The organism is Mesorhizobium sp. P3_A2 (assembly GCF_056403115.1).
This window is the reverse complement of record NZ_JBFUGC010000002.1, coordinates 1-57671: the sequence shown is the minus strand read 5'-3', so window position 1 is coordinate 57671 and position 57671 is coordinate 1. Positions and strand designations below refer to the sequence as shown.

51 protein-coding genes (1 of these 51 running past the window's edge) are annotated in these 57671 nt (G+C 63.4%); 26 read left to right on the top strand and 25 right to left on the bottom strand.

The genetic code is table 11. The annotated features are described in order from the left end of the window. A protein-coding gene (locus tag AC1DXM_RS04720; RefSeq protein WP_477232019.1) for a TetR family transcriptional regulator C-terminal domain-containing protein crosses the window boundary here: on the bottom strand, positions 1-617 show its 5' portion. 52 nt of this gene lie to the left of the window's left edge; only the first 617 of its 669 coding nucleotides appear in the window; the start codon lies at positions 615-617; its stop codon lies beyond the left edge, outside the window. Further along, positions 587-1459 carry a dimethylarginine dimethylaminohydrolase family protein gene (locus AC1DXM_RS04715; RefSeq protein WP_477232018.1) on the bottom strand — a complete coding sequence of 291 codons (873 nt, stop codon included), beginning with the start codon at positions 1457-1459 and terminating at the stop codon, positions 587-589. Before AC1DXM_RS04715 ends, AC1DXM_RS04720 begins: the two co-directional genes overlap by 31 nt. 214 nt (positions 1460-1673) lie before the next feature. Between AC1DXM_RS04715 and AC1DXM_RS04710 the strand changes: the two genes are divergently transcribed. The 8 genes from AC1DXM_RS04710 to AC1DXM_RS04675 all read left to right on the top strand — a co-directional run bounded on the left by AC1DXM_RS04710 (position 1674) and on the right by AC1DXM_RS04675 (position 8433). Continuing rightward, positions 1674-2489 carry an ABC transporter ATP-binding protein gene (locus AC1DXM_RS04710; protein ID WP_477232017.1) on the top strand — a complete coding sequence of 272 codons (816 nt, stop codon included), beginning with the start codon at positions 1674-1676 and terminating at the stop codon, positions 2487-2489. A gap of 54 nt (positions 2490-2543) precedes the next feature. Continuing rightward, positions 2544-3344, top strand: a complete 801-nt coding sequence (locus AC1DXM_RS04705) for a transporter substrate-binding domain-containing protein (protein ID WP_477232016.1) — start codon at positions 2544-2546, stop codon at positions 3342-3344. A 159-nt stretch (positions 3345-3503) separates the two neighbouring features. Then, a complete protein-coding gene (locus tag AC1DXM_RS04700; RefSeq protein WP_477232458.1) occupies positions 3504-4217 on the top strand; it encodes an ABC transporter permease in 714 nt (237 codons plus the stop codon). After that, positions 4217-5026, top strand: a complete 810-nt coding sequence (locus AC1DXM_RS04695) for an ABC transporter permease (protein WP_477232015.1) — start codon at positions 4217-4219, stop codon at positions 5024-5026. The genes AC1DXM_RS04700 and AC1DXM_RS04695 overlap by 1 nt, the downstream gene beginning before the upstream one ends. A 120-nt stretch (positions 5027-5146) precedes the next feature. Beyond that, a complete protein-coding gene (locus AC1DXM_RS04690; RefSeq protein WP_477232014.1) occupies positions 5147-6148 on the top strand; it encodes an Ldh family oxidoreductase in 1002 nt (333 codons plus the stop codon). Between the two features lie 24 nt (positions 6149-6172). Beyond that, entirely contained in the window at positions 6173-6532 is a 360-nt protein-coding gene (gene imm45, locus AC1DXM_RS04685) for an Imm45 family immunity protein (RefSeq protein ID WP_477232013.1), read from the top strand. Between the two features lie 307 nt (positions 6533-6839). Continuing rightward, positions 6840-7289, top strand: a complete 450-nt coding sequence (locus AC1DXM_RS04680) for a DoxX family protein (RefSeq protein ID WP_477232012.1) — start codon at positions 6840-6842, stop codon at positions 7287-7289. A gap of 163 nt (positions 7290-7452) precedes the next feature. Next, complete coding sequence (locus AC1DXM_RS04675) at positions 7453-8433, top strand: complex I NDUFA9 subunit family protein (RefSeq protein ID WP_477232011.1); 981 nt, start codon at positions 7453-7455, stop codon at positions 8431-8433. Between the two features lie 15 nt (positions 8434-8448). On the opposite strand, the gene AC1DXM_RS04670 is transcribed toward AC1DXM_RS04675, so the two are convergent. Next, positions 8449-9819: a cytochrome P450 gene (locus AC1DXM_RS04670; RefSeq protein WP_477232010.1), complete on the bottom strand. Its 1371-nt coding sequence runs from the start codon at positions 9817-9819 to the stop codon at positions 8449-8451. 218 nt (positions 9820-10037) lie between these two features. Here AC1DXM_RS04670 and AC1DXM_RS04665 point away from each other — a divergent pair, with 218 nt between their 5' ends. The 3 genes from AC1DXM_RS04665 (at position 10038) to gyrB (ending at position 15937) form a co-directional block, all read left to right on the top strand. After that, entirely contained in the window at positions 10038-10607 is a 570-nt protein-coding gene (locus AC1DXM_RS04665; RefSeq protein WP_477232009.1) for an NADPH-dependent FMN reductase, read from the top strand. An 82-nt stretch (positions 10608-10689) separates the two neighbouring features. Beyond that, positions 10690-13320 (top strand): caspase family protein, encoded by a 2631-nt coding sequence (locus tag AC1DXM_RS04660; RefSeq protein WP_477232008.1) that lies wholly within the window; start codon positions 10690-10692, stop codon positions 13318-13320. A 145-nt stretch (positions 13321-13465) separates the two neighbouring features. Then, complete coding sequence (gene gyrB, locus AC1DXM_RS04655) at positions 13466-15937, top strand: DNA topoisomerase (ATP-hydrolyzing) subunit B (protein WP_477232007.1); 2472 nt, start codon at positions 13466-13468, stop codon at positions 15935-15937. Between the two features lie 77 nt (positions 15938-16014). Here the strand turns inward: gyrB and AC1DXM_RS04650 are convergent, their stop codons facing one another. After that, positions 16015-17454, bottom strand: a complete 1440-nt coding sequence (locus AC1DXM_RS04650) for a hypothetical protein (protein WP_477232006.1) — start codon at positions 17452-17454, stop codon at positions 16015-16017. A gap of 344 nt (positions 17455-17798) precedes the next feature. Between AC1DXM_RS04650 and AC1DXM_RS04645 the strand changes: the two genes are divergently transcribed. After that, positions 17799-18716 carry a hypothetical protein gene (locus AC1DXM_RS04645; RefSeq protein WP_477232005.1) on the top strand — a complete coding sequence of 306 codons (918 nt, stop codon included), beginning with the start codon at positions 17799-17801 and terminating at the stop codon, positions 18714-18716. Between the two features lie 72 nt (positions 18717-18788). Here AC1DXM_RS04645 and AC1DXM_RS04640 read toward each other — a convergent pair whose 3' ends face one another. From AC1DXM_RS04640 to AC1DXM_RS04625, 4 genes are all read right to left on the bottom strand, one after another. Further along, positions 18789-20186, bottom strand: a complete 1398-nt coding sequence (locus tag AC1DXM_RS04640; RefSeq protein WP_436257699.1) for an NAD(P)(+) transhydrogenase (Re/Si-specific) subunit beta — start codon at positions 20184-20186, stop codon at positions 18789-18791. Positions 20187-20192: 6 nt separating this feature from the next. Beyond that, positions 20193-20621 carry a proton-translocating transhydrogenase family protein gene (locus AC1DXM_RS04635; protein WP_477232004.1) on the bottom strand — a complete coding sequence of 143 codons (429 nt, stop codon included), beginning with the start codon at positions 20619-20621 and terminating at the stop codon, positions 20193-20195. After that, on the bottom strand, positions 20618-21865 hold the full coding sequence (locus tag AC1DXM_RS04630; RefSeq protein ID WP_477232003.1) for a Re/Si-specific NAD(P)(+) transhydrogenase subunit alpha: 1248 nt from the start codon (positions 21863-21865) through the stop codon (positions 20618-20620). The genes AC1DXM_RS04635 and AC1DXM_RS04630 overlap by 4 nt, the downstream gene beginning before the upstream one ends. A gap of 81 nt (positions 21866-21946) precedes the next feature. After that, complete coding sequence (locus AC1DXM_RS04625) at positions 21947-22171, bottom strand: aa3-type cytochrome c oxidase subunit IV (protein ID WP_112563740.1); 225 nt, start codon at positions 22169-22171, stop codon at positions 21947-21949. A 259-nt stretch (positions 22172-22430) separates the two neighbouring features. Between AC1DXM_RS04625 and AC1DXM_RS04620 the strand changes: the two genes are divergently transcribed. After that, positions 22431-23246 carry an alpha/beta fold hydrolase gene (locus tag AC1DXM_RS04620; RefSeq protein WP_477232002.1) on the top strand — a complete coding sequence of 272 codons (816 nt, stop codon included), beginning with the start codon at positions 22431-22433 and terminating at the stop codon, positions 23244-23246. Between the two features lie 8 nt (positions 23247-23254). On the opposite strand, the gene AC1DXM_RS04615 is transcribed toward AC1DXM_RS04620, so the two are convergent. The 6 genes from AC1DXM_RS04615 to AC1DXM_RS04590 form a co-directional block, all read right to left on the bottom strand. Beyond that, a complete protein-coding gene (locus tag AC1DXM_RS04615; protein ID WP_080680904.1) occupies positions 23255-23404 on the bottom strand; it encodes a DUF3096 domain-containing protein in 150 nt (49 codons plus the stop codon). 104 nt (positions 23405-23508) lie between these two features. Then, a complete protein-coding gene (locus AC1DXM_RS04610; protein WP_477232001.1) occupies positions 23509-24276 on the bottom strand; it encodes an N-acyl amino acid synthase FeeM domain-containing protein in 768 nt (255 codons plus the stop codon). Positions 24277-24451: 175 nt separating this feature from the next. Then, positions 24452-26764: a putative bifunctional diguanylate cyclase/phosphodiesterase gene (locus AC1DXM_RS04605; RefSeq protein WP_477232457.1), complete on the bottom strand. Its 2313-nt coding sequence runs from the start codon at positions 26762-26764 to the stop codon at positions 24452-24454. 136 nt (positions 26765-26900) lie between these two features. Continuing rightward, positions 26901-30371, bottom strand: a complete 3471-nt coding sequence (locus tag AC1DXM_RS04600) for an indolepyruvate ferredoxin oxidoreductase family protein (RefSeq protein ID WP_477232000.1) — start codon at positions 30369-30371, stop codon at positions 26901-26903. Between the two features lie 216 nt (positions 30372-30587). After that, positions 30588-31130, bottom strand: a complete 543-nt coding sequence (locus tag AC1DXM_RS04595; protein WP_477231999.1) for a hypothetical protein — start codon at positions 31128-31130, stop codon at positions 30588-30590. Next, entirely contained in the window at positions 31111-31722 is a 612-nt protein-coding gene (locus AC1DXM_RS04590; protein ID WP_477231998.1) for a CGNR zinc finger domain-containing protein, read from the bottom strand. The genes AC1DXM_RS04595 and AC1DXM_RS04590 overlap by 20 nt, the downstream gene beginning before the upstream one ends. A gap of 153 nt (positions 31723-31875) precedes the next feature. Here AC1DXM_RS04590 and AC1DXM_RS04585 point away from each other — a divergent pair, with 153 nt between their 5' ends. From AC1DXM_RS04585 to AC1DXM_RS04570, 4 genes are all read left to right on the top strand, one after another. Further along, positions 31876-32781, top strand: coding sequence for a branched-chain amino acid ABC transporter permease (locus AC1DXM_RS04585; RefSeq protein ID WP_477231997.1), 906 nt, complete (start codon positions 31876-31878; stop codon positions 32779-32781). Between the two features lie 198 nt (positions 32782-32979). Further along, positions 32980-33585, top strand: a complete 606-nt coding sequence (locus AC1DXM_RS04580) for a TRAP transporter small permease subunit (RefSeq protein ID WP_477231996.1) — start codon at positions 32980-32982, stop codon at positions 33583-33585. After that, complete coding sequence (locus AC1DXM_RS04575; protein ID WP_477231995.1) at positions 33582-35360, top strand: TRAP transporter large permease; 1779 nt, start codon at positions 33582-33584, stop codon at positions 35358-35360. The genes AC1DXM_RS04580 and AC1DXM_RS04575 overlap by 4 nt, the downstream gene beginning before the upstream one ends. Positions 35361-35478: 118 nt before the next feature. Next, complete coding sequence (locus AC1DXM_RS04570; RefSeq protein WP_477231994.1) at positions 35479-36507, top strand: zinc-dependent alcohol dehydrogenase family protein; 1029 nt, start codon at positions 35479-35481, stop codon at positions 36505-36507. A 251-nt stretch (positions 36508-36758) separates the two neighbouring features. Here AC1DXM_RS04570 and AC1DXM_RS04565 read toward each other — a convergent pair whose 3' ends face one another. Beyond that, positions 36759-37868 (bottom strand): TRAP transporter substrate-binding protein, encoded by a 1110-nt coding sequence (locus tag AC1DXM_RS04565; RefSeq protein WP_477231993.1) that lies wholly within the window; start codon positions 37866-37868, stop codon positions 36759-36761. 296 nt (positions 37869-38164) lie between these two features. Here AC1DXM_RS04565 and AC1DXM_RS04560 point away from each other — a divergent pair, with 296 nt between their 5' ends. Further along, positions 38165-38938, top strand: coding sequence for a gamma-glutamyl-gamma-aminobutyrate hydrolase family protein (locus tag AC1DXM_RS04560; protein ID WP_477231992.1), 774 nt, complete (start codon positions 38165-38167; stop codon positions 38936-38938). 9 nt (positions 38939-38947) lie between these two features. Here the strand turns inward: AC1DXM_RS04560 and AC1DXM_RS04555 are convergent, their stop codons facing one another. The 5 genes from AC1DXM_RS04555 to AC1DXM_RS04535 form a co-directional block, all read right to left on the bottom strand. Next, entirely contained in the window at positions 38948-39355 is a 408-nt protein-coding gene (locus AC1DXM_RS04555) for a hypothetical protein (protein ID WP_477231991.1), read from the bottom strand. An 88-nt stretch (positions 39356-39443) separates the two neighbouring features. Continuing rightward, complete coding sequence (locus AC1DXM_RS04550) at positions 39444-40427, bottom strand: 2-hydroxyacid dehydrogenase (RefSeq protein WP_477231990.1); 984 nt, start codon at positions 40425-40427, stop codon at positions 39444-39446. Next, positions 40424-41446: a LacI family DNA-binding transcriptional regulator gene (locus AC1DXM_RS04545; RefSeq protein ID WP_142867994.1), complete on the bottom strand. Its 1023-nt coding sequence runs from the start codon at positions 41444-41446 to the stop codon at positions 40424-40426. Before AC1DXM_RS04545 ends, AC1DXM_RS04550 begins: the two co-directional genes overlap by 4 nt. Before the next feature lie 65 nt (positions 41447-41511). Then, positions 41512-42396 carry a DMT family transporter gene (locus AC1DXM_RS04540; protein ID WP_477231989.1) on the bottom strand — a complete coding sequence of 295 codons (885 nt, stop codon included), beginning with the start codon at positions 42394-42396 and terminating at the stop codon, positions 41512-41514. A gap of 185 nt (positions 42397-42581) precedes the next feature. Continuing rightward, positions 42582-42989 (bottom strand): DUF2000 family protein, encoded by a 408-nt coding sequence (locus AC1DXM_RS04535; RefSeq protein ID WP_477231988.1) that lies wholly within the window; start codon positions 42987-42989, stop codon positions 42582-42584. 46 nt (positions 42990-43035) lie between these two features. Here AC1DXM_RS04535 and AC1DXM_RS04530 point away from each other — a divergent pair, with 46 nt between their 5' ends. Further along, positions 43036-43899, top strand: a complete 864-nt coding sequence (locus AC1DXM_RS04530) for an AraC family transcriptional regulator (RefSeq protein WP_477231987.1) — start codon at positions 43036-43038, stop codon at positions 43897-43899. Between the two features lie 27 nt (positions 43900-43926). Here AC1DXM_RS04530 and AC1DXM_RS04525 read toward each other — a convergent pair whose 3' ends face one another. Next, complete coding sequence (locus tag AC1DXM_RS04525; protein WP_023671361.1) at positions 43927-44397, bottom strand: MarR family winged helix-turn-helix transcriptional regulator; 471 nt, start codon at positions 44395-44397, stop codon at positions 43927-43929. A gap of 433 nt (positions 44398-44830) precedes the next feature. Here AC1DXM_RS04525 and AC1DXM_RS04520 point away from each other — a divergent pair, with 433 nt between their 5' ends. Then, positions 44831-45883, top strand: a complete 1053-nt coding sequence (locus AC1DXM_RS04520) for a CobW family GTP-binding protein (protein ID WP_477231986.1) — start codon at positions 44831-44833, stop codon at positions 45881-45883. A gap of 334 nt (positions 45884-46217) precedes the next feature. After that, positions 46218-47192, top strand: a complete 975-nt coding sequence (locus AC1DXM_RS04515) for a WD40 repeat domain-containing protein (RefSeq protein ID WP_477231985.1) — start codon at positions 46218-46220, stop codon at positions 47190-47192. Position 47193: 1 nt separating this feature from the next. Here the strand turns inward: AC1DXM_RS04515 and AC1DXM_RS04510 are convergent, their stop codons facing one another. Next, positions 47194-47646, bottom strand: coding sequence for a hypothetical protein (locus AC1DXM_RS04510; protein WP_477231984.1), 453 nt, complete (start codon positions 47644-47646; stop codon positions 47194-47196). A 159-nt stretch (positions 47647-47805) separates the two neighbouring features. Here AC1DXM_RS04510 and AC1DXM_RS04505 point away from each other — a divergent pair, with 159 nt between their 5' ends. From AC1DXM_RS04505 to AC1DXM_RS04485, 5 genes are all read left to right on the top strand, one after another. Continuing rightward, complete coding sequence (locus AC1DXM_RS04505) at positions 47806-49188, top strand: aspartate aminotransferase family protein (RefSeq protein WP_477231983.1); 1383 nt, start codon at positions 47806-47808, stop codon at positions 49186-49188. Positions 49189-49250: 62 nt separating this feature from the next. Then, a complete protein-coding gene (locus AC1DXM_RS04500; protein ID WP_477231982.1) occupies positions 49251-50636 on the top strand; it encodes a glutamine synthetase family protein in 1386 nt (461 codons plus the stop codon). A gap of 87 nt (positions 50637-50723) precedes the next feature. Next, positions 50724-51959 (top strand): putative DNA modification/repair radical SAM protein, encoded by a 1236-nt coding sequence (locus tag AC1DXM_RS04495; protein ID WP_477231981.1) that lies wholly within the window; start codon positions 50724-50726, stop codon positions 51957-51959. A gap of 2 nt (positions 51960-51961) precedes the next feature. Next, complete coding sequence (locus AC1DXM_RS04490; protein WP_477232456.1) at positions 51962-53422, top strand: UdgX family uracil-DNA binding protein; 1461 nt, start codon at positions 51962-51964, stop codon at positions 53420-53422. A 254-nt stretch (positions 53423-53676) separates the two neighbouring features. Continuing rightward, positions 53677-54443 (top strand): IS5 family transposase gene (locus tag AC1DXM_RS04485; protein WP_476093749.1). Its coding sequence is split into 2 segments (ribosomal slippage): positions 53677-54001 and positions 54001-54443, totalling 768 coding nucleotides; the frame shifts between segments, so codons are not numbered across the junction. Positions 54444-54559: 116 nt separating this feature from the next. On the opposite strand, the gene AC1DXM_RS04480 is transcribed toward AC1DXM_RS04485, so the two are convergent. The 3 genes from AC1DXM_RS04480 to AC1DXM_RS04470 all read right to left on the bottom strand — a co-directional run bounded on the left by AC1DXM_RS04480 (position 54560) and on the right by AC1DXM_RS04470 (position 57487). Continuing rightward, complete coding sequence (locus tag AC1DXM_RS04480) at positions 54560-55825, bottom strand: glycerate kinase type-2 family protein (protein WP_477231980.1); 1266 nt, start codon at positions 55823-55825, stop codon at positions 54560-54562. After that, positions 55822-56319 (bottom strand): heme-degrading domain-containing protein, encoded by a 498-nt coding sequence (locus tag AC1DXM_RS04475; protein ID WP_477231979.1) that lies wholly within the window; start codon positions 56317-56319, stop codon positions 55822-55824. The genes AC1DXM_RS04480 and AC1DXM_RS04475 overlap by 4 nt, the downstream gene beginning before the upstream one ends. Positions 56320-56560: 241 nt before the next feature. Then, a complete protein-coding gene (locus AC1DXM_RS04470) occupies positions 56561-57487 on the bottom strand; it encodes an IS110 family RNA-guided transposase (RefSeq protein WP_477231978.1) in 927 nt (308 codons plus the stop codon). Positions 57488-57671 lie beyond the last annotated feature (184 nt).

The following is a 57671-nucleotide window of genomic DNA, read 5'->3' as shown; positions in this document are numbered from 1 at the left end:
TTGACGCCGATCGCCGCCAATTCGCCAGGCGAGAACATCTCTGCGGCCAGACAGCCTTCGATCCAGAGCCCGTCGATGATCGCGTTGATGGCGATGGCATGGCGGCGCAGCTCATTTGCGTCCGGCCTGCGCTTTTCGGCGGCAAGCACTTCGGCCACGACCGCTTCCACCTCGTTTCGAAAGCCGAGATAGCCTTCGCGGTGCGCGCGGGCGAGCGACGGATCCGCGCCGGCGCGGCCGATAAAGGTTGCCCAGAGCGAAAACACCCGCGCGTCGATGATCGGCGCGTTGAGGTTGGCGGTGACGAAGGCCGCAAGGCGTTGGCGCGGCGAGGCGTTTTCCATGAGCAATGTCGCCTTCGCCTGCTCGGTCATGCGGCCCATCAGCGTTGCATAGGCTTCTTGCAGCAATTCCTCCTTGCCGGGGAAATAGTGCCGGATCAGCCCGGCGGTGACGCCGGCGCGCAAGGCGATGGTGCGCAGGCTGGCGCCCTCCAGCCCATGTTCCGCCACGCTGTCCAGGGTCGCGTCGATCAGGTCCTGCCGCCGCCGTTCCTCGCCCTCGCGGCGGAACTTGCGGCGCTCATTCATTGGCGCAGGATGGGCCGCGTCAGGCATGTCGGCCCACCTTCGCAGGCGATGCAGAGCGCATCCGCGTCGAAGATTTCAACCGTGCAGCCGGCTGCTTCCATCGCGGCTTTGGTCCTGGGAAAGCCTGCGACGGCAATGACCTTGTGCGGGCTGGTTGGCAGCACGTTCAGGCTGAGGCCGTTGGACGCGGCAAACTCTTCGGCGTCGCCCTCGACCAGCCGGATGCCGCGTGCCTTCAGCAACTGATAGAACGGAGCCGGCAAAAGCGGTGAATAGACCAGCGCGAGGTCGTCGGCCAGCGGGCTGATCACCGACATCAGATGCAGGCACGCCTCCTCGCCCTGCCACAGCGGCAGATCGAAGCCGTAGACGGAAATGCCAAGCGGCGCCAGCAGATTGGACACCTGCTGGATGCCTTCCTGGTTGGAGCGCACACCACGCCCGATCACCAGCGTGCTGTTATCCAGCCATACGCAATCACCGCCTTCGACCTGGCCGGGAGCCTCGACACGGCCGAGGATAGGAATACCCAGGCGTGTATAGGTTTCCTCATGCAGCGATGGCTCGCTCTCGCGCAATGGCTTGCCCATGGACAGGATCAGCGCGCCGCGGTCGGTCATCAGCGACGGGTCGTGGGTGAATACCGAGTCCGACAATCCGTCGGCCTTGTCATCGATCCATTCGATTTCGGCGCCGGAAGCCCTTACCAGTTCAGCGAGAGCCGCGTGCTGCGATGCCGCTTTCGCAGGATCGAAACCCGGGCCATAGTGCCAGGTAGCCCTGTCGGCGCCGCGCATGGCATTGGCGGCCGACCGCATCAGCACACGCCGCAACGGCGCCGCCATGGACTGTGATCCGAAAGCGCTCATCGATGTCCTTTTCGAGGTGAAAAAAATGGGAAAAATTTCATCGAACGCTATTTATACACTTGCACAATAAGGCCGCAAGTGCCGTAATGGGCGGGATTGACGGGCTCGCGCTGTTGGGTCCATGCTGAAGTCTGGAGTGGGCATTACAGCGTATGTTGATTAGCCGGATAGACGTTCGACGATCTGCCGTCGGCCATGTGGTAGAGGTCACCCGGTGAGCGCGGTGGGAGTCGCCACAGCCCCATCCGGCAAGGCGCAGAATAGTGCGGCCGAAGCCATCCATGTCGAGAACCTGCACAAGAAATTCGGCCAGCTGCATGTGCTGAAGGGCGTTTCGCTGTCGGCGCGCGACGGCGAGGTGATCGCCATCATCGGCGGCTCGGGCTCCGGCAAATCGACGCTTTTGCGCTGCATCAACTGCCTGGAAAACCCGACCAGCGGCATCATCCGCGTCAATGGCGAAGAGATCAAGCTCAAGGCCGACAGCCACGGCCACACCGTGCCCGCCGACCGCCGGCAGATCGAGCGCATCCGATCCAAGCTCGGCATGGTGTTCCAGAACTTCAACCTGTGGAGCCACATGACGCTGATCGAGAACGTCATCGAGGTTCCGGTGCATGTGCTGGGCGTCAAGCGTGACGTGGCGATCAGGGAAGCCGAGAAGCTGCTGGCGCGCGTCGGCCTCGCCGAAAAGCGCGACGTCTATCCGGCCTATCTCTCCGGCGGCCAGCAGCAGCGCGCGGCGATCGCCCGCGCCTTGGCCATCAACCCGCGCGTCATGCTGTTCGACGAGCCGACATCGGCGCTCGACCCGGAACTGGTCGGCGAGGTGCTGAAGGTGATCGGCGACCTGGCGCGCGAAGGGCGCACCATGGTGCTGGTGACGCATGAAATGAAGTTCGCCCGCGAGGTCGCGACCCACGTCGTCTACCTCTACAACGGGCTGGTCGAGGAAGAGGGGCCGCCGGAGCAGATCTTCGGCGCACCGAAATCCGAAAGGCTGAAGCAGTTCATCCGTAACATCGGCTAGGAAGGCCGGGACGGAAGAAAACCGGGAACCAACAACAAACTGGGAGTCGTGACTATGAAGACTGTTCTGAAAACCTTCGCCGCAGCGCTGCTGCTCGGCGTCGCCGCCATGGGCGTGGCCAAGGCCGATCCGGTCAAGATCGGTGTTAGCGCCGAGCCCTATCCGCCCTTCTCCTCGCCGGATGCATCGGGCAAATGGGTCGGCTGGGAAATCGACTTCATCGACGCCGTCTGCGCCGAGGAAAAACTCGATTGCGTCATCACCCCTGTCGCCTGGGACGGCATCATCCCGGCGCTGACGACCAAGAAGATCGACCTCATCGTCGCCTCTATGTCGATCACCGCCGAACGCGAGAAGACCATCGACTTCTCGGACAAGTACTATAACACGCCGACCGCCATCATCGGCCCGAAGGACCAGAAATTCGGCGCGACGCCAGACGACCTCAAGGGCAAAGTGCTCGGCGTGCAGGTGTCGACCACCCATGCGGCCTATGCCAAGAAGCATTTCGGCCCCACGGCCGCCGAGATTAAGGAATACCAGACGCAGGACGAAGCCAACAACGATCTGGCCGCAGGCCGCCTCGACGCCGTGCAGGCCGATTCCATCGCGCTCGACGCGTTCCTGAAATCGGACCAGGGCAAAGCCTGCTGCGACCTGAAGGGCATGGTGGCTCCCGATGACGAGGTGCTCGGGCCGGGCGTCGGCGCCGGCGTGCGCAAGGAAGACACCGAGCTTAAAGACAAGATCAACGCCGGTATCAAGGCGATCCGCGCCAACGGCAAATATGACGAGATCTCGAAGAAGTACTTCGATTTCGACATTTACGGCGGCGGCGGCGCGCAGTCGAACTGACGATCCTCGCATGAGCTGAGGGGCATGGCGTCAGCGCCATGCCTCTTCTGGCTGATCTTTCCCAGACATGCTTGCCGGCGGCGCTGCCGTCGGCGGGTTAGAGCCAGCAATCCGGGGGCGACGCTGATCGACGCACTTCTTTCGGCCTCGGCGGCCGGCATCATCGAGCTTCTTTCGCCCTACCCGCCGGGCTGGGGCGGCACGCTGTTGCTTGGACTGCTCCATTCGATCGAGATCGCGCTGGGCGCCACGGTCCTCGGTCTCCTGATCGGCACCGGCGGCGCTTTCGGCAAGCTCTATGGCGGCCCGGTCGTGCGCGACCTGCTCGCCGTCTACACGACCGTGGTGCGCGCCGTACCCGAACTGGTGCTGATCCTGCTGCTCTATTATGCCGGGACGGACCTGATCAACCAGGCGCTGACCGCCATGGGCTACCAGCGCGTCGACATCAGCGGCCTTGCCGCAGGCATCGCCGTGCTCGGTTTTGTCCAGGGCGCCTATTCGACCGAGGTTATCCGCGGTGCGATCCTGGCCATTCCGCAGGGCCAGATCGAAGCGGCCCGCGCCTATGGCATGTCACCGGGCCTGATGCTGCGGCGCATAACGCTGCCGGCGATGCTGCCCTTCGCCATACCGGGCCTCGCCAATCTGTGGCTGATCGCCACCAAGGACACAGCACTTCTGGCGGTCGTCGGCTTCTACGAGCTGGCGCTGGCAACGCGGCAGGCCGCCGGCGTCACCAAAGCTTATTTCACCTTCTTTTTCGCCGCGGGCGTGCTCTATCTCATCTTGTCGCTTGTCTCCAACCTGCTCATCGGCCGTGTCGAGGCCTGGTCGCGGCGCGGCATGCCATCGCTCAAGGATACGCGCTGATGGCGGGAGAGGCGACCATCATCAACGCTGCCGCACGGACGTCGCTATGGCTGCAGCCGCATCGCATCATGCTGATCCTGGTCGCGATCGCGCTGGTTCTCGGTGCGGCGTTCTTCATGCGTTGGGACTGGCTGCCGCAATATTATGAAATGGGACTGCTGGGCATCTGGCGCTCGCTGTGGATCCTCGCCGTCACCTGCTTTCTCGGTTTCCTGCTCGCCGTACCGCTGGGGCTCGCGCAGGCCACCGGCTCATTCTGGTTTTCCGCACCGGCCAGGACATTCTGCACCGTTATCCGGGGCACGCCGCTGCTGATCCAGCTGTGGCTGCTCTATTACGGGCTGGGCTCGCTGTTTCCGCAATATCCGTGGATCCGCGAATCCTGGATGTGGCCGTATCTCAGGCAAGCCTGGCCCTATGGCGTGCTGGCGCTGACCTTGTCCTTCGCCGGTTACGAGGGCGAGGTAATGCGCGGCGCCTTTGCCGGCGTGCCCAAAGGACAGCTCGAGGCTGCCCGCGCGTTTGGCATGAGCCGTTGGAAGATTTTCCGCCGCATATGGCTGCCGCAGGCCATCTACCGGGCGCTGCCGACGCTGACCGGCGAAACCGTGCTGCAATTGAAGTCAACGCCGCTGGTGGCGACGATCAGTGTCATCGACATCTTCGCCGTCTCGTCCAAGGTGCGGCAGGACACTTACCTCACCTACGAGCCCTTGCTGCTCCTGGCGCTGATCTACATGACCATCACCGGTATTCTGGTGTTTGCCTTCAGCAAGATCGAGGCGCGGATTCCGAACAAGATTGGGTAGTGAAATGGTGAATGGTAAAATAGTGAATGGTGAATAGTCGGCGGAAAGGGGTCGCAATTTTCGCGCCCTCGCCTAAGACGGCCATTCACTATTCACTATTCACCGTCATTAAGGCTCACCATGCAACTCTCTCTCGACCAGGCAACCGGGCTTTGCCGGATGGCAGCTCTTGGCGCCGGCGCCAATGAAGAGGCGGCGCAGTCGCTCACCGCCTCGATCATCGCCGCCGAGGCGGAAGGGCTTTCGACCGTCGGACTGACGCATTTCATCGATTACCTCGAGGCGCTCGAAGCCGGCCGCATCGACGGCAATGCCGATCCGGTGATCACCCGGCCGGCGCTCGCCGTCTACCTCTCCGATGCGCGCGGCGGGCTGGCGCATACCGGCTTCGACCGCACCATCGACGACCTTGCCAAGGCGGCAAAGCTGTTCGGCGTCGCCATCTTCTCGCAGAAGAACGCCTATACGTGCGGCGCGCTCGGTTATTTCACCGGGCGTCTGGCGCAGATGGGGCTGGTCTCTTTCGCCGCCACCAACGGGCCGGCAGTGCTGGCTGGCTCGGGCTCGGTCAAGCCGGTCTATTGCACCAATCCGATGTCGTTTGCCGCGCCCGCTGCCGATGGCGCGCCGCTGGTCATCGACCAGTCGTCGAGCGCCACCGCCTTCGTCAACATCCGCAAGGCGGCCGAGGACGGCAAGAAGATCCCGGAAGGCTGGGCGCTGGACGCCAGCGGCAATCCGACCACCGATCCGGCCGCGGCCATGAAAGGCGCCATGCTGGCCTTCGGTGGCCAGCGCGGCGCCAACATCGCGCTGATGGTCGAAGTGCTGGCGGCCGGCCTGTCGGGCGCCAACTGGTCGCTCGACGCCCCTTGGTTCACCGGCGGGCCGGACAGCCCGGGAACCGGCCTGTTCGTGCTGGCCGTCGAGCCCAAGCTGCTCGATCCGGATTTCGAGCAGCGCATGAAGGACCAGCTCGACCGGCTGCGGCGGCGCTTTGGCGTGCATGTGCCGGGCCGCGCCCGCGCCGAAGCGGCGGAAAAGGCGCAGGCCCGCGGCATCAACGCCCCCAAGGCGGTGGTGCAGCGCATTTCCGAATTCGCCGAGCGGTATTCGGGCTGAAGCAGTCTCGTCCAGGAGTTCGACTTGGATATTCCGAAAATGACCTGGACCAGGCTGGATCATCTGAAGGATGATCCGCCTCTTTTTCGCGGATCGCTGTTTCGCTACCGGAAGATGGCGCCCATAGAGGAAGTCATCGACGACATGCTTTTTGAAACGCATGAGGCGTCAGGCCTGGGTCTGGTTCGCGATTCCGGCTATGGAGCAGGCAACGTCCTCGTATTTCTTCCGGCAGAGGCGAAGGTCCCGGGCAAGGTGGTGGCCATTTCGCCCGAATGGCTAAGGCACAATTGGCAAAATTGGGTCGATAGCGAATCCACCCCCGACCAGGTCTGGGTTTGCCTGGCTGGTCGCCCAGCACCAGACAAACTGCCCGAAGACTAGCTTTTCGCAGCACGCCCGTTGAACCTTTTCGGGCGCGGCAGCGACCAATAGCTGCCGGGTCGGGTTTGCCCGGTCGGTGCCTTCTGTCGGATGCGTTTTGGGCCGGGGCGGGCGTATGCCGTCTCAGGTCAGCCGCCTCGGACCCTGTCTCGACCGTTGCGTCACCCGGAAAACCCCGCTTCGGCGGGGTTTTCTGCGTCTCATGCCAGGCGCGCTAAACATGATAACGAAAGTTAACTTTTGTTAACTTGACTTGCCGGGAACCATCGGGCGTTTGCGAGGGGTCATCACAACAACAGGAGCTACGATGTCCGTAACCGACGCTTCCCGCGGCAGACTGATCATCCCGGCGTTTGGCCGCCTGTATTCGTCGCTGCATGACGGCGTGGAAACCCTGCTTCGCGTCGTCGCCGGTGGGTTCCTCACCATCCACGGCTCGCAGAAGATCACCAACCCTTTCGGCGCCGCCGAAATGGTCGAAGGCCTCGGCTTCTATCCCGGTGCGTTCTGGTCCCTGCTTTTGTCCTGCACCGAATTCTTCGGCGGCATTTTGATCGCCATCGGCCTGTTGACCAGGCCGGCCGCCTTCGCCGGCATGTTCGTGCTGCTGGTCACCGTCTGGTTCCACTGGATCACCGTCGGCCAGGGGTTTTCCGGCGCCGAAAAGTCGCTTCTGTGGGCGGCGATCCTGCTGTTCTTCGTCATCCGCGGCGGCAACCGCCAATCGGTCGACGCGCGTCTCGGCAAGGCCTTCTGAAAGGTGCTTTGCTTGGACGCAATTCCGGACGGAAAACCGCTTCACACTTTTCCTGGAATTGCTCAGAAAGGAGGGTGGCAGCGACGACGCGTCACCCTTTGCCTTTGAGCCAAAACGGACTATGAAACGGCTTCAGCCAAGCTTTCGAGCGCCGGAGCCAGCCATGACCGAAATCCTGCAAATCCCCAAGCTCGTGGTCGTCTTCGGCGGCTCCGGTTTCGTCGGCCGCCACATCGTGCGGGCGCTGGCCAAGCGCGGCTACCGCATCCGGGTGCCGGTGCGCCGGCCCGATCTCGCGGGCCATCTGCAGCCGCTCGGCAATGTCGGACAGATCCAGCCGGTACAGGCCAATGTGCGCGTGCGCTGGTCGGTCGACCGCGCCGTACAGGGCGCCGACCACGTCATCAACCTGGTCGCCATCCTGCATGAGACCGGCCGGCAGAAATTCAACACCGTACACGAATTCGGCGCCCGCGCCGTGGCCGAGGCAGCGCGCTCGGTCGGCGCCGGCCTCACCCATATTTCGGCGCTGGGCGCCAACCTTAACGCCGAGTCCGACTATGCCCGCACCAAAGCGCTCGGTGAAAAAGCAGTGCTGGAAACCATCCCCGACGCCATCATCTTCCGTCCCTCGATCAATTTCGGGCCGGAGGACAGCTTCTTCAACCGTTTTGCGGACATGGCGCGTTATTCACCGGTGCTGCCGCTGATCGGCGGCGGCCACACCAAATTCCAGCCGGTCTATGTCGGCGATGTCGCCGAGGCGGTGGCGCGCTCGGTCGAAGGCAAGGTCCAGGGCGGCCAGATCTACGAGCTCGGCGGGCCGCAGGTGCTCACGTTCAAGGAATGCATGGAAGAACTGCTCACCGTCATCGAGCGCAAGCGGCTGCTGGTGCCTGTGCCGTGGTGGGTGGCCAATCTGCAGGCCTCGATCCTCGGCCTGCTGCCCAATCCGCTGCTGACCAAGGACCAGGTGCTGCAGCTGCGCGAGCACAACATCGTCTCGGAGGCGGCCACCAAGGCCAACCGGACCCTTGCCGGCCTCGACATCCAGCCGCAATCGATCGGCACCATCCTGCCGAGCTACCTCTGGCGTTTCCGCGCCGCCGGCCAGTTCCAGCGCAAACCCGCAGGGATCGCGTAACCAAGGCGTCACGCCCTAAACGCGTCGCGTCACCTGCATCGGCAGGCCGCCCTGCGGCTGCGTCGTCAGTTTCTGCACCGGCCAGGGTTTGGTTTCGGCCGTCACATCGAAGCGGAAGCGCGACAGCATGATGGCGAGCGCAATGATCGCCTCCTGCATGGCGAAACTGGCGCCGATGCAGATGCGCGGCCCGGCGCCGAAAGGCAGATACTGGAAGCGGTCGATCTTCTCGCGGTTTCCTGGATGGAAGCGCTCGGGCATGAACGCGTCGGGCCTGTCCCACAATTTTCTGTGGCGGTGCACGACCCAGGGCATCACCAGCACGGCGGCGCGCTTGGGCAGCACCAGATCGTTCCACGTCTCCGTCTCGATCGGCTCGCGGTTGATCGACGGCGCCGGCGGATAAAGCCGCAGCGCCTCTTCGAAGGCGGCGCGGGTGAAGGGCATGGCATCCAGCCACTTCGTCGGATCGGGCTCGCGCGCCAGCACCGCATCGATCTCGCGCTCGATTTTTTCGCGCTCCCACGGCGCTTCGGCCAGGCAGTAAAGCGTCCAGCCGAGCGCGCGCGCGGTCGTCTCGTGACCGGCGCCGATGAAGGTGATGATGTTGTCCTCGACCTCGGCGCGCGTCAGCCCGTCCGGGCCTTCGGCCCTGAGCAGAAGCGTCAGGAAATCCTGCGGCGCGGTGTCGGGGTCGCGCTTCAGCCGCTCCTCGCGCATCTTGACCGTATCGGTGACGATCCTACGGAAGTACGCCATGGTCTTGCGGCCTCGGATGCGGGTGAGCCGCGGCAGCCATTCGGGCGCGCGCAACAGATCGAGCGGATCGACACGGCCCATGGTCTCGAACAGGCGGTCGATCTCCTGCGCGAAACTGCCGGGCTCGCCCGAGATCTCGCCGGAAAACAGCGTTTCCGCCAGGATGTCGTAGGTCAGCAGCGTCATGTCATGGGCGATATCGGACATGCCGCCACTTTCGTAGCGGGTGACGAACTGCATCGTGCGGCGCAGCATCGGCTCGGCAAAGCCGAAGATGTGGCGCGGCGTGAACACCGGCGCCATCGCCTTGCGCGAGCGCTTCCACACCTCGCCCTCGGCGGTCAGCAGGCCGTCGCGCAGGATCGGGCGCAAGATCATCTGGCGCACCGTCGCCATCTTGTAGTTCTTGGCGTTGTCGATCAGCACGTGTTTGATGAGGCCGGGATCGTTGGCGACGATCAAATGCCCGCCGACGCCATTCGCCGAAATCCAGGGTTCGTTGTAGGTGTGCTCGCCCCACAGTTCGAGCGGATTGCGGTAGACGATCCGCATCATCTCCAGCGTCGAAGGCGGCGTCGTGCGCGGCTTGGGCGCCGGTGGCACGAAGGGAGCGGGCTGTGTGTCCATGAGGTACTCCGCTGATGCCTCAATGTAGTGGCTGGCAATCGGGGCGTCCATGTGACCGAAGGGCAGACCGGAACCCTGCATCGCGGGCATGCTTCGACTGACGGTCTGTTCATCGGATCGTGACCGCCTGTGAAACGGCTGCGCCTTGTCCAGCCGGCCACTCTGCAGTAGGGGACAGTCACCAACAGATACTGCCAACCCGCCCAGGAGAGCACGCCTTGAAGCACCAGCTGAATATCATCATCGGCAGCACGCGGCCCGGCCGCGCCGGGCCGGTCTTCGCCCACTGGCTGGAGGGTTTCGCGCGCGAACACGGCAAATTCGAACCGGTGCTGACCGACATCGCCGCATTCCAGCTGCCGGTGCTGGACGAACCGCATCACCCCAGGCTCGGCAATTACCAGAACGACCACACCAAAGCCTGGTCGAAGGCCATCGATGCCGCCGACGCCTTTGTGTTCGTGGCGCCGGAGTACAATTATTTCGTCGCGCCGGCGATCGTCAACGCCATCGACTACCTCCTCCGCGAATGGAAATACAAGCCAGCCGCCATTTTCAGCTATGGCGGCGTCTCCGGCGGCCTGCGCGCCGCGCAGGCGCTCAAGCCGCTGCTGACCTCGGTCGGCATCATGCCGATCCCCGAAGGCGTCGCGCTGCCGCTCTACCAGAAACTGCTGGAGAGCGACGGCTCCTTCAAGGCCAGCGAGCAGGTGCAGGGCGGAACCAAAGCCATGCTGGATGAGCTGTCGCGCTGGAGCGAGGCGCTGAAGCCGATGCGGGCGGCGTAAAGCAGCCGGTTTTCGGCCCGGCTTGCTCATGCCATAAAGAGGTGGAATGGTCGGCAGGTGACTGAGCCGGGGGCGGTTCGACTTGCGGTTTTTGTTTGCCTTACTGCTGGTGCTTGCGACCACCGCGACGGCGGTGGCGGAGCGGCGCGTGGCGCTGGTCATTGCCGATGACGACTATCGGCTGGTGCGGAAGCTCTCCAATCCGATCAATGACGGCGAGGCGATGGAAGCGGCGCTGAAGAAGCTTGGCTTCGAAGTCGTCCTCGAAACCAACCGCGACCTCAGGCGCATGCGCCGTGCGTTGGACGATTTTCGCGAGGACGCCCAGGGCGCCGATGTGGCGCTGGTCTATTTCTCCGGCCATGGCGTCGAAATCTCCGGCGACAACCGGCTGTTACCGGTCGACGCCGACGCCTCCTCGCTCGACCAGCTGGAAAAGACCAGCCTGCCGCTGGAAGAGGTGCGCGATGCCGTGGCAGCCACTGCCAAGGTCGGGCTGATCGTGCTCGATGCCTGTCGCAGCGATCCGTTCTCTGGGACTGGCGGCGACGGGCGCGGCGCGACATCGCTGATCAAGGATCTGGTGGACAAGGTCAAGCCGGGTCTCGGGCGCATCGGCAAGGCGGAAAACATCCTGTTCGCCTTCTCGGCCGCGCCCGGCGAGACGGCCGCCGACGGAACCGGCGCGAATTCGCCCTTTACAGCGGCGCTGACGAAGTATCTCGGCACGGATGGGCTCGAAATCCGCTCGGTGCTGACGCTGGTGCAGCAGGAGGTCTATGACCTCAGCCGCGGCAAGCAGTTGCCCTATGTCGAGAACGGTCTGCCGAAGCTGTTCTTTGCCTCGGCGGCCAAGGAGCAATTGCCGGAGCGCGAACGGCTGCTGCTGGCCATGGCCGATGTGACGCCCGAGATGCGCGGTGCGGTCGAACGGGTCGCCAGCGATGCCGATATGCCGCTGGCGCCGCTCTATGGCGCGCTGATCAGCACCGATACCAGCCATCTCTCCGGTGAAAGTCTGGACGCCCGATTGCGGGAGGCGGCCGACGCTTTCGTCAAGGTGCGCGACGACATGAAGACCCTGGCCGCTGATGATCCGGCGGTGACGGCGCTGCGCCGGCAGGCCGAGGAGCAGCTGTCGCTCGGCGCCTTCGATGGCGCACGCACGATCCTTGCCAAGGCCGCCGACATCGACAATGTCTCGCGCAACGCATTGAAGTCCAAATTCGTCAGCCGCACACTGTCCGAGGCCGCGACGCGCTTTCTGTCAGGCGGCGCGGCGCGCGCCAGCCTCGACTATGCCACCGCCATAAAGGACTATGAAACGGTGCTGTCGCTCTATGGCGAGGCCGGGCAGACCTCGCTCAGCCTGGAACAGGCCGACCGCCAGAGCCGCACGCTGGAAGAACTCGGTATCCTCTATACGACGGTCGGCAATGTCGAAGCAGCCGGCCGCGCCTTCACCGCACTGCTGGCCAATCTCGAGCAGCGGGCGCGTCAGGAAACCGACCCCAGCGTCAAACGCGATCTCGCCATCAGCCATATCAAGCTCGCCAACATAAAGATGGCGCAAGGCGACCTGTCGGCTTCGCTGGAAAACTATGAGGCGGCCAGGGACATGCTGCAGGATCTGACCGCAAAGGTCCGTGACAAAAAAGACTGGCTCGGCGATCTGGCCACGGCGAACGACAAGATCGGAAATGTGCTGGCGACGCAAGGCGATGTGGCTGCGGCAGCCCAGGCCTATCAGCAAAGCCTCGCCATCAAGCAGCAATTGGCCGATGCCGAGCCGAACAGCGTCTATTTGCTGCGCGACCTGACCATTACCTATGACGAAATCGGCGATCTTGCCCGCACCGCCGGCCAGCTGGATGGCGCCCAAACGGCATTCGAAGAGAGCCTGAGAATTCGGCTGGCACTGGCCGAGAATAAACCCGATGACCCCAGGCACCAGCACGCTGTCTCCGTCAGCTACACCAGGATCGGCGACGTTCTGCGCGAGCGTGGCGACGCTGCCGGTGCGCTCGACGCCTACAACAAGAGCCAGGGGATCGCCGAAGCGCTTGTGCGCCGCGACTCAAACAACACCGATTTGAAGCGCGACCTGTCGGTCGGTTACGCCAAGATCGGCAAAGCTTACAGCGACCAGAAGGATTGGCCGCTCGCGCTGGAGTCCTTCCAGCAGGCGCTGGCCACGGCGCGCGACCTTGCCGCCATCGATCCCGGCAACACGGACTGGCAGCGCGACCTGTCTGTGTGTCTCGAACAGGTCGCCGAGGTGCTTAGAGAGCAGGGCGATGCCAGCGGTGCTCTGCAAAACTATCAGGACAGTCTTGCTATAGCCGACCGGCTGGCAAGGCTGGATCCCGCCAATTCGAACTGGCAACGCGATATGTCGATCACCCTGCAGAAGATCGGCTATCTGGAAACCGACCGACGTCACTTTGAGGGCTCCAAGGCGGCCTTCGAGGCCAGCCTCGCCATTGCCCAGAGATTGGCCCAGTCCGATCCGGACAATGCGATCTGGCAAATCGATCTGGCGCGCGCCTACGTCGCCTATGCCTATGTGGCGAGGGATCCGAAGGCGGCGCTGACCAAGGCGCTCAAGCTGACGCTGGAGCTCGACCGTACGGGACGGCTGGCGCCCGGAGACAAATTCATGATCAAATATTTGCGCAGCCTTCTGGCCCATTCCAACGCCCGAAAAAAATAGCCGACTGCCGGTTGGGGATTTAGGCTGGAAATCCCTGCAAACCTTGGAAAAACCGCCTTTAGCGCCTATATCTAGGCGATATCACACGCGCGATTCGGGGCCGATTTTTCGCGCTGCATAAGCGGCATCTAGACAACAGGTTTTCATGAGCGATCAGAGCGACAACACCAACGGCGCCGAAGCCGAATACGGCGCCGATTCCATCAAGGTTTTGAAGGGGTTGGACGCCGTCCGCAAGCGGCCGGGCATGTATATCGGCGACACCGATGACGGCTCGGGCCTGCATCACATGGTCTATGAGGTGGTCGACAACGCCATCGACGAGGCGCTGGCCGGCCATGCCGACCTGGTGACGGTGACGCTCAATCCCGACGGTTCGGTTACCGTTATCGACAATGGCCGCGGCATTCCGACCGATATCCACACCGGCGAAGGCATTTCGGCCGCCGAAGTGATCATGACGCAGCTGCATGCCGGCGGCAAATTCGACCAGAATTCCTACAAGGTGTCAGGCGGTTTGCACGGCGTCGGCGTCTCGGTGGTCAACGCGCTGTCGGCCTGGCTGAAGCTGAAAATCCGCCGCAACGGCCAGATTTTCGAGATGAGCTTCACGCATGGCAATTCCGATGCGCCGCTCAAGGCTACCGGCAGTTACGAGCAGAACAAGCAGCCCGGCACCTATGAAGGGCGCAGCGGCTCCGAAATCACCTTCTTCCCGTCGTCCGAGACCTTCACCATGGTCGAGTTCGACTTCGGCACGCTGGAGCACCGGCTGCGCGAACTCGCCTTCCTGAATTCCGGCGTGCGCATCATTTTGACCGATGCCCGCCATGCCGACCTCGTGCGCCACGAACTGCACTATGATGGCGGGCTGGAAGAGTTCGTCAAATATCTCGACCGGGTCAAGAAACCGCTGATCGACAAGCCGATCGCCATCAAGGCCGAGCGCGACGGCATTACCGTCGAAGTGGCGATGTGGTGGAACGACAGCTACCACGAGAATGTGCTGGCCTTCACCAACAACATCCCGCAGCGCGATGGCGGCACCCATCTGGCCGGTTTCCGCGGCGCGTTGACGCGCCAGATCACCGGCTATGGCGAGTCCTCGGGTCTGACCAAGAAGGAAAAGGTGGCGCTGATCGGTGACGATTGCCGCGAAGGCCTGACGGCGGTGCTGTCGGTCAAGGTTCCCGACCCGAAATTCTCCTCACAGACCAAGGACAAGCTGGTCTCGTCCGAGGTGCGTCCGGTGGTCGAAGGCCTGGTCAACGAGGCGCTCGGCACCTGGCTGGAAGAACACCCGACCGAAGGCAAGGTGGTCATCGACAAGGTGATCCAGGCGGCCGCGGCGCGCGAGGCGGCGCGCAAGGCGCGCGACATCACCCGCAAGAGTTCGCTCGGCGTCACCTCGCTGCCCGGCAAGCTGGCCGATTGCCAGGAACGCGACCCGGCGAAATCCGAAATCTTCATCGTCGAGGGTGATTCCGCCGGCGGCTCGGCCAAGGGCGGCCGTTCGCGGCAGAACCAGGCGATCCTGCCTTTGCGCGGCAAGATCCTCAATGTCGAGCGCGCCCGTTTCGATCGCATGCTCGGCTCCGAAATGATCGGCACGCTGATCACCGCGCTCGGCACCTCGATCGGCAAGGACGAGTTCAACGCCGACAAATTGCGCTACCACAAGATCATCCTGATGACCGACGCCGACGTCGACGGCGCCCATATCAGGACCTTGCTGCTCACCTTCTTCTTCCGGCAGATGCCGGAGCTGATCGAGCGCGGCCATCTCTACATCGCCCAGCCGCCGCTCTACAAAGTGACGCGCGGCAAGAGCTCGCAATACATCAAGGACGAGAGCGCCTTCGAGGAGTTCCTGATCGGCTCGGGGCTGGAAGAGGCGTCGCTGACGCTCGCCTCCGGCGAGGCGCGGGCCGGACAGGATCTGCGCGGCTCCATCGACGATGCGCTGGCGGTGCGCCAGCTGATCAACGGGCTGCACACGCGCTACAACAGGGGCGTGGTCGAGCAGGCGGCGATCGCCGGCGCGCTCAATGCCGATGTGCTCAACGATCTTGGCCGCGCCAATGCCATGGCCGAACGCGTCGCCCAGCGTCTCGACATCATTGCCGAGGACACCGAGCGCGGCTGGACCGGCCGCCTGTCGACCTCCAATGAAGGCGTCGGCGGCTATGTCTTCGAGCGCACGGTGCGCAGCGTCAAGGAATTCGCCCAGCTCGACGCCGGGCTGATCAATTCGGCCGACGCACGCCAGCTCGACCGCTATGCGCCGCGCCTCACAGAGGTCTATGGCGAGCCGCCGGTGCTGCGCCGCAAGGATGTCTCCGAAACCATTTCGGGGCCGCTGGCGCTGCTCAACGCGGTGTTTGCGACCGGCCGCAAAGGCTTGACCATGCAACGCTACAAGGGCCTCGGCGAGATGAACGCCGAGCAGCTGTGGGAAACCACGCTCGACCCGAATGTGCGCTCGCTGCTGCAGGTCAAGGTCAATGACGCGACCGATGCTGACAGCTTGTTTTCGCGGCTGATGGGCGACGAGGTCGAACCGCGGCGCGAATTCATCCAGGACAACGCGCTGTCGGTAGCCAATCTGGATATTTGAGGACGGGCGCCTCGCTATCGCTTCGTCGGGAAGGCTTCGGCCAATCTCCACCGATGAACCGCTCTCGACACCGCCGCTCAGCCTGGTTCCAGTTTGCGGCCGAGATCGACAGCATCGCGCAGCACTTGCAGATGCGAGCGCGGCGCGGCGCCTGCTGGCGGGGCGACTTCGCCGCCGGTTGCCGTCGATGACCAATAGAGCGTGTGGGTGAAGACGCGGCCGAGCGAGCCGTGCAGCTCGACCTGGATATTCTCGACGCCGGGGCCGAAATTTTCCGTCATCGGTCCCGAGATCGGATCGCCTGTCGCCCAGCCATTGCCGCGATCGAAGACGTTGGTCCAGCGCGTTGCCGCAAACACCGCGCCATGATGCACCGCGCGCTGCGCCTTGCCTGCGGCGCTGTGACCTTCCTGATATAACACGGTGCCGCCGGCCTTCCCGCCATCGGCAATCGGCGGGCACGCCGAGAACAGCCGCTCTGCAAGGCCGCGCCGGAATTCGGCGAGATTGTAGGTCACCAGAAACTCGCTGTGGGAGAGCGGGCTGCCAAGGGTGACGAAATCGCTGATCTTCCACGGCAACGGATGGTCGGCGTCCTTGGCCCGCAGTTGCTGGTAGAGCGCCCACTGCCCGCGCCGAAATCCAGCGAAGTCGTTGACGACAGCAGGCCAAGTTGAACCATCGGAACCAAGCGTTACGTTGTCGACGGCCTCGACCGCTTCCAGTTTGGCCTTGTCGCGGACGGCTTCCAGTTTTCGCGGCCGGAACTCGGCCCACAAGATCTGCAGCAGATCATAGGCGATGATCGACCCCAGGCTGTGCGAGACCAGCACAATACGGTCGTAGCTGTCGTCCTTCGTGAGCGTCTTGAGCAGCGTCAGGCCGCGGTCGCGGATCAGCGCCCGCTTCTCGATCGTTGCCGCCTCGGCGCGCACATAGGCGGCGACGTCGCCGAAATAGGGAAGGGCGAACTGATCCACTGCCCAGATGATAAAAGAGGCGAGAGCGGTGACCACCAGGCTGGTGGTCAAGGAGGCCGACAGCGCCAGCACAAGCGCTGCGCCGAGAATGATGATGACGATCAAAAGCGTCGCAAGATAAAGCTTGCGGGCGTCGGGCGGGATATCGGCGGGCTTGCGCCACAACAGGTTGGTCACCCAGGCGGCCAGCCGGCCCCGCGTCGTGCCTTGCGTGATGTCGGCCCAATAGAGTTCGTAGAAATCGGTGCGGCGTCCATCGACATCGTAAGGCGTGGTGATGCGGCGCAACTCGTGCGACTTGGTCCGGCTGTCGGGCGTGATCCAGCTCTGATTGATCCTGGCGCCGGCGGGGTCGGCCGGATCAGGGGTCCGGGCGTAAGGCGGAGCACGGGTGGGATCGCTGCTCCAGACCGCGTGGACAAAGCCGCGCAGCGTATCCATCGGCCGCTGTTCTCCCATGCCATGCACGATCACCACCGCCTGGCTGGGCTTGTGCGGCGCTTTTTTGGAAGCCGGCGATGCGACAGCTTTGGGCACCAACGTCTCCGTTGACGGCAATCCCGTTCGACTGGACGGGATTGTTTCCATGCTACCCCCGGATGCTTCCCCGAGCCAACAATACACTGCGGCCGATGCAGAACTCCGTGAACCAATCCACAGTTTTGCGGTCTTGGCGCGTGCGAACGCGCCAATAGTTCCATTCCCGGCAAACAAAATCATTTTCATTGCCCGCCGGAACGGAAGTCGCTGAGAGACATTGTGAAACCAGATCACGATTTCTCAAGGAGGCTTTCATGGGACGCGGTATTTTGCTCTGGTTGCTCGGTATTCCGATCCCGATCATCATCCTCATCATGCTGTTCGTACGGTAGGAGGCGTCGATGCAGCCCACCGTATCGGCTATCGACCTATCCGCTTCGGAAGAATCCTCCGCCACAGCCGTCAGCTGGGGGCCGATCATCGCCGGCGCCTTCGCGGCCTCGACGCTGACCTTCATCCTCATGCTGCTCGGCTCGGGGCTGGGGCTAACCATGGTCTCGCCATGGTCCGGCTCCGGCGCGTCACTGACCACCTTCGCGGTGTCCGGAGCGATTTGGCTGATCATCGTGCAATGGCTGTCCTCCGGTGTCGGCGGCTACCTCGCCGGACGCCTGCGGACCAAATGGGTCGGCGTTCACACCAACGAGGTCTATTTCCGCGACACCGCGCACGGCTTCCTCGCCTGGGCGTTGGCGACCTTGCTGGTCGTCGGCGTGCTCGGTTCGGCGCTTTCCTCCGTGCTGGGATCGGGCGTCCAAGCGGCTTCCGCAGTGGCATCAGGCGCCGCCATGGGCGCATCGGCTGGCGCGTCCGCCAATGCCGGCAGCGCATCGGCCGACAATGCGACGTCCTATCTCGTGGATTCGTTGTTCCGGCCCGCCGATGCCACCAAGCTGGTGGCGGCCAATCCGGACAGCGATGCGGCAGCGGTCGGACAGGCCTCGCGCATCCTGATCGCCAGTGCCGCGGCAGGCGAGATTTCGACTGACGACAAGACCTATCTGTCGCAGCTGGTCGCTGCCCGCACCGGTCTCTCGGAGGCCGACGCCAAGGCGCGTGTCGATGCACTGGTGGCCAAGGTCGAGGACGCGAAGGTCAAGGCAAAGCAGGCCGCCGACACCGCCAGGAAAGGCAGCGCCACCTTCGCTCTGCTTGGCGCCCTGTCGCTGGTCATCGGCGCCTTCATCGCCAGTGCTGCCGCAGCACTGGGCGGCAGGCAGCGCGATGACGAGGAAGCGGTTTTTCTGACCAACCGCTGAACCGGCCACGCCGTTCAACATAAAAAAAGCCCGGCGAAGCCGGGCTTTTTGTTGTTTGAAATTCCGCCGGGATCAGTGATCCATCGCCTTGACGATTTCCTCGGTCATCTTCTTGGCGTCGCCGAGCAGCATCATGGTGCCGTCCTTGTAGAACAGCGTGTTGTCGATGCCGGCATAGCCGGAGCCGAGCGAACGCTTGACGAACAGGCAGGTGCGCGCCTTGTCGACGTCGAGGATCGGCATGCCGTAGATCGGCGACGACTTGTCGTCACGCGCCGACGGGTTGGTGACGTCGTTGGCGCCGATGACATAGGCGACATCGGCCTGCGCGAACTCGGAATTGATGTCTTCCAGCTCGAACACCTCGTCATAGGGCACGTTGGCTTCGGCCAGCAGCACGTTCATGTGGCCGGGCATGCGGCCGGCGACCGGGTGGATGGCGTATTTCACGTCGACGCCATTGGCTTTCAGCTTGTCGGCCATTTCGCGCAGCGCATGCTGCGCCTGGGCGACCGCCATGCCGTAGCCCGGCACGATGATGACCTTCTGCGCGTTCATCATCAAATAGGCGGCGTCATCGGCCGAGCCCTGCTTGACCGTGCGCTCGATGCCGTCATCGGCGGCTGCCGCGGTCTCGCCGCCGAAGCCGCCGAGGATGACCGAGATGAACGACCGGTTCATGCCTTTGCACATGATGTAGGACAGAATCGCGCCGGACGAGCCGACCAGCGCGCCGGTGATGATCAGCGCCAGATTGCCGAGGGTGAAGCCGAGCGCGGCCGCCGCCCAGCCGGAATAGGAATTCAGCATCGAGACGACGACCGGCATGTCGGCGCCGCCGATCGGGATGATCAGCAGCACGCCGAGCAGCAGCGAGGCGGCGACGATCAGCCAGAACACCAGCTTCGCCTCGGTGGTAACCAGCAGCACGATCAGCACGATCAGCGCGATGCCGAGGACGGCGTTGATGACATGGCGGCCGCCGATCATGATCGGCTTGCCCGACATGCGGCCATCGAGCTTCAGGAAGGCGATGACCGAGCCGGTGAAGGTGATGGCGCCGATGGCGACGCCAAGGCTCATCTCGATCAGGGCCTGGGCGTGGATGTCGCCATTGGTGCCGATGCCGAAGCTTTCCGGCGCGTAGATGGCGGCAGCGGCCACCATGACGGCGGCGAGGCCGACCAGCGAGTGGAAGGCGGCGACCAGCTGCGGCATTGAGGTCATGGCGATGCGGCGCGCGGTGACGGCGCCAACGCCGCCGCCGATGGCCAGGCCAAGCACGATCAGGCCGAAGCCGCCGGCCGAAGGTACGGCCAGAGCCAGCGTGGTGGCGATGGCGATGCCCATGCCGATCATGCCGTACAAATTGCCCTGGCGGCTGGTGGTCGGATGCGACAGGCCGCGCAGCGCCATGATGAACAGGACGCCGGAGACCAGATAGAGGAAGGACGCGAAGTTGGCGTTCATGGCGCTCTACTTGTCCTTCTTCTTGTACATCGCCAGCATGCGCTGGGTGACCAGGAAGCCGCCGAAGATGTTGACCGAGACCAGCATCAGCGCGCCGAAGCCGAAGCCGGTGGCAATGCCCGAGGCCGAGATGCCGACGGCCAGCAGCGCGCCGACGACGATGACCGAGGAGATGGCGTTGGTGACGGCCATCAGCGGCGTGTGCAGTGCCGGGGTCACCGACCAGACAACGTAATAGCCGACGAAGATCGCCAGCACGAAGATGGCGAAGCGGAAGACGAAGGGATCGATGGCGCCACCCGACAGGGCGTGCGCGGCATCACCCGCCGCCTCGGCACCACCGGGCGCGTTGGCCAGGTTCTGCACCGCCAGCCGGACGGCGGCACTCGCCTGATCAAGCTGATCGAGGGCTTTCTGCAAGCTCTGGTCCATCATGCGATCCCCTTCGGCTTGGCGGCTTTTTTCGGCACGGCCTTCTTTGGCGCGGCATCGGCGACCATAGTCTTGGCCGGGATCGCCGCAGGTTCGACATGATCCTTTTTCGTCGCCTTGGCGAAGGCCGGATGCACGACGCGGCCAGCATCGGTCAGCATCGTCGCCTTGACTAGGTCATCGTCGCGGTTGATGGCGAGCGTCTTCGTTGTCTTGTCGACCAGTGTTTCGAGGAAGGCGAACAGGTTCTTGGCGTAAAGCAGCGAGGCCGATGCGGCGACGCGGCCGGGCACATTGAGGTGTCCGACGATCTTCACATTGTTGGCCGTGGTAACCACCTGACCTGGAACGGCGCCTTCAACATTGCCGCCGCGCTCGACGGCGAGGTCGACGATCACCGAGCCCGGCTTCATCGAGGCGACCATCGCTGCCGACACCAGTTTCGGCGCCGGCCGGCCGGGGATGAGCGCCGTGGTGATGACGATGTCCTGCTTGGCGATGTGCTCAGCGGTGAGCGCTGCCTGCTTGGCCTGATATTCCTTAGACATTTCCTTGGCGTAGCCGCCGGCGGTCTCGGCCGCCTTGAACTCCTCGTCCTCGACGGCGAGGAATTTTGCGCCGAGCGAGGCGACCTGTTCCTTGGCGGCGGGACGAACGTCGGTGGCGGTGACGACGGCGCCGAGGCGGCGCGCGGTGGCGATCGCCTGCAGGCCGGCAACGCCGACGCCCATGATGAAGATCTTCGCCGCCGGCACCGTGCCCGCTGCCGTCATCATCATCGGCAGCGCCCGGTCATATTCCGATGCGCCGTCGATCACCGCCTGGTAGCCGGCAAGATTGGCTTGGCTCGACAACACGTCCATCGACTGGGCGCGGGTGATGCGTGGCATGAACTCCATCGAAAAAGCGGTGACGCCGGCCTTGGCCAGCGCCGCGACCGCAGCATCGTTGCCGAAGGGATCCATGATGGCGATGACCGCAGCACCCGATTTGTAGCCCTTCGACTCGGCATCCGTCGGCCGGCGCACCTTCAGCACCACATCGGCTTTGCCGGCATCCGCAGCCTTGCCGATCGCAGCACCTGCCTTGGCAAATTCCTCGTCGGGAATGCGCGACCTGGTGCCGGCGCCGGTCTCGACGATCACGTCGAACCCCAACGCCGCAAGTCGCTTCACCGTATCGGCCGAAGCAGCAACACGCGGCTCGTTAGCGTCGAGTTCACGAGGGATGAAAACCGTCTGTCCCACCGCATGATCCTTTCGGCTGGAACCTGTTTGCGCAACATGGCGGCCGGAGTCCGGCGGCCTTCCGGCAAAGGGTCTGAAAGTCTATCGGAGAATGAAGGCGCCGACGGCCAGGATCAGCACGAACAGGATGGTCGCCGAGAAGAAGCCGCCTGCAAAGAAGCCGAAAGCCATGGCCAGGAGCAGGGCGCCGCAAAACAGCGAACCGTATTTGGCCAGCGCCAGAAAGCCGTGATAGGTGCGGTCGTGCTCCGCATAATCCATCTTCGCGCCCAGTTCGACAGGACCGGTCGGCGTGTGATCAGCCATAGGAATACCCCTTCGAAGACATCTTTGAGGCACATAGCGAAAAGCCGGGCCAAGAGCAATGGCGCTATTGCCGCACGACCAGTGACAACAGCCTCAAAGGAATGTTGAAACCGGTCAGCACGGCTGCGCTGAAGCCGGTTTTGCGGCCGCCTCAGGCGACCTCGCCAATGCCATTGCAGTTGGACCGATGATTTCACGTTCCTGGCGACAGGATGAGCGACTATCATCGCTTGATGCTCCCGCCGAACGGTGATGCGTCATGATCTCGCCGACACGGATATTTGACTGGAACGGCACCGGCATCGCGTGGGGTACGACCGGCTCCGGTCCGCCCGTCGTGCTGGTCCACGGAACGCCGTTTTCCTCGCATGTCTGGCACCGGGTCGCTCCGGAACTGGCCCGTGACCACACACTCTATTTCTACGACCTGCCGGGCTATGGGCGGTCCGAGAAACGGACGGGTCAGGATGTTTCGCTTGGCATTCAGAACAAGGCGCTGGCGGCAATGCTTGCCTTCTGGAAGCTCGACCGGCCGAAGGTCATTGCCCATGATTTCGGCGGCGCCACGGCCTTGCGCGCGCACCTGATCGACGGTTGCGACTATGAGCGGCTGCTGCTGGTCGACCCGGTTGCCGTGCGTCCCTGGGGCTCGCCCTTTGTCCAGCATGTCCGGCAACATGAGGCCGCTTTTGCGGGGACGCCGGATTACATACAGGCGGCGATCTTGAAGGCCTATATTTCGGGTGCAGCCTACAGGCCACTATCGGATAGCGAGCTTGAGCCCTACATCGCGCCTTGGATGGGACCTGTCGGCCAGCCGGCCTTCTATCGCCAGATCGCCCAGATGGACCAATGCTTCACCGACGAGGTCGAACAGCGCTACCGAGAATTTCGCTGCCCGGTGTCGCTTCTGTGGGGACAGGAGGACCACTGGATATCGCCGGACAGTGGCAAGACGCTCGCCGCCCTGCTGCCGGATTGCGCCCTCACACTTGTTCCTGACTCTGGCCATCTCATGCAGGAAGACGCCCCGGAAACGATAGTGGCTGCGGCGCTTCGCTTTTTCGCCGGCTGACGTTTCTCTCAACCGGCCAGATGCGGGAACAGGCCGAGCAATCCGACGACGATCAGATAGAGGGCGACGATGTAGTTGAGGAGCCGCGGCATCACCAGGATCAGCACGCCGGCAATCAGCGAGATCAGCGGGGTGAGCGCAAGCTGGGAAATGTGCATGTAGGGTTCCTTTCGGTGGGGAGCGTCGGAGTCGTGTCTTCCAGAACGCCCAAGCGACCGGAAAGCTCCTCACACCGCGCGCCAAATTGCGCAGGCTCGGCTGATTACGCAGCTTCGCGGAAATATTTGGCTGTGGGCAGGATGGTCAGCGGTGCCAGCTCGCCGGCTGGCGCCTTGGCAAACAGCATGCGCCGCTCCAGCGCCGTCGACTGGAAGAAGGGAAAGCGCTGCAGCGTCGGCGCCATATTCTGCTCGCAGATCGATTCATAGAAGAAGATCGGCATGGTGAAAGGCGGATAGAGGCGCGGCTCGCCGACCTGCACCGAGCCGAAGATGCGATGGTAGAACGCCGTGTGCTCTTCGCGGATCATCGAAATGCAGCTGGTGGCGTTGAAGAAGGTGTTGGCGATGACTGCGAGCCGCAGCGTGACATAGGGCAGGGCCCGGTTGGCCGACGACATTTGCGGATCGATCGCCAGTCGGCTCGGGTCGATGAAGGTTTCGCCGCGCGCCAGCCGCAGCAGCAGCCGGTCGCCGAAAACCGTCATGATCGGCGCTTCGGGGGTCTCGCGGGTCAGGTGATGGAGCCTGACCGTGCTGACGAGCTCGCCGTCCATGAAGACGCCGAAGCAGTAGCAATTGCGCGCCTCGTCAAGATGATCGGCAAGCTTCTGTTCAACGATGGTGTCAAGCAGGCCGTGCGTGTGAAAAGCCTTGTAGCGCAGTCGGTAGACTGCTTCGAGATCCTCGCCGCTTTCGCAGCGCCGGTATTCGATGCGCTCCAGAACGTCGAGTACATTGCGGGCGAACAGGGAAATCGGCTGGGATTTGCCTGCCGCACCCGAAGGCAGGCCTGACTGATGCGTGTCCATTACTTCCCCTCGTACCACCGCCGCACGAGAACAATACCGGACGACCGAAGGAACAAGAAGATGAAACTTAAATCGTCTGCGTTTACCGAATATTAACCTTAACGATTGGTTAACGCCTAGACAATACAACGCCTTTTAAATCGGCGTTTCAAGCGCAATTTAATCGCGACAAAATTCAGGGTTTGGCGAGTTTTGCCACCGGCCGCAATTCCGCGGCGAAGGGCCAGGTCACATTAGACATGGTTTCGATGCCCGACGCGCTCAGTGCCGCGCCGAACAGGAAGCCCTGGACGAGATCCGGCTTCACCGAATGCACCAGGATCTTTAGCTGCTCGAAGGTTTCCACGCCTTCGATGGTGACGGTCAGCCCGAGCACCCGGGTCAGGTCGACGACGCCCTTCAACAGGTCAAGCGAACGCTTGTTCTGGGTCACGTCCATCAGGAACGAACGGTCGATTTTGATCTTGTCGAGCGGCAGCTTGTGGAGATAGCTCAGGCTCGAATAGCCGGTGCCGAAATCGTCGAGCGCAATGCGCACGCCAAGCTGCTTCATCTCCTCGATATACTGGCGCGTCAGCGACTTGTCGTCGAGCAGGGCGGTTTCGGTGACTTCGATCTCGAGACGGCCGGCGGCCAGCCCCGAAGTGGCAAGCGCATCGCGAACCTTCTGGACGACGTCGCGGTTGCGGAAATCCTTGGCCGAAAGGTTTACCGAGACGCTGGTCTGGCCGGGCCATTTGGCGCATTCGACGCAGGCCGCCTCGAGCACGAACGTGCTGATCTCGGAAATGATGCCCATTTCTTCGGCCAACGGAATGAAGACGCTGGGCGAAACCGGCCCGAGATCGGGATGATCCCATCGGCACAGCGCCTCGCAGCTGGCTATGCGCATGGTGCTCATCGCCACGATCGGCTGATAGACCACCCGCAGCGCCTTGCCTTCGACGGCGGTGCGCAGGTCCGCCTTCATCAGCTGGCGGTTGCGGAACGCCGCATCCATCGCGGCCTCGAACAGCCGCCAGTTGTTCTTGCCGAGCTCCTTGGCCTTGTAGAGCGCCAGATCCGCCTTGACGATCATGGCGTCGACATCGGTGTCCTCGACCTTGGACAGCACAGCGCCGGCGCTGGCCTGGATGCGCAGGCCGTGGCCGGCGACATCCACCTCGCCCTGCAGATCGGCGAAAATCTGGTCGAGCAGGCCGGCCAGATGGCTTTCATCCTCGACCCGGTCGAAGAAGATCATGAACTCGTCGCCGCCGAAGCGGCTGACATTGACACCTTGCCCGGCGACGGCCGCCAGGCGTTCGGCAACGGCGTAGATCAGCCCATCGCCAACCGGATGGCCGAGCGTGTCGTTGACGCTCTTGAAATCGTCGAGATCAATCACCGCCAGCGCGCACAGGCGGTCGCGGCTGCCCGACGCCATGGCTTCGCCGACCAGCTCATGGAAATAGGCGCGGTTCGGCAGGCCGGTAAGGCTGTCATAGCGCGCCATGAAGCGGATCTTTTCTTCCGCCTCGACGCGGGCGGTGACGTCCTCGAAGGTGATGACGCCGAGGTCCTGATTGCCTTCGCGCGCCGAGAACTCGAAGTACTGGCCATTGGAGAAGGAGACCAGCACCTTGCGGTCGCGACCCTCGCGCAGCGCGCGCGTCAGCTGCGCCTCGACATAGCGGCAGTCCTTCGGCGCCAGCATGCCGCCGGCAACGCCGCGCAGCAGCAGGGAATGGATCGACCGGCCGAGCAGCTGGTCCGGCGAGCGCAGCGACATCAGATGCGCGGCTTCGGCATTGCCGACGACGACCTTGCCGTCGGGGCCGAGCATGACCAGGCCATGCGACATGGTGTTGAGCGCGCGGTTGAAGCGCTCGGCGAGCCTGGCCGCCGTCTTGCGCTCCGAAATGGCGTTGAACAGCACGGTGCGAACGTGGCTGGCCATGCGGGTGATGATGAAGATGAACGGCACGATGTAGAGGCCGAGGATGAAATCGCCGATATGGCCCTTGAGCATCAGCCCGACCGCGATCGGCAGCACGACCGTGAAGGCCTGCACCGCGACCATGGTCTTGGAGCCGTAATTGCGGCCGACGATGGTCACCGTCGAGCCCATTATGACGGCAATGGCAGCGCTTTCCCCGAAGACGTCGGGAACGAGATAGATTGAGGTAAAGCAGAAAAACCCCATGAAGAAAGCCTGGATGGTGCCGCCAACCAGGTAGTAGCGCTCCCATTTCTTGGCCTGTTCATAAGTCTCGAAACTGCCGACGCGCAGGCCTTTGCGGATGCCGTAATAACGGTAAAGGCCGGCCGCAAGCATAAGCGCGGCCAGTGCAAGATAGGCCGGGTGCCCTGAGGTGAAGAAAACGAGAATACCGATAAGGCCGTGGCAAAACGCGCCAATCAGCAGGATCCCGGGATCGTTGAACAACGATCGCACGAACCCAGCATAGACGTCCTCACCTATCTCTGCGGCTTTGTTTTCTTGCATGGCCTGCGGTGTCGCACGAGCCGCAGTCATGGCATAATCGCCTTAAGAAAGGTTTAGAGATGCCGTTTCGGCGTCTGCCGTCAAGTCGGCTGTCCCGGCGTAAACCGCGAAAATTCTTGTTCAGGTAAACAAGGCGTCACTCCGCGGCCTGAAGTTCAGGCCGCGCCGGCGTGTTGGCCAGCCGCTCGACAAGCCTTTTGCGCTCGCCATCGGCCTTTTCGGCGCTGGCCTGCCTGACATGGCCGTAGCCGCGAATGAGCGCCGGCACCGAGGCCAGCGCCACGGCGGCCTCGATCCTGCCTGGGGCAAGTGCTGCCGCGACAAGCTCGAGATCGGCCTCATAGCGGGCCAGAAGCTGTCGCTCCATGCGCCGCTCGGCGCTGTAGCCGAACACATCGAAAGCCGTGCCGCGCAGGCCTTTCAGCGCCGCCAGCAGGCGAAAACCCTTCATCATCCACGGCCCGAAGTTCGATTTCTTCGGCTTGCCGTCATTGCCGCGCCTGCCCATGATCGGTGGCGCCAGATGAAATTCGAGTTTTTCGTAGCTCTGGAACTGCTTTGACAGTTCCGTGGCGAAGGAGCCGTCGGTGTAGAGCCGCGCCACCTCATATTCGTCCTTGATCGCCATCAGCTTGAACAGGTTTTTGGCGGCAGCCTCGGTCACCGCGGTCGAACCGGGCACGGCCTTTGCCTCGGCGGCACGCAAAACCGCCAGCTTTTCGGCATAGCGCCGGCCATAGGCGGCGTTCTGATAGGCGGTGAGGAAAGCGACGCGGCGAGTGATCACATCGTCCAGCGTCTCGGCGATCGGCGCGGCCTTGCCGGGCTGCGCAATGAGGCCGCGCACGAACTCCGGCTGATGCGCGGCGCGACGGCCCCAGCGGAATGCGGCGATGTTCATCGCCACCGCTTCACCGTTCAATTCGATAGCTTTTTCAACGGCTTCGGCCGACAGCGGCAGCCCGCCATGCTGGAAAGCGAAGCCGAGCATGAACATGTTGGCACCGAGCGAATTGCCGAACAGTTGCGTGGCGGTTCGCGTCGCGTCGAAGAAATGCGCCTTGTCGTCGCCGGCGGCAGCGCGGATCGCCTTCTTCAGCCGCTCGATCGGCAGCGAGAAATCCGCCAAGCGGGCGAATTCGCCGGGCATGATCTCGGCGGTGTTGGCAAGGAAGATGGTATGGCCTTCGCGTACCGCGCCAAGCACCTTCTTGGCGCCGGACACGACGAGGTCGCAGCCGAGCACCAGGTCGGCCTTGCCTGCCGAAACGCGGATGGCATGGATGTCGTCCGGGGTGCGGGCGATGCGGACGTGGGTGAACACCGAACCGCCCTTCTGGGCGAGGCCGGCCATGTCGATCATGCCGCAGCCCTTGTCCTCGAGATGGGCAGCCATGCCGAGCACCGCGCCGATGGTGACGACACCGGTGCCGCCGACGCCGTCGATGATCGCCGCCCAGCCCTCGTTGCCAAGCGGGAATTCGGCCGGGACCGGCACGCCGTCGAGCGGATCGGTCCCCCCGGCAATGCCTTCGGCCTTCCTGATCCTGGCGCCGTGCACGGTGACGAAGGACGGGCAGAAGCCGTTGACGCAGGAGAAATCCTTGTTGCAGCTCGACTGGTCTATTCTGCGCTTGCGGCCGAACTCGGTCTCGACCGGCTGGATCGAGACGCAGTTCGACTGCACGCCGCAATCGCCGCAGCCCTCGCAGACCAGTTCGTTGATGAACACCCGCTTGTCGGGATCCGGAAAGGTACCACGCTTGCGGCGGCGGCGTTTTTCGGCAGCACAAGTCTGGTCGTAGAGCAGCACCGAGACGCCTTTGACGTCGCGCAGCTCGCGCTGGACGAGATCGAGGTCGTCGCGGTGATGGATGGTGGCGCCGGCCGGGAATTCGGCTTTCCCGGCATATTTGTCCGGCTCGTCGGTGACGATGGCGATGCGCTCGACGCCCTCGGCACGCACTTGCCTTGCGATCATGTCCACCGTCAGGCCGCCCTCATGCGGCTGGCCGCCGGTCATGGCGACGGCGTCGTTGTAGAGGATCTTGTAGGTGATGTTGGCGTCGGTCGACAGCGCGAAGCGGATCGCCAGCGTGCCGGAGTGGTTGTAGGTGCCGTCGCCGAGATTCTGGAAAATGTGGTCGCGCTTGGAGAACGGCGCCTGGCCGACCCATTGCGCGCCCTCGCCGCCCATGGCGGTGAAGCCGACCGTGTTGCGATCCATCCACAGTGCCATGAAGTGGCAGCCGATGCCGGCGGCAGCGATCGAGCCGTCGGGCACCTTGGTCGAGGAATTGTGCGGGCAGCCGGAGCAGAAGAACGGCGTGCGCGAACCAATATCGCTGGCATCGGCGAGCATCGCCTGGAACTGGCGCAGCTTCGCCACCTTCGCGGCGATCTCTTCCGAGGGGCCGATGGTGCGCAAAATCCGCTCGCCGAGCGCAATGGCGATCTCGTTGGGGTCGAGCGCGCCCTTGGCCGGGAACAGCCAGTCGCCGCGCTCGTCCTTCTTGCCGACGATGGCCGGCTGGGTGGCGGTGCCATAGAGGTTTTCGCGCAGCTGCACCTCGATCAGCGAGCGTTTCTCCTCGACGACGACGATGGTGTCGAGGCCACGGGCGAAGTCGGAGATATGCTGCAGGTCGAGCGGCCACGGACAGCCGACCTTGAACAGGCGGATGCCGATGCGGTTGGCGGCTGCCTCGTCGACGCCGATGTCTTCCAGCGCCTGGCGGACGTCGAGATAACTCTTGCCCAGCGTGATGATGCCGAGCTTCGGGCTGCGGCCGCCGGAATAGACGATGCGGTTCAGCCCGTTGGCGTGGATGAAGGCGGACGCGGCGGCGCGCTTGTGCTCATGCAGCCGCTCCTCCTGGCCGAGCATGTCGATCTCATGGCGGATGTTGAGCCCGCCGGGCGGCATGTCGAACTCCGGCACGACGATGTTCAGCCGCTCGAGCGCGGCATCGACGGAGGCCGTCGATTCGATGTTGTCCTTGACGCATTTGATCGCTGCCCAGGTGCCGGCAAAACGCGACATGGCAAAGCCGTAGAGCCCGTAGTCGATGATCTCCTGGACACCGGCGGGGTTGAGGATCGGCACCATGGTGTCGACGAACAGGAATTCGGTGGCGTGCGCATTGGTCGAGGATTCGGCCATGTGGTCGTCGCCCATCAAGGCGAGCACGCCACCATGCTTCGACGAACCGGCGAGGTTGGCGTGGCGGAAGACATCTCCCGAGCGGTCGACGCCCGGTCCCTTGCCGTACCAGACCGAAAACACCCCGTCATGCGTGCCTTCGCCCAGCAATTCCGTCTGCTGCGAGCCCCAGCAGGCGGTGGCGGCAAGCTCCTCGTTTAGGCCGGGTTGGAAGACGATATCGGCCTGCGCCAGCTGCTTTTTCGCTCGCCACAGCTGCATGTCGAGGCCACCGAGCGGTGACCCGCGGTAGCCGGAAACGAAGCCAGCCGTGTTGACGCCGGCGCGGCGGTCGCGCTCGCGCTGCATCAACAGCATGCGGATGACCGCCTGTGCGCCGGACAGGAAGATGCGCTCCTTGCCAAGATCGAACTTGTCGTCGAGCGCGACGTCGTGCAGCGTCATCAGGCATTTCCTCTGCGGAGGCGGCGGGGGCGCAGCCAACGTAGGAGTGAGATGGCGCAGTCTTTCTCCGCTTGCAAGGCAGGTCAAACGAAATCGAAAGTGCCAGGCAAAGCGCAATGAACGGTCGCCCGTTATCGCTGCTCCCGCACGAAACCGATCCTCAGCGGCTGTGCGGCGACCGAAAATTTCTGCTGAGTCGCGTCGGGCAAAGACACGTCAGCCTTTCGAGCAATCAGGCTTGGGCTCGCCCGGCAGCTTGCCGTCGGGATGGCCGGCAAGGTCGGGATTGGCCGTATAGAGCTGATCAACCACCAGCGGCCGGTCGGGCAGGATCGACTGATCCTCCGTCGAGATCAGCGTGGTGTCGATCTTCTGCAGGAACGTGCCGTCAGGACCCCTGATGCTGATGGAGATCGCATAGGGCTTGTCCTTGACGATACAGGTCAGCGCCGGGCTTTCCAGGCTAACCTTGTCGAGCTTCGGCCAGACCTTCTGCTCAACCACCAGGGGAGGGCCGCCGGCGGGGTTCTGGAAGCTGGCGACCGCCACCTGGCCCTCGCCCATCGGCTGCAGGGGCCGCAGCGTCACGACATAGGTCGCCCGGGCGAGACGGTAGTTGAAGACGACGACCTTGCCGGAAACCTCGAACAGCTTGCCATCGCCGCCGGTGTCGCGGCAGGCGCCGAGCGCAACGGCGGCAGTGAGTGCTGCGCCGACAAGGATCGAGCGGAAGAAACCACTACGCATTCTTGACCTCATGAGCCGCCGTGCGGCGGCGGCGATAGTGACGGCTTGCTTTCTGGCGGTTGCCGCACACCGCCATGTCGCACCAGAGGCGGCTGGAATTGCGGCTTCTGTCGACGAACAGCCAGCTGCAATTGGGACAGATCCTGAGCCTGGCAACCGTGTCGTCGCGCAGCAGCGACAAGGCTGACACCGCCAGCGCCGCCTCAAAGGCGATCGGTGTCGCCGGATCGCCGAACGGCTTGCCCGGCGCGCCGATTTCATCTGGGCTGCGCTCAAGACCGCCGGCGCAAGCCTTGAGAAAGACAGCCAGATCGTTGGCGGCAAGCACACCTTTCGACACCGCGCCGCGAAACAGGCGGTCGGTCGTCTCACGGATCGAAAACACCACCGGCGCGATCCTGTTCGGCGACGGCGCTTCCAGCCGCCTGCCGCCAAGCTCGGCACCGCGAAAGCCGCTGGCGGCCTCGGCAAAGCGCGCGATCTCGGCCGGATCGGCAAACCGGTCGAAGGTTTTTTCGGGATCGTTGCGCAGCACCACGGTGTTGGCCGTGTCGAGCGCAAGCATGCCGCCGGTGAAGCGATGCGGGGTCCAGGATACCGTCATATCAGAAATCTAACCGATAAATCGCGTTTGACAAGTTAGATTCCACGATGCAAACCTTGGCCCGGGCGCGGCCTCCGCTGCCTTTTTGTTTGAGCATGTCGTCGCCCCAAAAACCGCTTTGCACTTTTGGGCGACATGCTCTGAGGTCTGTCTATGCTCTATTTCTTCCAGCAGGTGCTGAACGGGCTGCATTCAGGCGCGCTCTATGCGCTGCTCGCCTTTGGCTACGTGCTGACCAACGGCATCCTGCACCGGACCAATCTCGCCTATGGTGCACTGTTCGCCTTTTGCGGCCAGACGATGATCCTGACCGTGGCCTTCGGTTATCAGGTATTGTGGCTGACCTTGCTGGCGGCGGTGGTGCTCGGCGTCGTCACCGCTTTCCTCTATGCCGCGCTGATCAGCCATGTGCTATCGCGCAGCGTCTTCGAACCGCTGGCCGACCGAACGCCCAATGCGATCGTGGTGACGACCCTCGGCATCTTGCTGGTGCTGTCGGAAGCAAGCCGCATTGCCGCCGATACGCATGACTGGTGGCTGCCGCCGATGCTGGCGCAACCCATTGTTTTCGCTCAAGGTGCCAGCTTCAAGGCGACGCTGACGCTGATCCAGCTCATCGACTGCGCGATTGTCCTGACGGCAATCATCCTCGCCGCATGGGCGTTTGCCCGCTCGGGCTTCGGCCGCCGCTGGCGCGCCGTCTCCGACGATCCCCACGCGGCAGCCTTGTGCGGTGTGGATGTGCGCAAGGTGTTCCGGCAAGCGGTGCTGTTCAGCGGCTTCTGTGCCGCGCTGGCCGGCGTCATGGCCGGCCTCTACTACGGCAACATCAGCTTCGGCTCCGGCCTCGTCTATGGGCTGAAAATCCTCTTCGTCACCGCGGTGGGCGGCTATCTCTCGCCGCCGCGCGCGGCGCTCGGCGCGGCCGCCTTCGGCATGGCGGAGTCGTTATGGGCCGGCTATTTCCCGATCGAATGGCGCGATGGCTGGATGTATCTGTTCCTGGTGGCCGCGCTGGTGCTGATCGGTCCCGGCCGCGACCAGCAGAAGATCGCCTGATCGCCGCATCCGGCATCAGACTTTGGTTGCATGACGCAGCAGCCGGCCGGCACTTTATCCCCTGCCTCAAGTCACAACGGCGTTGATCGCGCCCCTGCCATGTTGACCCGCCGGACCACGCACGGCATACCGTTGTGCCACAGCGGCGCGACGGAAAATAAGGGGAGCCGGCGCGCCTTCGACACAAGGGAGGAATGCATGGCAGGGCTGCTCGCTCTATCCAGAACGATTGACCGTATGAACGAGTTCATCGGCAGATGGATATCGTGGCTGATCCTCCTGGCAATCCTGGTCAGCGCCGCCAATGCCGTCATCCGCAAGATGTTCGACATCTCGTCCAATGCCTGGCTGGAACTGCAGTGGTACCTGTTCGGCGCCGCCTTCATGCTGGCCTCCGCCTACACGCTGAAGCAGAACGACCACATCCGCATCGACATTGTCTACGGCATGTTCTCGCGCCGCGTGCAGCACTGGATCGACCTGCTCGGCCATCTGTTCTTCCTGATGCCGTTCGTGACGTTGATGGCGATCTATTTCGTGCCCTATGTATCGCTGTCGTTCCGCAGCGGCGAAATGTCGAACAATTCCGGCGGCCTGATCATCTGGCCGGCAAAGGCGATCCTGCTCGTCGGCTTCTTCCTGCTGGCGCTGCAAGGCATCTCCGAGATCATCAAGAAGATCGCCATCATGCGCGGCGACATGGACGATCCCAATCCGTTCATATCGGCGCATGAGCAGGCTGAACTCGAGGCGAAAGCCCTTGCCGAAGAAGCCAAGGCGCTCGCCCAGGAGGCGCGCCCATGATCGAGTTCATCGCCCAGAACATGGCGCCAATCATGTTCGCCTCGCTGGTCATTTTCCTGCTGATCGGCTACCCCGTCGCTTTCTCGCTCGCCGCAAACGGCCTGATGTTCTTCTTCATCGGCGTCCTGCTGTCGCCCTATTCGGGCGGCTCGATCAATCTGGCCTGGCCGCTGCTGCACGCGCTGCCCGACAATTTCTACGGCAGCCGGGTGATGTCGAACGACACGCTGTTGGCCATTCCGTTCTTCACCTTCATGGGCATCGTTCTCGAGCGATCCGGCATGGCCGAGGATCTGCTCGACACGATCGGCCAGCTGTTCGGGCCGATCCGCGGCGGTCTCGCCTATGCGGTGATCTTCGTCGGCGCGCTGCTGGCCGCAACCACCGGCGTGGTGGCGGCGTCCGTCATCGCCATGGGGCTGATCTCGCTGCCGATCATGCTGCGCTATGGCTATGACCGACGGCTGGCATCGGGCGTGATTGCGGCATCCGGCACGCTGGCGCAGATCATCCCGCCCTCGCTGGTGCTGATCGTGCTCGCCGACCAGCTCGGCCGCTCGGTCGGCGACATGTATGCCGGCGCGCTGATCCCGGGCCTGGTCCTGACCGGCCTTTACACGCTCTACATCCTGATCATGTCGATCGTCCGGCCGAACTCCATGCCGGCGCTGCCGCTGGCGGCCCGCACCCTCGGCCACGGCGTGCTGTCGCTGTTGGCGGCGCTGCTGGTGACAACAGCGGTCTCCTACGCTGCCTACCGCTATCTCGCGCCGGCGCATGGCGACAATGCCGACATCCTCGGCGCCAGCGTTGGCGTGATCCTGATCTACATTGTGGCAATCGCCGACAAGGGCCTGAACATCAACATGATGTCCAGGCTGGCGCAGCAGGTGATCATCGTTTTGATCCCGCCTCTGGCGCTGATCTTCCTGGTGCTGGGCACCATCTTTCTCGGCATCGCCACCCCGACGGAGGGCGGCGCCATGGGCGCGGTTGGCGCCCTTGCTATGGCCGCGATGAAGGGGCGGCTGTCGCTGGATGTCATCAAGCAGGCGCTCGCCTCGACGACGCGGCTGTCCTCCTTCGTGCTGTTCATCCTGATCGGCGCGCGGGTGTTCTCGCTGACCTTCTACGGTGTCAACGGCCACGTCTGGGTCGAGCATTTGCTGACGTCGCTGCCGGGCGGCGAGGTCGGCTTCCTGATCGGCGTCAACATCCTGGTCTTCGTGCTCGCCTTCTTCCTCGACTTCTTCGAGCTCGCCTTCATCATCGTGCCGCTGCTGGCGCCGGCCGCCGACAAGCTCGGCATCGACCTGATCTGGTTCGGCGTGCTGCTCGGCGTCAACATGCAGACCTCCTTCATGCACCCGCCTTTCGGCTTTGCATTGTTCTACCTGCGCTCTGTCGCCGCCCGCGTGCCCTATCTCGATCGCCTCACCGGCAAGCAGATCGCGCCGGTAACCACCGGCCAGATCTATTGGGGCGCGGTGCCCTTCGTCTGTATCCAGGTGATCATGATCGGGCTGACCATCACCTTCCCGCAAATGGTCATGCGCTACAAGGGTGCGGCCGTCGATCCGGGTACGATCGAGCTCAAGTTGCCGGACATGCCAGGTCTGGCGCCTCTCGGCACACCACCGCCAGCCGATGGCGGCGCATCACCCGCGGCGCCACCGTCGAACGATTTGTCGCAGCCGCCGAACTTCGGCGAGACGCCGCCCGCCAAGCCGGCGGCGCCGGCAACCGACCTGTCGCAGCCGCCGAATTTCAACTGATGGCTAGAGCGTTTCGCTGTTTAGCGGAAACGGCGAAACGCTCTATCTCTTTGTTTTGACGCAATTCCGGACGGAAAACCGACTAGACTTTCCTGGAATTGCTCTGAGTGAGGACGTCATGAGAGCTGTGCGCTTGGAAGCCGTGGGCAGCATTGCGGTGCGGGAAGTGGACAAGCCCGTTGCGGGGCCGCAGGATGTCTTGGTGCGGATCGAAGCCTGCGGCGTTTGCGGCACCGACCGTCATCTCCTCCACGGCGAGTTTCCATCCAGCCCGCCGGTTACACTTGGTCACGAATTCTGCGGCATCGTCGAGGCTGTCGGAGAAGCGGTTTCGGGCATCGCCCTGGGCGACCGCGTCACCGGCGATCCCAACATCTCCTGCGGGCGCTGCAGCCATTGCCGGGCCGGCCGCGTCAATTTGTGCAGCAATCTCAGGGCCATCGGCATCCATCGCGACGGCGGCTTCGCCGACTATGTCGTGATGCCGCAGAGCCAGGCCTTTCTTCTGCCTGCGAACCTGAAGCCAACGCATGGCGCCTTCTGCGAGCCGCTGGCGTGTTGCCTGCATGCTGTTGACCTCGCCGGCATCAGGCCCGGCGCTTCTGTGGTGGTGCTCGGCGGCGGTGTCATCGGCCTGCTTACCGTGCAATTGGTCAGGCTCGCAGGAGCGTCGACAATCATCCTGTCGACGCGGCAGGCCTCCCGCCGGGTGCTCGCCGAAGAACTCGGTGCAACGGCGACGGTCGACCCAAGTACCGTTGACCCGATCGAGGCCATCGCCGGGCCAGCCGGCCTTGTGCCCGGTGGGGTCGATGTGGTGCTCGAATGCGCCGGCGTCCCCGATACCGTCGAACAATCGATGCGGCTGGCGAAGTCGGGCGGCACGGTGGTGATTGTCGGCGTGATGCCGCAAGGCATGAAGGTGCCCTTCGAACCGTTCGACCTCCTGTTTCGCGAACTGAAGGTTCTTGGCTCGTTCATCAACCCCTTCACCCACAGGCGGGCGGCGGACCTTGTCGCGTCCGGGGCAATCGAGATCGACAAGCTCATCTCAAGGCAGGTCGGCCTGGAGGAAGCCCCTTCGGTGATCGCCAACCCGGCCGCCCCCGGCGAGATCAAGGTGCTGGTGGTGCCGGGCAAAGGCTGAAGGTGCGGCCCTCCATGCTGCAACGTTGGTGGCGAAGCCATCGATGACAGCGCCCCTCTCCCCGTCACTATACGGGGAGAGGATGCCGGCAGGCAGGTGAGGGGCAGCGTAAACGATTGGAAAGATAAGGTATAATTTCGGGGCGCCTAACCCAGCCCAGGGCGATCAATCGTCGAAGCCTGCGCCGCCCCTCATCCCCCTGCCGGGACCTTCTCCCCGTATAGCGACGGGGAGAAGGGGCTAATCCCCGCCTACAGCTTGCCGTTGCGCTGCTGGACCATCATGAAGGTGTCGTAATTGTACTCGGCCACCTGGGCCCAGAGATAGTGCTCCTTGCGGAAGCCCTTGATCGAGTCCCAGATCTTCTTGAACGGTGCGTTGCTGGCTTCCATTTCGGCGTAGACTTCATTGGCCTTCTCGAAACAGGCGGCCATGATGTCCTGGCTGAACGGTCTGAGCTTGGCGCCGCCGGCCACCAGCCGCTTCACCGCCGCAGGATTGAGATGGTCGTATTTCTGCAGCATGTTGGCGTCCGCCGCTTGCGCGGCGGTGTGCACCAGCGACTTGTAGGCAGGCGAAAGCTCTTCGTATTTCGCCTTGTTGAACAAGAGATGGACGGTCGGTCCACCTTCCCACCAGCCGGGATAGTAGTAATACGGCGCGACCTTGTAGAAGCCGAGCTTCTCGTCGTCATAGGGGCCGACCCATTCGGCGGCGTCGATCGTGCCCTTTTCCAGCGCCGGATAGATGTCGCCGCCGGCGATCTGTTGCGGCACGACGCCGAGCTTCGAGACAACTTTGCCGGCAAAGCCGCCAATGCGCATCTTGAGGCCGGACAGGTCGGCGACGGTGTTGATCTCCTTGCGGAACCAGCCGCCCATCTGCACGCCGGTATTGCCGCCGGGCAGGCCGAAAAGACCTTGCGTGGCGAGGAACTCGTTGAACAGGTCGATGCCGCCGCCATGGTAATGCCAGGCGTTCATGCCGCGTGCATTGAGCGAGAACGGCACCGCCGCGCCGAGCGCCCATGTCGGGTCCTTGCCCCAGTAATAGTATGACACCGTGTGGCAGGCCTCGACGGTGCCGGCAGTGGTGGCGTCGGCGGCCTGCAGGCCGGGCACCAGTTCGCCGGAGGCAAAGACCTGGACCTGGAAATTGCCGTCGGTCGCCTCCGACAGCATCTTGGAGAAGACTTCCGCGCCGCCATAGATCGTGTCGAGCGATTTCGGGAAGGATGACGCCAGCCGCCACGTCACTTTCGGATTGGACTGGGCGATTGCCGGCGCGGCAAGCGTGGCGGCAGCCGCCGCGGCGCCCACGCCGGTGACCCCTGCCTTGCGGATGAATGAACGACGATCCATGCAGTTCCTCCCTATTGGACCAACAAACCGATATCAGGACATCTCCTCACGCCCCGGTATCGATTTGCCCGAAACAATACACGGGCAAGGGGTCGAGTCCAGCGTGGCAGCGGGATTTGACGGCGGCACCAGCGACAAATCCGCAGGCTTGGCGCCCGGCCTGCAACTATAGTCTAACGTTTATGGCGTGGCCCATGCGAGACAACGAAACTTGCCATGGAAAAGCGCCTTCGGATCGCCTATTTTGCAGGCACAATAGCTAATTGCTTCGCGCCAAAAGGGAATCCGGACCCAAAATGCACCAGCCGCTCGTCGCCATCTCGACCGACGTCCGTCAGTTCGACAACTACACCTGGCATGCCGCCCCGCAGCAATATATCGAGGCGGCACTTTCCGGCGCCGGCGTGTTCCCGCTGCTCGTGCCGTCCTTCGGCGACCGGCTCGACTTCGACGAATTGCTGTCGTCGGTCGACGGCGTCATGGTCACCGGCTCGAAGTCCAACGTGCATCCCTCGCTCTATGGCGGCGACGCCGGCGAGGTCAACGGCCCGTACGATCCGGCGCGCGATTCCACCACGCTGCCGCTGATCCGCAAGGCGATCGAGCGCGGCGTGCCGCTGCTCGCCATCTGCCGCGGCATCCAGGAGTTGAACGTGGCGCTGGGCGGCACGCTCGGCACCGAGATCCAGGAGCGCGAGGGTTCGTTCGATCACCGCGCGCCGGTGAGCGACAACCAGGACGAACGTTTCGCCATTCACCAGACCGTTTCGATCAAGCCCGGCAGTTGCCTGGCCGGCGTGTTCGGCGCCGGCGACATCAAGGTCAATTCGCTGCATCGCCAGGCGATCGACCGGCTCGGCTCAAAGCTGCAGGTCGAGGCGGTCGCTGGTGACGGCACGGTCGAGGCGGTGTCGGTGAAGGACGCCCGCGCCTTTGCCGTGGGCGTGCAGTGGCACCCCGAATATTGGGTCAAGTCGGACAGCAACTCGGCCAAGATTTTTCGCGCTTTTGGCGATGCGGTGCGCCTGCATGCGGCGGCGAAAGCCGGCGCGCGGGCAGCGGCCGAATAATAGATCGTATCAGTTGCCGGATTGATCTGGACTGTCGGTTGTCGCCAACGACAGCAGCGGCGCGGCCGGAGCGTAGGATTCGTAACCGTCGCCGTCGGCAACCGAGAAGGTGACGATCGGGTCGATGCCGTCGGCGCTGAAAGCCACCGTGCCGTCCTGCTCCTCGCGCCAGAACTTCGCCCGCTCGATGCCGGGCAGCAGCCGGCGGCAATTCGGCGCCACCGTCAACAGCGACAGGCCATCGTTGATCGCGGCGCCGCGGGTGACAGCGCAGTCGCCTTCGTCGCCATTGGCGACCAGCCTGAAGCTGGTGGATCGGGTGACCTCACCGGCAGCGCTTTGGCCAGCGCCACCGTGAAACAGCTGAACGCCGCCGAACAGCGCGGCGGCGGCGACCAATACGGAAAGTGTCTTCATTCTGGTACTCATCCACGCATACCCTGGATGAATAATCATTTCGAAGGGTTAAGCTGACGTTAATAAATGTGGCCGTAGCGCCCCGGCGTTAACCGGATGCCTTCACATTCGCCGTCTCCGGCACCGGCGTCAGTGGCCGGCGCTCGCTGAACCAGGATACCAGATTGTCGACGCACAGGTCCGCCATGGCGCGGCGCGTGTGGTGCGAGGCCGAACCGACATGCGGCAACAGCGAGGTATTGGGCGCCTCCAGCAAGGCCTTGGGCACATTCGGTTCGTCGGCAAAGACGTCGAGCCCGGCGGCGGCGATGGTGCCGTTGGCAAGGGCTGCCGCAAGAGCCGGCTCATCGACCGTGCTGCCGCGGCCGATGTTGACGAACACGCCATTGGCGCCAAGCGCCGCCAGGATTTCGGCATTGACCGCCTTTTCGGTGGAAGCGCCGCCCGGCACCACGGAAATCAGCGTATCGACCGCTTCGGCAAGGCCTTTCAGCGTCGGGTGGTACTGGTAGGCGAGACCTTCGACCTTGCGCCGGTTGTGGTAGGCGACCGGCAGCCCGAACGCTTCCAGCCGGCGTGCAATGGCTAGGCCGATGCGGCCCATGCCGAAAATGCCGACATGACGGCCGCGCAAGGTCAGCCGGCTCAGCGGATAGTTGCCCTTCTTCACCCAACTGCCGTCGCGCAGCCATTTCTCGGCCGGGTACAATTCACGCACGGTGTTAAGCAGAAGGCCGATCGTGGTGTCGGCGACCTCTTCGGTCAGAACATCGGGCGTGTTGGTGACCATGATGTTTTTCTTGGCCGCGTGAACGGCATCCACCGAATCGTAGCCGACGCCGAAGGAGGCGATGAGTTCGAGCTTGGGCAAAGCATCCATCAATGCTGCATTGACGCCGGCGAAGGAGGCAATGGCGCGCACGTCACGGCGCATTTCGTCGGTGACAAGTGCGGGATCGGCGCGTTCGATCTTGACCCGTCTGAAGGTGCGGTCGATGCGCTCGACCGCATGGTCGTTGAAATGCCCCGGCACCAGAACGGCGACGGAGTTCAATTGTTCGGCCTTGGTCATACACGCTCCACCGGCTTGCCGGTCGACTGGCGCACATGCAGTTCCGGCTTGATCAGTTCCTGCGACGGCCGTACCGCCTGTCCGTTCAACTTGTCGAGCAGCGCGCTGGCGGCGCGGCGGCCGACCTCGCGCTGGCCGTTCCAGACGGTGGTGAGTGCCGGTGTCGCGATTGCCGCCTCCTCGAGATCGTCATAGCCGGTGACCGAGATATCGGCGCCCGGCACCAGGCCGGCGCGGGCAATGCCGTTCATCAGCCCTATGGCGACGAGATCATTCCAGCAGCAGGCGGCGGTTGGCTTGTCTTTGAGCGCCAGAAACTGTCCAGCCGCCTCGAATCCGCCCTGCTTGGTGCGCGGCCCGGCAATGCGCCAGGACGGCCTGACTTCCAGCCCGGCGGCCTCCATGGCGTTGAGGTAGCCCTGGTAGCGGTCGCGTCCGGTCGAGGTCTGGTCGGTGCCGCCGATCATGGCGATGCGCTTGTGGCCGAGCGAGATCAAATGATTGGTGGCAAGCGCGGTACCATAGGCATCGTCGCCGCGGAACACCGGCACGTCGGCGCCTTCGACGGTGCGCGCGATCAGCACCGCAGGCAGGCCGTTTTCCTCGGCCATGACGATGTCGGAGGCAGGCGTGCCGATGGCCGGCGACATGATGACACCGTCGGCGCCGAGCTGCAGCAGCGTGTCGATGAAGGTGCGCTGCTTTTCCAGCTGGTCGTAATGGTTGGACAGGATGAAGGTCTGTCGGCTGCGGTCAAGCTCGCTCTCGATCGAGCGCAGGATCTCGGCAAAGAACGGGTTCATGATGTCATGCACAACGACGCCGACAATACCCGAACGCGAGGTGCGCAACGAGGCAGCGCGGCGGTTGTAGATATAGCCGATGGCGCGGGCATGTTCCTTGATGCGATCGCGCGTGGCGCCGGCGACCAGCGGGCTGTCGCGCAATGCGAGGGAGACCGTGGCCGTGGACACGCCAAGCGCATCCGCGATCGTCGAAAGCTTGATCTTCTGTGCCAGCCCTTCGCTCCCCGAGTTTTTTAAATTTTTTAAATGCGGCGTTATGCCATCGGATTCGGAGCAAATCAAAGTTTTTTCGCCAGCGCCTCCGCCTCGACGTCGACAGTCGTGCGATTGCGCAGCCGCAGACGGTGCTCGCGATGGATGATATAGAGGCCGCTGGCGACGATGATGGCGGCACCCACCAGCGTCCAGCGGTCGGGGAACTGGTGGAAGATGATCCAGCCGGACAGGATCATCCAGACCATCTGCGAATAGGGGTACGGGGCGAGCGCCGTGGTGGTCGCCAGGCGGTAGGCCTGCACCAGCATCCAGTGGCCGCCGGCGCCGAACACGCCCAGCATCGCCAGAATGAACCAGTGCCAGCCATCCTGCGGTAGCGAATGCGAGAACGGCAGCATGGGTAAAAGCAGCACGGCTGGCGCCAGCGCCGAAAACAGGATCAGGCTCTCCGAGCTTTCGCTGGCCGACATGCGCCGCGTCATGATGACGTAAAAGCTGTTCGACAGCATGGAGCCGAGCGCGAAGAGATGCCCGACGCCGAACACGCCGACGCCCGGCCTTGTGATGACGAGCACGCCGACAAAGCCCGACAGGATCGCCAGCCAGCGCCGCCACCCCGCCCATTCGCCAAGCAGCGGTCCGGCAAGGGCGGTGATCACCATCGGGCCAAAGAAGTAGATCGAGGTGGTCTCGGCCAGTTGCAGCGTCTTGAGCGCCATGACGTTGCACATGGTCGAGCCGAACAGCAGCCCGCCGCGCAGGATATGGGCCGACAGATTGTTGGCGCGGAAGCGCGACGGCTCGCGCCAACCGCGCAGAAAGACGCCGACAAGCAGGACATGGACGGTGAAGCGCGCCCAGGCGACGATCAGGGCCGAGACGCCGGCCAGCACCAGATATTTGCTCGACGTGTCGAGGAAGGTGAAAAACACATAGGTCGAAAGCATGAACAGCATCGCCGCGGGCGGCGTTGCGCTTTCGTCTGATTTTGCGGGAAGTTTCAATGTCAGGCCGGGCAGGGAGGATAGAAGCCTACCTTTGCGGCAATCGCCTGTGCCCGGCAAGCCAAAAGCGACTGGCACAACAGGCACGGCGCACAGGCTCAGCGCACTGCACCCCAACTGCCTACGAATTAGGCATGCATGCGGGCGCCCTTGGTGATCTTGTCGACGAGTTTCTTGTCGGCACGCAACCCTATGCCGACGATCCTTGTGTCCTCCGGGGCGAATTCGGCAAAGACGGCGCGGTTGGCCGCATCAAAGCCGGTGGCAAACATCTCTTCGACATAGGCTGACGTCGTCACGCCGCGTTCCAGCGCCCTCCGGTGGATGGCATTGAGCGTCGACCCATCGGCCGAAAGCACGATGACCGGCTGGATCGACAGCGGATTGTAGAGATTGCCGGCGCGGTCGCGATAGGGTTCGCCGATGATCTCAGGGAATTGCGCGACGATGCCGCTGGTCAGGAACGCGGTGACGTTGAGCTTCTGCCAGCCCGCGAGATCGTCCCTCAGCACGATTGCAAATTTTGTATCGAACACCAAAATGAGGACTCCGGAAGTTGGCCCGCAAAGGGCAGGATAGGCGATGGCGCAGGGTCTAAACGGTGAGGCGGCACAAGGTCTTGAACGTTCGTGCGCGGATGAGGACCGGATCGTTTCAGCGCCGGGCAGCACCGGCATCGAGCGCATTGAGGCGCATTTCCATGGCAACGCCTTCGACCTGCACCGCCACGACACGCTTGCCGTCGGCGTGACGCTTTCCGGTGTGCAGCGCTTCCACTATCGCGGCGTCGTGAACCATAGCCTGCCCGGCCAGGTGATCGTGCTGCATCCCGACGAAATGCACGATGGTGGCGCCGGTACCGAGGATGGCTTGCGCTACCGGATCCTCTACCTGGAGCCGTCGCTGCTGCTCGACTGCCTCGACGGCGCGCCGCTGCCTTTCGTCGGGGATGCGGTGGTGAGCGACGCTGCCTTGCGCGGCACGTTGCTGTCGGCTTTGGCGCCGCTCGACGAAGAACTGGACGAGCTGTTCGTCGCCGATTTCGTTGCGGAGCTGGCGCAGCATCTCAGGCGTCATGCCGGACAGTCGGCAAAGCCGATGGGAAAGACGGCCTGGCGCGCCGCGGCACTGGCGCGCGACTACCTCGAGGAGAATGCCGAGCGGTCCGTCCGTTCCGACGAGCTGGAGGCTGTCACCGGGCTCGACCGCTATGCGCTGTCACGCCACTTCCGCGCGACCTATTCCACCAGCCCGCATCGTTTCCTGCTGATGCGCCGGCTGCAAAAGGCAAGGCGTATGATCGAGATGGGCGAGCCGCTGGCCGAGATCGCCGTTGGCGCCGGGTTCAGCGACCAGAGCCATTTCAACAGACATTTCAAGAAAGCATTCGGCCTGACGCCCGGCCGCTGGTCGACCCTGGTGCGCGGGCCTTCGGTGGCCGCCTAGATCTCAAAAAGCCGGTAGATGTGCCGATCAGTCGTCGATGTCGCCGTCGTCGTCGACGAGCACCAGTTCCTCGTTCGACAGATTGGCTTCGATGCGGGCGAGCAGCTTGAACAGCGTCTTCTGTTCTTTCTTGTCGAGGCCTTTCAACGCCTGCTTTTCCGTCTTCTTCACCGATTTCTCGATGGCGTGGATGATTTCGCGGCCGGTGTCGGTGAGGAAGATATGCGCCTGGCGGGCATCCGCAGAAGAGGCTCGCTTTTCCAGAAAACCCTGCGCCTGCAAGCGGTTGATGGTCTTGGTGATGGTCGGCGGGCGCACGCCGAGGCGGCCGGCGAGATTGCCGGGCGTCTGGCCGTCCTCGCGGTCGAGCGTCAGCATGATCTGGTCCTGGCCGGCATAAAAGCCGTGCGCCAGAAGCCGCGCCGCCAGCGCGGTTCTTGCCAGCCTTGCCGCCGAATGCAGCCGGCTCATCGTTGCAGTCTTGTCCGCCTTGGCCATGGTGATCCCTCTTCGGCCGTACCGGTGCGTGCAGCATAGACGCAGCCGGCCGGTTGGCAATCGACGATCAAAAAGATTCCGGCTTTCGAAACAGCTTTGCCGGCAAGCATTTGTGGTGCCCACCGTGGTGATGCCAGATGTTTATTTCAGTTAGATGACAAACGAGTTTCCACCAAGGCGATTGCAGTGGGTTGAGACGGCGCGGCTCTGCACAGGTCAACGAAGAGGCGTTCAGGCGACGCGCTGGATGGTCGGCATCCCTACCACACCGCCTGTTCGGGGGAGGTTTCGGTCGACCCACCCGCTCCGTCACCCTCTGGGTCAAACGCCCAGGCGGTTTGCCCCGTGCAAAAACCCGGCACACATCCTATATCAGGCCGACAATCCCTTCTTGCGGCCCGGAATTTCGCGGCCCAGTCATTCGAGGCAAGACATGAGCGATGCACAGACGACGCAGATCCCCGTGACCGTTCTCACCGGCTATCTCGGCGCCGGCAAGACGACCCTGCTCAACCGCATCCTGTCGGAAAACCACGGCAAGCGTTACGCTGTCATCGTCAATGAATTCGGCGAGATCGGCATCGACAACGAGTTGATCGTGGAATCCGACGAGGAAATCTACGAAATGAACAATGGCTGCGTCTGCTGCACGGTGCGCGGCGACCTGATCCGCGTCGTCGAAGGCCTGATGCGCCGCCCCGGCCGTTTCGACGCTATCGTCGTCGAGACCACCGGGCTCGCCGACCCGGTGCCGGTGGCGCAGACCTTCTTCATGGACGACGACGTGCGCTCCAAGACCAAGCTCGACGCAGTGGTGGCGCTGGTCGACGCCAAGCATCTGCCGCTCAGGCTGAAGGATTCCAGGGAAGCCGAGGACCAGATCGCCTTCGCCGATGTCGTGGTGCTCAACAAGACCGATCTGGTCACGCCCGAAGAACTTGCCAAGGTCGAAGCGACCATCCGCGCCATCAACCCGGCGGCCAGGATCCACCGAACCACGCGCGCCGGCGTGGCGCTGTCCGAGGTGCTCGACCGCGGCGCCTTCGACCTGTCGCGCGCGCTGGAGAACGACCCGCATTTCCTCGAAGCGCACGATCATGACCACGATCATGACCATGACCATCACGATCATGACGGCCACGATCATCACCATCACCACGATCACGCGCATCCCTCCGACATCCATGACGTGACGGTGCAGTCGGTGTCGCTGCGCGGCGGCGAGATGGACCCGAAGAAATTCTTCCCCTGGATCGAGAAGATCACCCAGATGGAAGGCCCCAACATCCTGCGGCTGAAGGGCATCATCGCGCTCAAGGGCGACGACGAGCGCTATGTCATCCAGGGCGTGCACATGATCATCGAAGGCGACCACCAGCGCGCCTGGAAGGATGGCGAAAAGCACGAGAGCCGGCTGGTGTTCATCGGCAGGGAACTCGACGCCGAGCGGCTGAAGAAGAGTTTTGACGCCTGCCAGGCGGCCTAAACATTGGCTAAGGACAGTGCGCCTTCCAGTTCTCACCGTTGGCGCCGCCCCTCATCCGCCTGCCGGCACCTTCTCCCCGTATAGTGACGGGGAGAAGGGGACTGGCCGCAATGCCGACGCCTATTTTGCAACGCTGGCGATAGGCGAAACCATCGGCGACAGCGTCTTTCTCCCCGTCATTATACGGGGAGAAATGTCCGGTAGGACAATGAGGGGCAGCGCCATCATTGGCGACTAGAGACAGGCAATTGTTCCGACATCGCGACCTCATGGTTGCCGGACGTGCAAACGTCGAGTAAGCCGCCCTCTGCACTTTCATTGAACAAAGATAGCCATGCCCACAGTTGCCCCGCTTGATCTCGATGGCCATTGCCTTGCCGCCGTCTTCCTCGACAATGTGCCGCATTTTGCGCTGGCCGATGGCGCCGTTCATCGGCTCGACAATGGCCACAAGACGGCGCAGGCCAATGACGGGCTGCTCTCAACCTTCCACGATGCCGCCAATGACCGGCTGATCACCGGCGGCGAGGACGGCAGGGTGTTTTCCGTCACCGCCGGCGGCAATGTCGGCGAACTGGCGAGCGCCGGCAAGAAATGGATCACCAGTGTTTCCGCTGGGCCGCAGGGCGCGATTGCCTATGCCACGGGCAAGACCGCTTTTGTGCGCTTTGGCGATGGCAGGACCAAAGAATTCTCACATCCGCGTTCGGTCGAGGGGCTAGCCTTCTCGCCCAAGGGCATGCGCTTCGGCGTCGCCCGCTACAATGGCGCGACGCTGCATTTCCCGGCCGCCGAGGGCAAGCCGGTGGAACTCGAATGGGCCGGCGCCCATACCGGTATCACCTTTTCGCCCGATGGCGCCTTCCTGGTCACCACCATGCAGGAAAACGCGCTGCATGGCTGGAAGCTTGCCGACGGCAAGCACATGCGCATGACCGGCTATCCCGGCAAGGTCAAAAGCCTGTCGTGGAGCGTGAAGGGCAAATGGCTGGCGAGCTCTGGCGCGCCGGCGGCAATCGTTTGGCCGTTTTCGGGCAAGGACGGCCCGATGGGCAAGGCGCCGCTGGGGCTCGGCACGCGCGGCAACGCCATGGTGACATCGGTCGCCTGCCATCCAAGCCAGGATGTCGTGGCCGTCGGCTATGATGACGGCATGGTGATGGCGGTGCGCTTTGCCGATGCCAGGGAGGTGCTGCTGCGCCGCCCCGGCAAGGGCGCCATTACATCGATGATGTGGGACAAGGAAGAGCGCCGCGTCGCTTTCGGCAGCGCTGCCGGCGACTGCGGCGTCATCGATATCTCAGCCTAACCTACTCGGCCCCGCACGAGACCTTGCCGGTGACTTCAACCGGCTTGCCATCCTGGTCCTTGTCCGCCGCGGCATCATAGATGGCGAGCGTATAGCCCCCGTCATAGACGCCTTCGTCAGTGGTCTTGGTCAGGATCGTCAGTTCGACCGAGTTGATGTGCTGCGCGACCTCATGCTCGTTGTAAATGTTCAGCCGCAATTCCTTGTCGTCCAGCCAGTACTGGGTCAGGTTGGAATCCTCGAACACGGTCTTGCGCAGGCTGTCGCCCTCGGGACGGCCGAGAATTTCGAGATCGCCACGAAAGTTGAAGGTCGGACCGCCCATGCCCCGGGTGACACCGGCTTCGACCTCGAATTTTGCTGCCTTGTCATCGGCGGAGCACCAGATGCCACCGCTCGCAAAGGCCGCGCCAGTCGACAGAAGCAACGTCGCCGAACAGATGATCGCTCGCATTTTCTCCCCCCAGAACCAAATGCCTAAGCGTATTGGCACCGGGCTTGGCCTCAAGGTCAAGCGCCAGCCCAATGCCGCTGAACCAATACAGGGCAGCCCGGCGGCCAATTGCGGTTTGAGATGGCGATTGGCTAGAGTGCTGGCCCAGAGGGGATTTTCATGCATTCAACTGACCATTCCAGCACATCGATCGGCGGCATCAGCCGTGACCGCATCGCCAGGCTGCGCGAGAGCGAGGCCGAAGCCTTCCGTAAGGCGCGGCCGAGATCGGCGGCCAAAGCCGGCAACGGCCTGCCCGGCTTCTTCGGCGGCGTGCCGATGCACTGGATGAACGACTGGCCGACGCCGTTCCCGATCCTGGTCGACAGCGCCAGGGGCGCCACCATCACCGACATAGACGGCAACAAGCTCGACGATTTCTGCCTCGGCGACACTGGCTCCATGTTCGGCCACTCGCCGCCGCCGGTGGCGCGCGCCATCCGTCGCCAGGCCGGACGCGGCCTGACCTATATGCTGCCGTCGGAGGATGCGCTGGCCATCGGGCAGCTGTTGCAAGAGCGCTTCGGCCTGCCGTTCTGGCAAATCGCCACCACAGCCACCGACGCCAACCGCTTTGCGCTGCGCGTGGCCCGCGCCGTGACGGGCCGCGAAAAAATACTGGTCTTCAACGGCTGCTATCACGGCTCGGTCGACGAGACGATGGTGCGGCTGGTCGACGGCAAAGCTGTAAACCGGCCGGGACTGGCGGGCGAATTCCGCGACCTGACCAGGACCGCGAAGGTTATCGAATTCAACGATGTCGCCGCACTGGAAGCGGCGCTCAAGGACAAAGACGTGGCCTGTGTCATCACCGAGCCGGTGCTGACCAATTCCTGCATGGTGCTGCCCGATCCGGGTTTCCACCGTGCCTTGCGCGAACTGACGCGCGCGGCCGGAACGCTGCTTCTGATCGACGAGACCCACACAATCTCCACCGGCCCCGGCGGCTACACCAGGAAATATGGGCTGGATCCCGACCTGTTCGTGCTGGGCAAGCCGATCGCCGGCGGCGTGCCGGCGAGTGTGTGGGGCATGAGCGAGGGGCTCGCCAACCGCTACGCCGACTACAACAGAACCAAGCAACCCGGATATTCCGGTATGGGCACGACGCTATCGGCCAATCCTTTGCAATTCGCGGCCATGCGCGCGACGCTGGAAGAAGTGATGACGCAGGAAAATTATGACCGGATGGACCGCCTGGCGCTCCGGCTCGACGCCGGGCTGACCGGGGTCATCGACCGCCACAACCTGCCCTGGCATGTCGCCCGCGTCGGCGCTCGCGTCGAGTTCATCTGCGCGCCCGGTCCGCTGCGCAATGGCGCCGAGGCCGAGACTGCGCATGCGCCGGAGCTTGAAGCGGCTGTTCACGTCGCGCTGGTCAACCAGGGCGTGCTGATCGCACCCTTCCACAACATGATGCTAATCTCGCCGGCCACCACCGGCGCCCAGGTCAACCGGCTGATCACCGCCTTCGCCACGGTTGCGGCAAGGCTGACGGCATGAGACAAGCGACTGAACGGGCAGCTAACGAACGGGCCGCCAAGCCAACCTTGAGTACAGCAATCATGACTTCACCTTCGGGCTCGACGCCCGCCGAGGCGCAAGCCTTTCTCGACGCCCATCCTGAAATCGAGGCTTTTGACATCGTCTTGACCGACGCCAATGGGGTCGGTCGCGGCAAGATTGTGCGTCGGCATGAGCTGAAAAGCATTTATGAGGGCGGCCGCCACATGCCGATCTCGATCCTCGGCCTCGACATCACCGGCGAGGATGTGCACGAGACCGGACTGATCTGGACGACCGGCGACGGCGACCTCAGGGCATGGCCGATCCCCGGCACGCTGGTGCCGCTCTATGGCACCAGCCCGCCCCGCGGCCAGCTGCTGATGGCGATGTACCATCTCGACGGGAAGCCTATGTCGTCGGACCCGCGGCTGGCGCTGGCCAGGCAGGTCGACATATTGGCCGCAAAGGGCCTCTATCCCGCCGGCGCCTTCGAACTCGAATTTTTCCTGCTTGCCAATGAGCGCGATGCCGACGGCAAGGTGAAGCCGGCCGACGCCGTGCTCGACGGCCGCCGCTCGGCCAAGACGGAGGTCTATTCCGTCGACCATCTGCACGGCATGGAGCCGCTTTTTTCCGACATCTATGCCGCGGCCAAGGCGCAAGGCATTCCGGCCGAAACGGTGATTTCCGAATATGCGCCCGGCCAGTACGAACTGACGCTGAACTACCGCAAGGATGTGATGCGAGCGGCCGACGATCTCGTCATGCTGAAGCGGCTGGTGCGGGCGCAGGCGCGTCGGCACGGCGTCACCGCCTGCTTCATGGCCAAGCCGATCGAAAAATACGCCGGCTCCGGCATGCATTTCCATGTCTCGCTGCAGGACAAGGCCGGCCGGAACGTCTTTGCCGAGGCCGGCGGCGAGAGCTGGTCGCTGCCGCTGCTGCAGGGGCTCGGCGGCCTGATCCAGACCATGGCCGAATCGATGCTCGTGTTTGCGCCGCACGCCAATTCCTGGCGGCGCTTCGTCTCGCAATCCTATGCGCCGGTGGCGCCGACCTGGGGCGTCAACAACCGTTCGGTGGCGCTGCGCGTTCCGGCCGGCGATGCGAAGAACCGGCGCATCGAACATCGGCCGTCGGGCGTCGACGCCAATCCCTACCTGATCGCCGCAACCGTTCTGGCCGGCATCATCAAGGGACTGGACGAAGGCCTCGACCCCGGCCCGGAGACCACCGGCAACGGCTATGAAGCCGCTGTCACGCGCACGACCATGCCGGTCGATTGGCGCGCCGCGATCGAGGCGGCGCGGGCGTCGAGCTTCCTGAAAGAGGCGCTGGGCGAGGACCTGCACCGCACCTTCGTGGCGATCAAGCAGTCCGAATATCTGCGCGTCGCCCGCACCGTCAGCGAGCTGGACTACCACCTCTACCTCCACGAAGTTTGACGGCCTGTTGAGCAGGCGGCGATCACTTTTTCGCCGCCTGCATCAAATGAGGTAGCGCTTAAGTCCGATAGAACATATCATGAACAGATGAGCGCACTTATCGTCCGTGAAAAGCTGGCAATCCTGTCCGACGCCGCCAAATACGACGCCTCTTGCGCCTCGTCGGGCTCGGCGAAAAAGGATTCGCTCAAATCCGGCGGCATCGGCTCCACCGAAGGCATGGGCATCTGCCATTCCTACGCGCCGGACGGGCGCTGCATTTCGCTCTTGAAAATCCTGCTCACCAATTTCTGCATCTACGATTGCAGCTATTGCATCAACCGCTCGTCCTCGAATGTGCGGCGCGCCCGCTTCAGCATCGACGAGGTGGTGAAGCTGACCATGGATTTCTACCGGCGCAACTACATCGAGGGCCTGTTCCTGTCCTCGGGCGTCATCCGCTCGCCCGACGAAACCATGGCCGAGATGGTCGAGGTGGCGCGGCGGCTGCGGCTGGAGGAAAAATTCTCCGGCTATATCCATCTGAAGACCATTCCGGAAAGCTCGGCCGAACTGGTCGAGCAGGCCGGGCTTTACGCAGACCGGCTGTCGATCAATGTCGAACTGCCGACGGATGAAGGCGTCAAAAAACTGGCGCCGGAGAAGAAGCCGGAGACGATCCGGCTGTCCATGGCCAGGCTGCGTCGCAAGATGGAGGAAAAGACCGAGCCGACACTGAGGACCAAGAAGCGCGAACGCTTTGCGCCGGCCGGTCAGTCGACACAGATGATCGTTGGCGCCGACAAGACATCCGACGATGGCATATTGCACACCAGCGCGCGGCTCTATGGCAGCTACCATCTGCGCCGTGTCTATTACTCGGCTTTCAGCCCGATCCCGGATTCATCATCGTCCTTGCCGCTGCAGAAGCCGCCGCTGATGCGCGAACACCGGCTCTATCAGGCCGACTGGCTGATGCGATTCTATGGCTTCTCGCAGCCGGAAATCCTGGCTGGAAGCAGTGACGGCATGCTCGACCTTGCCATCGACCCGAAGCTCGCCTGGGCGCTGCGCAACCGGGGCCGGTTTCCCGTCGACATCAACCGCGCCGACCGCGAAGCGCTGCTGCGCGTGCCCGGCCTCGGCACCAAGGTGGTGGCGAAGATCCTTGAAACCCGCCGCCACCGACGCATGCGGCTGGAAGATGTCGGACGGATCTGCCACTCGGTCGCCAAGCTGCGGCCGTTCATCATCGCCGAAGGCTGGTCGCCGGGCGGCCTCACCGACAAGGTTGGCCTGCGCGACACGATCGTGCGCTCTTGCGAACAACTGTCGCTGTTTTGACCATGCAGCCGGCTCAGCTCAGCCTTGCCAGATACAGCGTGCGGCTCTCCAGCGAGACTGATTTCGTCGGCTGGCGCGACGCCGCACGGCGGCTGGCGCTGAATGAGATCCGGCCCGAGGACGTCGCTTGGGGTGTCGCGGCGGACGGCAATCAAGCCGATTTACCTTCCGTGCCAGAGGGCGCACAACTCACCGTGCCGCGCGATTTCATCGCGCGTGCCGAAACCGCTTTCTGCCACTCCGACCCCGACCGATTTGCCTTTCTCTACCGGATGCTGTGGCGCCTGCGCACCGAGCCGAAACTGCTGGCGATCGCATCGGATCCCGACACCAGGCGGCTTGAAGCCATGGAAAAGGCGGTGCGGCGCGACAGCCACAAGATGCATGCCTTCGTCCGCTTCCGGAAGATCGGCCATGGCGACGAGGAGCGTTATGTCGCCTGGTTCGAGCCGGATCATTTCATTGTCGAGCGCAACGCGGATTTCTTTGTCAGGCGTTTTACGGGTATGCGCTGGACCATCCTGACGCCCTATGCCTCCGCCGACTGGGACGGCGAAAGGCTGGTCATCGGGCCGGGCGCCGCCAAGGCAGATGCACCGGCGCAAGACGACACCGAGGCGCTGTGGCTGACCTATTTCGAGAACATCTTCAACCCGGCGCGGCTCAAGGTGAAAGCCATGCAGAAGGAGATGCCGAAGAAATATTGGCGGAACCTTCCCGAGGCCTCGCTCATTCCAGATCTGATCGCAGGAGCGGACGAGGCCGCCAGGGATATGATTGCCAGAATGCCGACAACGCCAGCGCCGCACCACGCCAAGGTGCAGGCGAAACATTGGCCAAAGCGCGAGCCGGCCGAGGCGCCGGATGATGACGCCAGCATCATTTCCGAACTGCGCGAAGCCGCGAAAGGCTGCCGCCGCTGCCCGCTCTGGCGCGATGGAACGCAGACCGTGTTTGGCGAAGGACCTGACAATGCCAAGGTGGTCTTCGTCGGCGAACAGCCCGGCGACCAGGAGGATCTCGCCGGCAAACCGTTTGTCGGCCCGGCAGGCAAAGTCTTCGATGCAATCCTCGATGACGCCGGCGTCGACCGGCAAAAAGTCTACGTCACCAACGCGGTCAAGCACTTCAAGTTCGAGCCTCGCGGCAAGCGCCGCATCCATTCCAAACCGAATGTCGGCGAAGTGCAGGCCTGCCGCTGGTGGATCGGCCGGGAGCTTGCGCTGATCAAGCCAGATCTTGCCGTGGCGCTCGGCGCAACGGCGGCGCTGTCTTTGCTCGGCAAGGCTATTCCGGTGACGAAGATGCGCGGGCAGGTGATCGAGCGGGAAGATGGGCTGCGCGTGTTCGTCACCATTCACCCGTCCTTTATCCTGCGCATCCACGAGCCTGCGGAGAAGGACGCTGAGCGGGAGCGGTTTTTGCGGGATATTAAAGAGGTGAAGCGGTTGATGGTGGCTTGAGTATGAGCGAAAGCCTCCGCGACTTCGTCATCCACGGGCGAAGCAAGGAGCGAAGCGACGCAGCGCAGACCCGAGGATCCATGCCGCGACCTCCGAACTCCGCCACGGCGCAGAACAAGCCCCGGTGGACGCGCCCCTTCATTCTGAGCCGCTGCGCTCTTCGGCCGCGGTCGCTGCATGGATCCTAGGGCGCGTACTCAACCCTTGCATGGCCATTGAAGCAGTGATTCAACGCCTTTGATTAGGAGGCGATGATGGCACGCTACGATCTGAGCGAAGCAGAATGGCAAATCGTGGAACCGCTTTTGCCGCCACATGGTTTGGGCAAGAAGCGGGTCGACGATCGGCGGGTGGTCAATGGCATATTTTACGTTCTGAGGACCGGATCGCCTTGGCGCGATCTGCCCGAGCGGTATGGCCCCTACACCACGGTCTACAACCGCTTCAACCGTTGGGCCAAAAGAGGTGTCTGGTTGGCGATGTTTGAAGCGCTGGCGGCTAAGTCACCACAGTCTTTGCACCTGATCGACAGTTCGATAATCCGCGCCCATCAGCATGCGGCGGGCGGTAAAAAGGGGGTCCGGATAACGCCATTGGCCGTTCTCATGGCGGACTGAGTACCAAGGTCCACGCGCTCGTCGATCAAGACGGCCTGCCGATCCGTCTCCTCATCTCGGAGGGAAAGGCATCCGACAAGACATTCGCCCCACAACTGATCGAAGGGTTGGCGCCAGCAAAGGCGCTTGTTGCCGACAAAGGCTATGACAGCTGGCCGTTCGTCGCCCTTGTTGCCGAGACAGGCGGGTGCGCCCACATCCCGACGCGCCGGCACGTAAAGGCAAAGAGATTTGTCGCACCAGATCTCTATCGCGAGCGAAACCGCATCGAGCGCTTCTTCTGCAAACTCAAGCAGTTCCGCAGGGCCGCCACCCGCTTCGACAAGCTTGGTCGAAACTTCCTCGCAACTCTTACCCTTGCCTCTCTAAGGATTTGGCTGCGACACGTTGAGTCCACGCCCTAGGGTTTCCGCGACGTCGCTTCGCGACTGCTCCACCCTAGGATGACGAAGCGGAGGGGCTTCGGCCGATCACCAACGGATTCGTTAGCCGAACGCTGGTCGCGACTGCCACGGCCGAATTATCGGATCAGAATCGCCCTCAAATCATTCACATTCGTGCCGGTAGGCCCCGGTACAAACAGATCGCCCACCGCATTGAACGCCGTCCAGGCATTGTTCCCCGCCAGCATCGCCTTGGCGTCCACACTGGCCGCTCGCATACGCGATACCGTCGAGCCATCAGCGAAGGCGCCGGCATTGTCTTCCGAACCGTCTATGCCGTCCGTGTCGGCGGCCAGGGCATGGATGTTGTCCGCACCGCTGATGCCGATGGCGAAGGCGAGCAGGAATTCGGAATTGCGGCCGCCCTTGCCCTTGGCGCGCAAGGTGACCGTGGTTTCACCGCCCGACAGGATCAGCACAGGCTTCTGGAACGGCCGGTTACGCGTCGCCACTTCGCGTGCAATTGCGGCGTGCACGCCGCCGACCTCGCGCGCCTCGCCCTCGATGGAATCGGAGAGGATGACGGCCTCGATGCCTTGCCGTTTTGCCTCGGCGGAAGCCGCTTCCAGCGATACGCCGGCCGAAGCGATGAGATGCACTTCATTGCCGGCAAAGCGCTCATCCCCAGGACTTGGTGCATCGGCCTCCGCCGAGTTGATGTGCTCCATCACGGCATCCGGCAACTTCATGCCATAGGCCGCTATCGAGGCCAGCGCGTCCTCGCGGCTGCCGGTGTCCGGCACGGTCGGACCGGAAGCGACCAAAGCCGGATTGTCGCCCGGAATGTCCGAGACGACCAGCGACACGACCTTGGCCGGATACGCAGCTGCAGCCAGCCGGCCGCCCTTGATGGTCGAGACATGCTTGCGGATGGTGTTCATCGCGGCGATCGGCGCGCCGGAGGCAAGCAGCGCCTCGTTGACGGCGATCTCGTCGGCCAGCGTCAGGCCGGCGGCGGGAGATGGCAGCAGTGCCGAGCCGCCACCGGAGATCAGCGCCACGACCAGATCGTCTGAGGTCAGCCCCTGCACCTTCTCCAGCAGGCGCCGCGAAGCTTCAAGCCCTGCCGCGTCCGGCACTGGATGCGCCGCCTCAATGATCTCGATGCGCTCGCATTTGGCGCCATAGCCGTAACGGGTGACGACCAGCCCTTCGATCGGCCCGTCCCAGACCTTCTCGAACGCCGCCGCCATCTGCGCCGAGCCTTTACCTGCGCCGATGACAATGGTGCGGCCTCTAGGTTTCGCCGGCAGATGATCCCGGATCGTGCGTTCGGGATCGGCGGCAGCAACGGCGGCGTCGAAGATGGAGATGAGGAAGGATTTGGGTTCGAGCACGGTCATTCCGCAGCCAGCGTCAGTCCACGCTTGTCGACGCCGAGATGATCGCACAGCGCATCGACGACGACGCCATGGTCCTGGCGCTCCGGCAGGCCGGAGACCGTAATCGCGCCAATAACGCCGGCGCCTTTGACCGTCACCGGAAAACCGCCTCCGGCCAGCACATAGTCGACAATGTCCAGCCCTTCGCCGATCTTGAAAGTGCGGTCGGGACGCTGCTGCTCCAGCACCATGCGGTAGGTGCTCTTGAGGTAGCGCTTCACCACATTGATCTTGCGCCGCGCCCAGTCCGGATTGGAGGCATTCGAGCCCGGCATGGCAGCGTAGAACAGGGGGCGATCCCACAGCCTGATGTCGACAATGATCGGCAAATTGTCAGCAAGCGCCCGCTTGCGGATCGCGACGCCAATCTTGAAGGCCACTGCCTCGTCGAAGGCCGGGAAGACCAGCGTCTCTTCCTGTTTCTGGATCAGAGCGATGTCGTCCGCAGCGGCCATTTTCTTTCTCCGAAATCGTCACACGTCGTGTGTACGACAAGCTCCGCCCGGTCAAGCTCCCGTTGCGGCGGTCGTCCTGCCCCGCCAGCGTCGACCCCCACTCCGTCGAGCTTCGCTCGACACCTCTCCCCCGATCGACGGGGTAGAGGAAGGGCGCCAAGCTGTCCGAACCGACGCCCGTCCTGTGAAGCAGAGGCCCCTTCCTCTCCCTCCGGAGGGGGGAGAGCGACTATCTGGGGTGTCAAGTTGCATTTGCGAACTCGCTTCTCGCGTCGCGTGCTTTTGCATTGAGAATGACGAGAAGTTTTCGGGCGAGCGCGATGCGGATGAGCATTTTGGGCTTTCCCGCCTGCTGCAACCGTTGAGCGAACGCTTTGAGGTGGGGATCGAACTTGGCCACGATGGCTGCGACGATGAAGAGGATGCCACGCGGCCCGGCGCGCCCGCCGCGCACATGCCTTTTGCCGACGCGCCTGCCACTGTCGTTGGCGATGGGGGCGAGGCCTGCCAGCTTGGCGATGGCCTTGTTGGAGATGAGGCCGATCTCTGGCAGTTCGGCCATCAGGCGTGCGACGGTGCGGCCGGCCACGCCCTTGAGCGAGCAGAAGGCCGCTCCCAGCCTGGCCCACAGCGGATCGTCGGCGATCTCGCCTTCCAGGCGCCGCTCCTCGCGCTTGAGGAAAGCCAGCATGGCCTCGATGCTAGCGCATGCCTCGGCATCGCGTGCGGCACTTTTGCGCTGCTTGTTGATGGTGGCATCGCCGACAACCTGGCAAAGCCGCCCAACCAGCGCAGCAAGGCGCTGCTGGGCAGTGCTGGGYGGTGGCRTCGGGACCGTCTTCTTGACTGCGCCGTAATGGGCGATGACGGCAGCGTCGATCCGGTCGGTCTTCTCCAGATAGCCCATCGCYTCGGCGAAGCGGCGCACGCTTCTGGCATTGACCAGAGCGCACGCCATGCCRTGCGCCCACAAAAGCATGAAGCTCAGCCGCTCGTAGCCGCCCGACGCTTCCATCACCGCGTGGTCTGCGCCATGGCTGCGGCAGAACAGGCAAAGAGCTGCAATCCCCGTCGCGTCGTTGGCGAAGCGCTCTGCTGCCCCACTCRGCCAGATATGCGCGTCCAGCCAATCCTTAGAAACATCAACTCCACAAATGATCCTGTTCACGGTAACCTGCCTTGTGCGTACGGTTGGAACCAAGCGACTGTTCGGTCGTGCGTGACGAAGGCGAAGATCCCAAGCTCTCCCGCGGCTGTAACCTCAGGTGGTACGGGCGACTTCGCCAAGCCAAGGTCCGGGCGGCCGCCCGGACCTTGGCTCAATCGCTTCAATCCCACGAAATCTCTCTCGT

What these genes read in the sequence shown, in the direction of transcription:
- AC1DXM_RS04715 (WP_477232018.1), bottom strand. Translation starts at nt 1,459, where the DNA reads ATGAGCGCTTTCGGATCACAGTCCATGGCGGCGCCGTTGCGGCGTGTG.
- AC1DXM_RS04705 (WP_477232016.1), top strand. Translation starts at nt 2,544, where the DNA reads ATGAAGACTGTTCTGAAAACCTTCGCCGCAGCGCTGCTGCTCGGCGTC.
- AC1DXM_RS04695 (WP_477232015.1), top strand. Translation starts at nt 4,217, where the DNA reads ATGGCGGGAGAGGCGACCATCATCAACGCTGCCGCACGGACGTCGCTA.
- AC1DXM_RS04690 (WP_477232014.1), top strand. Translation starts at nt 5,147, where the DNA reads ATGCAACTCTCTCTCGACCAGGCAACCGGGCTTTGCCGGATGGCAGCT.
- AC1DXM_RS04680 (WP_477232012.1), top strand. Translation starts at nt 6,840, where the DNA reads ATGTCCGTAACCGACGCTTCCCGCGGCAGACTGATCATCCCGGCGTTT.
- AC1DXM_RS04675 (WP_477232011.1), top strand. Translation starts at nt 7,453, where the DNA reads ATGACCGAAATCCTGCAAATCCCCAAGCTCGTGGTCGTCTTCGGCGGC.
- AC1DXM_RS04670 (WP_477232010.1), bottom strand. Translation starts at nt 9,819, where the DNA reads ATGGACACACAGCCCGCTCCCTTCGTGCCACCGGCGCCCAAGCCGCGC.
- gyrB (WP_477232007.1), top strand. Translation starts at nt 13,466, where the DNA reads ATGAGCGATCAGAGCGACAACACCAACGGCGCCGAAGCCGAATACGGC.
- AC1DXM_RS04645 (WP_477232005.1), top strand. Translation starts at nt 17,799, where the DNA reads ATGCAGCCCACCGTATCGGCTATCGACCTATCCGCTTCGGAAGAATCC.
- AC1DXM_RS04640 (WP_436257699.1), bottom strand. Translation starts at nt 20,186, where the DNA reads ATGAACGCCAACTTCGCGTCCTTCCTCTATCTGGTCTCCGGCGTCCTG.
- AC1DXM_RS04635 (WP_477232004.1), bottom strand. Translation starts at nt 20,621, where the DNA reads ATGATGGACCAGAGCTTGCAGAAAGCCCTCGATCAGCTTGATCAGGCG.
- AC1DXM_RS04625 (WP_112563740.1), bottom strand. Translation starts at nt 22,171, where the DNA reads ATGGCTGATCACACGCCGACCGGTCCTGTCGAACTGGGCGCGAAGATG.
- AC1DXM_RS04620 (WP_477232002.1), top strand. Translation starts at nt 22,431, where the DNA reads ATGATCTCGCCGACACGGATATTTGACTGGAACGGCACCGGCATCGCG.
- AC1DXM_RS04615 (WP_080680904.1), bottom strand. Translation starts at nt 23,404, where the DNA reads ATGCACATTTCCCAGCTTGCGCTCACCCCGCTGATCTCGCTGATTGCC.
- AC1DXM_RS04610 (WP_477232001.1), bottom strand. Translation starts at nt 24,276, where the DNA reads ATGGACACGCATCAGTCAGGCCTGCCTTCGGGTGCGGCAGGCAAATCC.
- AC1DXM_RS04605 (WP_477232457.1), bottom strand. Translation starts at nt 26,764, where the DNA reads ATGCAAGAAAACAAAGCCGCAGAGATAGGTGAGGACGTCTATGCTGGG.
- AC1DXM_RS04600 (WP_477232000.1), bottom strand. Translation starts at nt 30,371, where the DNA reads ATGACGCTGCACGACGTCGCGCTCGACGACAAGTTCGATCTTGGCAAG.
- AC1DXM_RS04595 (WP_477231999.1), bottom strand. Translation starts at nt 31,130, where the DNA reads ATGAGGTCAAGAATGCGTAGTGGTTTCTTCCGCTCGATCCTTGTCGGC.
- AC1DXM_RS04590 (WP_477231998.1), bottom strand. Translation starts at nt 31,722, where the DNA reads ATGACGGTATCCTGGACCCCGCATCGCTTCACCGGCGGCATGCTTGCG.
- AC1DXM_RS04585 (WP_477231997.1), top strand. Translation starts at nt 31,876, where the DNA reads ATGCTCTATTTCTTCCAGCAGGTGCTGAACGGGCTGCATTCAGGCGCG.
- AC1DXM_RS04580 (WP_477231996.1), top strand. Translation starts at nt 32,980, where the DNA reads ATGGCAGGGCTGCTCGCTCTATCCAGAACGATTGACCGTATGAACGAG.
- AC1DXM_RS04575 (WP_477231995.1), top strand. Translation starts at nt 33,582, where the DNA reads ATGATCGAGTTCATCGCCCAGAACATGGCGCCAATCATGTTCGCCTCG.
- AC1DXM_RS04570 (WP_477231994.1), top strand. Translation starts at nt 35,479, where the DNA reads ATGAGAGCTGTGCGCTTGGAAGCCGTGGGCAGCATTGCGGTGCGGGAA.
- AC1DXM_RS04565 (WP_477231993.1), bottom strand. Translation starts at nt 37,868, where the DNA reads ATGGATCGTCGTTCATTCATCCGCAAGGCAGGGGTCACCGGCGTGGGC.
- AC1DXM_RS04560 (WP_477231992.1), top strand. Translation starts at nt 38,165, where the DNA reads ATGCACCAGCCGCTCGTCGCCATCTCGACCGACGTCCGTCAGTTCGAC.
- AC1DXM_RS04555 (WP_477231991.1), bottom strand. Translation starts at nt 39,355, where the DNA reads ATGAAGACACTTTCCGTATTGGTCGCCGCCGCCGCGCTGTTCGGCGGC.
- AC1DXM_RS04550 (WP_477231990.1), bottom strand. Translation starts at nt 40,427, where the DNA reads ATGACCAAGGCCGAACAATTGAACTCCGTCGCCGTTCTGGTGCCGGGG.
- AC1DXM_RS04540 (WP_477231989.1), bottom strand. Translation starts at nt 42,396, where the DNA reads ATGCTTTCGACCTATGTGTTTTTCACCTTCCTCGACACGTCGAGCAAA.
- AC1DXM_RS04530 (WP_477231987.1), top strand. Translation starts at nt 43,036, where the DNA reads ATGGCGCAGGGTCTAAACGGTGAGGCGGCACAAGGTCTTGAACGTTCG.
- AC1DXM_RS04525 (WP_023671361.1), bottom strand. Translation starts at nt 44,397, where the DNA reads ATGGCCAAGGCGGACAAGACTGCAACGATGAGCCGGCTGCATTCGGCG.
- AC1DXM_RS04520 (WP_477231986.1), top strand. Translation starts at nt 44,831, where the DNA reads ATGAGCGATGCACAGACGACGCAGATCCCCGTGACCGTTCTCACCGGC.
- AC1DXM_RS04515 (WP_477231985.1), top strand. Translation starts at nt 46,218, where the DNA reads ATGCCCACAGTTGCCCCGCTTGATCTCGATGGCCATTGCCTTGCCGCC.
- AC1DXM_RS04510 (WP_477231984.1), bottom strand. Translation starts at nt 47,646, where the DNA reads ATGCGAGCGATCATCTGTTCGGCGACGTTGCTTCTGTCGACTGGCGCG.
- AC1DXM_RS04505 (WP_477231983.1), top strand. Translation starts at nt 47,806, where the DNA reads ATGCATTCAACTGACCATTCCAGCACATCGATCGGCGGCATCAGCCGT.
- AC1DXM_RS04500 (WP_477231982.1), top strand. Translation starts at nt 49,251, where the DNA reads ATGACTTCACCTTCGGGCTCGACGCCCGCCGAGGCGCAAGCCTTTCTC.
- AC1DXM_RS04495 (WP_477231981.1), top strand. Translation starts at nt 50,724, where the DNA reads ATGAGCGCACTTATCGTCCGTGAAAAGCTGGCAATCCTGTCCGACGCC.
- AC1DXM_RS04490 (WP_477232456.1), top strand. Translation starts at nt 51,962, where the DNA reads ATGCAGCCGGCTCAGCTCAGCCTTGCCAGATACAGCGTGCGGCTCTCC.
- AC1DXM_RS04480 (WP_477231980.1), bottom strand. Translation starts at nt 55,825, where the DNA reads ATGACCGTGCTCGAACCCAAATCCTTCCTCATCTCCATCTTCGACGCC.
- AC1DXM_RS04475 (WP_477231979.1), bottom strand. Translation starts at nt 56,319, where the DNA reads ATGGCCGCTGCGGACGACATCGCTCTGATCCAGAAACAGGAAGAGACG.